The sequence below is a fragment of the Exiguobacterium sp. TNDT2 genome (assembly GCF_003331145.1).
GTDB lineage: Bacteria > Bacillota > Bacilli > Exiguobacteriales > Exiguobacteriaceae > Exiguobacterium.
Genome location: NZ_QLVE01000018.1, coordinates 1 through 53,552, shown reverse-complemented (window position 1 = coordinate 53,552; position 53,552 = coordinate 1). Strand labels below are relative to the sequence as shown.

The 53,552-nt window shown below is 49.0% G+C and carries 68 protein-coding genes and 2 other annotated features; all 68 genes read right to left on the bottom strand.

All coding sequences use genetic code 11. The features are described from left to right. Positions 1 to 396: 396 nt before the first annotated feature. The 68 genes from DPV68_RS10100 to DPV68_RS09765 all read right to left on the bottom strand — a co-directional run bounded on the left by DPV68_RS10100 (position 397) and on the right by DPV68_RS09765 (position 53,366). Positions 397 to 1,047: a KinB-signaling pathway activation protein gene (locus DPV68_RS10100; protein WP_114166706.1), complete on the bottom strand. Its 651-nt coding sequence runs from the start codon at positions 1,045 to 1,047 to the stop codon at positions 397 to 399. Between the two features lie 10 nt (positions 1,048 to 1,057). Then, entirely contained in the window at positions 1,058 to 2,089 is a 1,032-nt protein-coding gene (locus DPV68_RS10095; protein ID WP_114166705.1) for an Mrp/NBP35 family ATP-binding protein, read from the bottom strand. 143 nt (positions 2,090 to 2,232) lie between these two features. Continuing rightward, positions 2,233 to 2,625, bottom strand: coding sequence for a 30S ribosomal protein S9 (gene rpsI, locus DPV68_RS10090; protein ID WP_021066631.1), 393 nt, complete (start codon positions 2,623 to 2,625; stop codon positions 2,233 to 2,235). A gap of 25 nt (positions 2,626 to 2,650) precedes the next feature. Continuing rightward, positions 2,651 to 3,088 carry a 50S ribosomal protein L13 gene (gene rplM, locus DPV68_RS10085; protein ID WP_034781675.1) on the bottom strand — a complete coding sequence of 146 codons (438 nt, stop codon included), beginning with the start codon at positions 3,086 to 3,088 and terminating at the stop codon, positions 2,651 to 2,653. 154 nt (positions 3,089 to 3,242) lie between these two features. After that, positions 3,243 to 3,983: a tRNA pseudouridine(38-40) synthase TruA gene (gene truA, locus DPV68_RS10080; RefSeq protein WP_114166704.1), complete on the bottom strand. Its 741-nt coding sequence runs from the start codon at positions 3,981 to 3,983 to the stop codon at positions 3,243 to 3,245. Next, entirely contained in the window at positions 3,980 to 4,771 is a 792-nt protein-coding gene (locus tag DPV68_RS10075; RefSeq protein ID WP_034781681.1) for an energy-coupling factor transporter transmembrane component T family protein, read from the bottom strand. The genes truA and DPV68_RS10075 overlap by 4 nt, the downstream gene beginning before the upstream one ends. Further along, positions 4,768 to 5,646 (bottom strand): energy-coupling factor transporter ATPase, encoded by an 879-nt coding sequence (locus DPV68_RS10070; RefSeq protein ID WP_114166702.1) that lies wholly within the window; start codon positions 5,644 to 5,646, stop codon positions 4,768 to 4,770. The genes DPV68_RS10075 and DPV68_RS10070 overlap by 4 nt, the downstream gene beginning before the upstream one ends. After that, positions 5,622 to 6,458 carry an energy-coupling factor transporter ATPase gene (locus DPV68_RS10065; protein ID WP_021066626.1) on the bottom strand — a complete coding sequence of 279 codons (837 nt, stop codon included), beginning with the start codon at positions 6,456 to 6,458 and terminating at the stop codon, positions 5,622 to 5,624. The genes DPV68_RS10070 and DPV68_RS10065 overlap by 25 nt, the downstream gene beginning before the upstream one ends. A gap of 69 nt (positions 6,459 to 6,527) precedes the next feature. Next, complete coding sequence (gene rplQ, locus DPV68_RS10060; RefSeq protein WP_012727650.1) at positions 6,528 to 6,881, bottom strand: 50S ribosomal protein L17; 354 nt, start codon at positions 6,879 to 6,881, stop codon at positions 6,528 to 6,530. Between the two features lie 24 nt (positions 6,882 to 6,905). After that, complete coding sequence (locus DPV68_RS10055; protein ID WP_021066625.1) at positions 6,906 to 7,850, bottom strand: DNA-directed RNA polymerase subunit alpha; 945 nt, start codon at positions 7,848 to 7,850, stop codon at positions 6,906 to 6,908. Positions 7,851 to 7,942: 92 nt separating this feature from the next. Beyond that, complete coding sequence (gene rpsK, locus DPV68_RS10050) at positions 7,943 to 8,338, bottom strand: 30S ribosomal protein S11 (protein WP_114166700.1); 396 nt, start codon at positions 8,336 to 8,338, stop codon at positions 7,943 to 7,945. A 16-nt stretch (positions 8,339 to 8,354) separates the two neighbouring features. Then, entirely contained in the window at positions 8,355 to 8,720 is a 366-nt protein-coding gene (gene rpsM / locus DPV68_RS10045) for a 30S ribosomal protein S13 (protein ID WP_024372197.1), read from the bottom strand. Positions 8,721 to 8,739: 19 nt separating this feature from the next. After that, positions 8,740 to 8,853: a 50S ribosomal protein L36 gene (rpmJ, locus tag DPV68_RS10040; RefSeq protein ID WP_003156543.1), complete on the bottom strand. Its 114-nt coding sequence runs from the start codon at positions 8,851 to 8,853 to the stop codon at positions 8,740 to 8,742. Positions 8,854 to 8,883: 30 nt separating this feature from the next. Next, positions 8,884 to 9,102 (bottom strand): translation initiation factor IF-1, encoded by a 219-nt coding sequence (gene infA, locus DPV68_RS10035; protein WP_021066622.1) that lies wholly within the window; start codon positions 9,100 to 9,102, stop codon positions 8,884 to 8,886. Between the two features lie 105 nt (positions 9,103 to 9,207). Beyond that, positions 9,208 to 9,966, bottom strand: coding sequence for a type I methionyl aminopeptidase (gene map / locus DPV68_RS10030; protein ID WP_034781687.1), 759 nt, complete (start codon positions 9,964 to 9,966; stop codon positions 9,208 to 9,210). Beyond that, positions 9,963 to 10,613, bottom strand: coding sequence for an adenylate kinase (locus DPV68_RS10025; RefSeq protein ID WP_114166698.1), 651 nt, complete (start codon positions 10,611 to 10,613; stop codon positions 9,963 to 9,965). Before DPV68_RS10025 ends, map begins: the two co-directional genes overlap by 4 nt. A gap of 78 nt (positions 10,614 to 10,691) precedes the next feature. Continuing rightward, positions 10,692 to 11,981 (bottom strand): preprotein translocase subunit SecY, encoded by a 1,290-nt coding sequence (gene secY, locus DPV68_RS10020; protein ID WP_114166696.1) that lies wholly within the window; start codon positions 11,979 to 11,981, stop codon positions 10,692 to 10,694. Continuing rightward, positions 11,981 to 12,421: a 50S ribosomal protein L15 gene (gene rplO, locus DPV68_RS10015; RefSeq protein ID WP_114166694.1), complete on the bottom strand. Its 441-nt coding sequence runs from the start codon at positions 12,419 to 12,421 to the stop codon at positions 11,981 to 11,983. Before rplO ends, secY begins: the two co-directional genes overlap by 1 nt. 31 nt (positions 12,422 to 12,452) lie before the next feature. Then, on the bottom strand, positions 12,453 to 12,638 hold the full coding sequence (gene rpmD, locus DPV68_RS10010) for a 50S ribosomal protein L30 (RefSeq protein WP_021066617.1): 186 nt from the start codon (positions 12,636 to 12,638) through the stop codon (positions 12,453 to 12,455). Between the two features lie 15 nt (positions 12,639 to 12,653). Then, positions 12,654 to 13,154, bottom strand: a complete 501-nt coding sequence (gene rpsE / locus DPV68_RS10005; protein WP_034817136.1) for a 30S ribosomal protein S5 — start codon at positions 13,152 to 13,154, stop codon at positions 12,654 to 12,656. Positions 13,155 to 13,174: 20 nt separating this feature from the next. After that, a complete protein-coding gene (rplR, locus tag DPV68_RS10000; protein WP_012727661.1) occupies positions 13,175 to 13,537 on the bottom strand; it encodes a 50S ribosomal protein L18 in 363 nt (120 codons plus the stop codon). Between the two features lie 34 nt (positions 13,538 to 13,571). Beyond that, positions 13,572 to 14,111, bottom strand: a complete 540-nt coding sequence (gene rplF / locus DPV68_RS09995; RefSeq protein WP_114166692.1) for a 50S ribosomal protein L6 — start codon at positions 14,109 to 14,111, stop codon at positions 13,572 to 13,574. A 33-nt stretch (positions 14,112 to 14,144) separates the two neighbouring features. After that, a complete protein-coding gene (gene rpsH, locus DPV68_RS09990) occupies positions 14,145 to 14,543 on the bottom strand; it encodes a 30S ribosomal protein S8 (RefSeq protein WP_021066614.1) in 399 nt (132 codons plus the stop codon). Positions 14,544 to 14,574: 31 nt separating this feature from the next. After that, positions 14,575 to 14,844, bottom strand: a complete 270-nt coding sequence (gene rpsN, locus DPV68_RS09985; protein WP_114166690.1) for a 30S ribosomal protein S14 — start codon at positions 14,842 to 14,844, stop codon at positions 14,575 to 14,577. A 20-nt stretch (positions 14,845 to 14,864) separates the two neighbouring features. Further along, positions 14,865 to 15,404 (bottom strand): 50S ribosomal protein L5, encoded by a 540-nt coding sequence (rplE, locus tag DPV68_RS09980; RefSeq protein ID WP_114166688.1) that lies wholly within the window; start codon positions 15,402 to 15,404, stop codon positions 14,865 to 14,867. Positions 15,405 to 15,436: 32 nt separating this feature from the next. Next, complete coding sequence (gene rplX / locus DPV68_RS09975) at positions 15,437 to 15,745, bottom strand: 50S ribosomal protein L24 (protein WP_021066612.1); 309 nt, start codon at positions 15,743 to 15,745, stop codon at positions 15,437 to 15,439. Between the two features lie 37 nt (positions 15,746 to 15,782). After that, entirely contained in the window at positions 15,783 to 16,151 is a 369-nt protein-coding gene (rplN, locus tag DPV68_RS09970) for a 50S ribosomal protein L14 (RefSeq protein ID WP_012727667.1), read from the bottom strand. A 43-nt stretch (positions 16,152 to 16,194) separates the two neighbouring features. Next, the gene (gene rpsQ / locus DPV68_RS09965) at positions 16,195 to 16,455 is read right to left on the bottom strand and encodes a 30S ribosomal protein S17 (RefSeq protein ID WP_021066611.1); all 261 of its coding nucleotides are present in this window, start codon (positions 16,453 to 16,455) and stop codon (positions 16,195 to 16,197) included. Between the two features lie 33 nt (positions 16,456 to 16,488). Continuing rightward, positions 16,489 to 16,692 (bottom strand): 50S ribosomal protein L29, encoded by a 204-nt coding sequence (gene rpmC, locus DPV68_RS09960; protein ID WP_012727669.1) that lies wholly within the window; start codon positions 16,690 to 16,692, stop codon positions 16,489 to 16,491. Next, positions 16,679 to 17,116, bottom strand: coding sequence for a 50S ribosomal protein L16 (gene rplP, locus DPV68_RS09955; protein ID WP_016508922.1), 438 nt, complete (start codon positions 17,114 to 17,116; stop codon positions 16,679 to 16,681). Before rplP ends, rpmC begins: the two co-directional genes overlap by 14 nt. A 32-nt stretch (positions 17,117 to 17,148) precedes the next feature. Then, positions 17,149 to 17,808: a 30S ribosomal protein S3 gene (rpsC, locus tag DPV68_RS09950; RefSeq protein WP_114166686.1), complete on the bottom strand. Its 660-nt coding sequence runs from the start codon at positions 17,806 to 17,808 to the stop codon at positions 17,149 to 17,151. A gap of 13 nt (positions 17,809 to 17,821) precedes the next feature. Next, entirely contained in the window at positions 17,822 to 18,154 is a 333-nt protein-coding gene (rplV, locus tag DPV68_RS09945) for a 50S ribosomal protein L22 (RefSeq protein WP_034781699.1), read from the bottom strand. Between the two features lie 20 nt (positions 18,155 to 18,174). After that, on the bottom strand, positions 18,175 to 18,450 hold the full coding sequence (gene rpsS / locus DPV68_RS09940; RefSeq protein WP_012727673.1) for a 30S ribosomal protein S19: 276 nt from the start codon (positions 18,448 to 18,450) through the stop codon (positions 18,175 to 18,177). A gap of 66 nt (positions 18,451 to 18,516) precedes the next feature. Then, positions 18,517 to 19,347 (bottom strand): 50S ribosomal protein L2, encoded by an 831-nt coding sequence (rplB, locus tag DPV68_RS09935; protein WP_034781701.1) that lies wholly within the window; start codon positions 19,345 to 19,347, stop codon positions 18,517 to 18,519. A gap of 34 nt (positions 19,348 to 19,381) precedes the next feature. Then, positions 19,382 to 19,663 carry a 50S ribosomal protein L23 gene (rplW, locus tag DPV68_RS09930; RefSeq protein WP_034781704.1) on the bottom strand — a complete coding sequence of 94 codons (282 nt, stop codon included), beginning with the start codon at positions 19,661 to 19,663 and terminating at the stop codon, positions 19,382 to 19,384. Beyond that, positions 19,663 to 20,286: a 50S ribosomal protein L4 gene (gene rplD, locus DPV68_RS09925; protein WP_034781706.1), complete on the bottom strand. Its 624-nt coding sequence runs from the start codon at positions 20,284 to 20,286 to the stop codon at positions 19,663 to 19,665. The genes rplW and rplD overlap by 1 nt, the downstream gene beginning before the upstream one ends. A 28-nt stretch (positions 20,287 to 20,314) precedes the next feature. Continuing rightward, a complete protein-coding gene (gene rplC, locus DPV68_RS09920) occupies positions 20,315 to 20,941 on the bottom strand; it encodes a 50S ribosomal protein L3 (protein ID WP_114166684.1) in 627 nt (208 codons plus the stop codon). Positions 20,942 to 21,002: 61 nt separating this feature from the next. Further along, on the bottom strand, positions 21,003 to 21,311 hold the full coding sequence (rpsJ, locus tag DPV68_RS09915; protein WP_114166682.1) for a 30S ribosomal protein S10: 309 nt from the start codon (positions 21,309 to 21,311) through the stop codon (positions 21,003 to 21,005). A 379-nt stretch (positions 21,312 to 21,690) separates the two neighbouring features. Beyond that, positions 21,691 to 22,200: a hypothetical protein gene (locus tag DPV68_RS09910; RefSeq protein WP_114166681.1), complete on the bottom strand. Its 510-nt coding sequence runs from the start codon at positions 22,198 to 22,200 to the stop codon at positions 21,691 to 21,693. Positions 22,201 to 22,298: 98 nt separating this feature from the next. Further along, positions 22,299 to 23,486, bottom strand: a complete 1,188-nt coding sequence (gene tuf / locus DPV68_RS09905) for an elongation factor Tu (protein WP_034781710.1) — start codon at positions 23,484 to 23,486, stop codon at positions 22,299 to 22,301. A 115-nt stretch (positions 23,487 to 23,601) separates the two neighbouring features. Further along, positions 23,602 to 25,680 carry an elongation factor G gene (gene fusA / locus DPV68_RS09900; RefSeq protein ID WP_114166679.1) on the bottom strand — a complete coding sequence of 693 codons (2,079 nt, stop codon included), beginning with the start codon at positions 25,678 to 25,680 and terminating at the stop codon, positions 23,602 to 23,604. A 116-nt stretch (positions 25,681 to 25,796) separates the two neighbouring features. Beyond that, positions 25,797 to 26,264, bottom strand: coding sequence for a 30S ribosomal protein S7 (rpsG, locus tag DPV68_RS09895; protein ID WP_021066600.1), 468 nt, complete (start codon positions 26,262 to 26,264; stop codon positions 25,797 to 25,799). Positions 26,265 to 26,311: 47 nt separating this feature from the next. Then, on the bottom strand, positions 26,312 to 26,734 hold the full coding sequence (rpsL, locus tag DPV68_RS09890) for a 30S ribosomal protein S12 (RefSeq protein ID WP_012727683.1): 423 nt from the start codon (positions 26,732 to 26,734) through the stop codon (positions 26,312 to 26,314). A gap of 288 nt (positions 26,735 to 27,022) precedes the next feature. After that, the gene (gene rpoC, locus DPV68_RS09885) at positions 27,023 to 30,622 is read right to left on the bottom strand and encodes a DNA-directed RNA polymerase subunit beta' (RefSeq protein ID WP_114166677.1); all 3,600 of its coding nucleotides are present in this window, start codon (positions 30,620 to 30,622) and stop codon (positions 27,023 to 27,025) included. Positions 30,623 to 30,644: 22 nt separating this feature from the next. Continuing rightward, complete coding sequence (gene rpoB / locus DPV68_RS09880; protein WP_034781750.1) at positions 30,645 to 34,193, bottom strand: DNA-directed RNA polymerase subunit beta; 3,549 nt, start codon at positions 34,191 to 34,193, stop codon at positions 30,645 to 30,647. 193 nt (positions 34,194 to 34,386) lie between these two features. Beyond that, entirely contained in the window at positions 34,387 to 34,983 is a 597-nt protein-coding gene (locus DPV68_RS09875; RefSeq protein ID WP_114166675.1) for a class I SAM-dependent methyltransferase, read from the bottom strand. Between the two features lie 85 nt (positions 34,984 to 35,068). Further along, on the bottom strand, positions 35,069 to 35,434 hold the full coding sequence (rplL, locus tag DPV68_RS09870) for a 50S ribosomal protein L7/L12 (RefSeq protein ID WP_021066596.1): 366 nt from the start codon (positions 35,432 to 35,434) through the stop codon (positions 35,069 to 35,071). Between the two features lie 59 nt (positions 35,435 to 35,493). Further along, on the bottom strand, positions 35,494 to 36,000 hold the full coding sequence (gene rplJ / locus DPV68_RS09865) for a 50S ribosomal protein L10 (RefSeq protein WP_114166673.1): 507 nt from the start codon (positions 35,998 to 36,000) through the stop codon (positions 35,494 to 35,496). 45 nt (positions 36,001 to 36,045) lie between these two features. After that, positions 36,046 to 36,199: a sequence feature (ribosomal protein L10 leader region), on the bottom strand. A gap of 59 nt (positions 36,200 to 36,258) precedes the next feature. Continuing rightward, positions 36,259 to 36,945 carry a 50S ribosomal protein L1 gene (gene rplA / locus DPV68_RS09860; protein WP_114166671.1) on the bottom strand — a complete coding sequence of 229 codons (687 nt, stop codon included), beginning with the start codon at positions 36,943 to 36,945 and terminating at the stop codon, positions 36,259 to 36,261. A 98-nt stretch (positions 36,946 to 37,043) separates the two neighbouring features. Further along, positions 37,044 to 37,469, bottom strand: a complete 426-nt coding sequence (gene rplK, locus DPV68_RS09855; RefSeq protein ID WP_070329252.1) for a 50S ribosomal protein L11 — start codon at positions 37,467 to 37,469, stop codon at positions 37,044 to 37,046. A gap of 148 nt (positions 37,470 to 37,617) precedes the next feature. After that, positions 37,618 to 38,169 (bottom strand): transcription termination/antitermination protein NusG, encoded by a 552-nt coding sequence (gene nusG, locus DPV68_RS09850; RefSeq protein WP_114166670.1) that lies wholly within the window; start codon positions 38,167 to 38,169, stop codon positions 37,618 to 37,620. 17 nt (positions 38,170 to 38,186) lie between these two features. Beyond that, positions 38,187 to 38,357, bottom strand: a complete 171-nt coding sequence (gene secE / locus DPV68_RS09845) for a preprotein translocase subunit SecE (protein ID WP_021066591.1) — start codon at positions 38,355 to 38,357, stop codon at positions 38,187 to 38,189. Positions 38,358 to 38,391: 34 nt separating this feature from the next. Beyond that, on the bottom strand, positions 38,392 to 38,538 hold the full coding sequence (gene rpmG / locus DPV68_RS09840; RefSeq protein WP_114166668.1) for a 50S ribosomal protein L33: 147 nt from the start codon (positions 38,536 to 38,538) through the stop codon (positions 38,392 to 38,394). A gap of 127 nt (positions 38,539 to 38,665) precedes the next feature. Next, entirely contained in the window at positions 38,666 to 39,307 is a 642-nt protein-coding gene (gene sigH / locus DPV68_RS09835; protein WP_114166667.1) for an RNA polymerase sporulation sigma factor SigH, read from the bottom strand. A gap of 220 nt (positions 39,308 to 39,527) precedes the next feature. Next, the gene (locus DPV68_RS09830) at positions 39,528 to 40,055 is read right to left on the bottom strand and encodes an NYN domain-containing protein (protein WP_114166665.1); all 528 of its coding nucleotides are present in this window, start codon (positions 40,053 to 40,055) and stop codon (positions 39,528 to 39,530) included. Then, a complete protein-coding gene (gene rlmB / locus DPV68_RS09825) occupies positions 40,052 to 40,804 on the bottom strand; it encodes a 23S rRNA (guanosine(2251)-2'-O)-methyltransferase RlmB (RefSeq protein ID WP_114166707.1) in 753 nt (250 codons plus the stop codon). The genes DPV68_RS09830 and rlmB overlap by 4 nt, the downstream gene beginning before the upstream one ends. A gap of 106 nt (positions 40,805 to 40,910) precedes the next feature. Continuing rightward, a complete protein-coding gene (locus tag DPV68_RS09820; RefSeq protein WP_114166663.1) occupies positions 40,911 to 41,318 on the bottom strand; it encodes a Mini-ribonuclease 3 in 408 nt (135 codons plus the stop codon). Then, a complete protein-coding gene (gene cysS / locus DPV68_RS09815; RefSeq protein WP_114166662.1) occupies positions 41,315 to 42,712 on the bottom strand; it encodes a cysteine--tRNA ligase in 1,398 nt (465 codons plus the stop codon). The genes DPV68_RS09820 and cysS overlap by 4 nt, the downstream gene beginning before the upstream one ends. After that, positions 42,681 to 43,370 (bottom strand): serine O-acetyltransferase, encoded by a 690-nt coding sequence (gene cysE, locus DPV68_RS09810; protein WP_114166660.1) that lies wholly within the window; start codon positions 43,368 to 43,370, stop codon positions 42,681 to 42,683. Before cysE ends, cysS begins: the two co-directional genes overlap by 32 nt. Positions 43,371 to 43,419: 49 nt before the next feature. Then, positions 43,420 to 43,623, bottom strand: a binding site (T-box leader). Then, positions 43,620 to 45,077, bottom strand: a complete 1,458-nt coding sequence (gltX, locus tag DPV68_RS09805; RefSeq protein WP_198662290.1) for a glutamate--tRNA ligase — start codon at positions 45,075 to 45,077, stop codon at positions 43,620 to 43,622. Its footprint overlaps the feature before it by 4 nt. Before the next feature lie 45 nt (positions 45,078 to 45,122). Then, a complete protein-coding gene (ispF, locus tag DPV68_RS09800) occupies positions 45,123 to 45,596 on the bottom strand; it encodes a 2-C-methyl-D-erythritol 2,4-cyclodiphosphate synthase (protein ID WP_114166656.1) in 474 nt (157 codons plus the stop codon). Further along, positions 45,593 to 46,273, bottom strand: coding sequence for a 2-C-methyl-D-erythritol 4-phosphate cytidylyltransferase (gene ispD, locus DPV68_RS09795; protein WP_114166654.1), 681 nt, complete (start codon positions 46,271 to 46,273; stop codon positions 45,593 to 45,595). Before ispD ends, ispF begins: the two co-directional genes overlap by 4 nt. Positions 46,274 to 46,330: 57 nt before the next feature. Further along, the gene (locus DPV68_RS09790) at positions 46,331 to 47,395 is read right to left on the bottom strand and encodes a PIN/TRAM domain-containing protein (RefSeq protein ID WP_114166652.1); all 1,065 of its coding nucleotides are present in this window, start codon (positions 47,393 to 47,395) and stop codon (positions 46,331 to 46,333) included. 115 nt (positions 47,396 to 47,510) lie between these two features. Beyond that, positions 47,511 to 48,887: a DNA repair protein RadA gene (gene radA / locus DPV68_RS09785; protein ID WP_021066579.1), complete on the bottom strand. Its 1,377-nt coding sequence runs from the start codon at positions 48,885 to 48,887 to the stop codon at positions 47,511 to 47,513. 54 nt (positions 48,888 to 48,941) lie between these two features. Next, on the bottom strand, positions 48,942 to 51,377 hold the full coding sequence (clpC, locus tag DPV68_RS09780; protein ID WP_114166650.1) for an ATP-dependent protease ATP-binding subunit ClpC: 2,436 nt from the start codon (positions 51,375 to 51,377) through the stop codon (positions 48,942 to 48,944). A 24-nt stretch (positions 51,378 to 51,401) separates the two neighbouring features. Further along, entirely contained in the window at positions 51,402 to 52,409 is a 1,008-nt protein-coding gene (locus tag DPV68_RS09775; RefSeq protein ID WP_232819591.1) for a protein arginine kinase, read from the bottom strand. Between the two features lie 35 nt (positions 52,410 to 52,444). Then, positions 52,445 to 52,651, bottom strand: a complete 207-nt coding sequence (locus DPV68_RS15065; RefSeq protein ID WP_232819590.1) for a UvrB/UvrC motif-containing protein — start codon at positions 52,649 to 52,651, stop codon at positions 52,445 to 52,447. A 247-nt stretch (positions 52,652 to 52,898) separates the two neighbouring features. Further along, positions 52,899 to 53,366, bottom strand: a complete 468-nt coding sequence (locus DPV68_RS09765) for a CtsR family transcriptional regulator (RefSeq protein ID WP_114166644.1) — start codon at positions 53,364 to 53,366, stop codon at positions 52,899 to 52,901. Positions 53,367 to 53,552: the final 186 nt, after the last annotated feature.

The following is a 53,552-nucleotide window of genomic DNA, read 5'->3' as shown; positions in this document are numbered from 1 at the left end:
TTTGATATAGCTCTTTAAAAATGACGAAGCTTGCGCTTCATTCAAAAAATGTAAAACATTTTTGCCTCATCGTTCAGTTTTCAAAGACCAAGTGTCTGTCGTGTTAGCGACTTTTTAATAATAGCGATTTGACTTTTGAAAGTCAACCGTTTTTTATTATTTTTTTCATCCGCTTTCTGTTGTTCAGATTTGAACAGCAGCGACGTTTATTAATATATCAGCGCCCCGCATTTTCGTCAACTGTTTTTCTAAAAAAACTTTATTTTCTTCGGGAATCTTTTTTCCAACGTTGAAAACCGACTTTCCTCACATAAAAACAACGTAGCGTCCTCCCACCTAGGGCGACGCTACGTTGTTGAAGAGTGTAACTATCGAGTGCTTCCGTTCCTATTGATGTTAGGACGATTTAGAAGACACCCGATTCTTAGATTTAGCTTTAGCCTGATTCTTTGTCGATGGTTTGGCATCCTCTGCTTGAGCAGGCGCTTGGAAGCGATGCAGCATCAATACTTGATACGCATTGGCAAACACGAGCGTCGCTAACGCCGGCCACAAAAGGGCGATTTCATCCGTCGCCTGAAGGGCTGGAATCCATTCAATCAACGTGATAACGATCATCAAGAAGAGCGTCGGGATGAACGCGCTCGAGTTCGTCTGCTTTGCCTTACTCGTCGCGATAATCCAAGATACCATCACCAACACGACCATCTCACCGATATAGCGCCACATATGATCGTTACCAAAAGCGAGCATACGAAGGTAAACCGCATCAAATAGTGCGAAGGCGATTAACAGCACTTGTACACGATTCCATAGTCTCGGACCACGGAACAAATCCAAACCGACTCGGTGGACAATCAAGTAGGCGAAGAAGCCCATCATGCTAATCCCGGTCCATGTGCTCGAGTAACTGAGTGCCGTCACAATCGCTTCCCATGATTGACTCACTAAATAGCCGGGGTTGGCCAGCAAGTTCATGACAAACCCAAACAACGTCCCGAAGACGAGCGTGGTCCAAAATAACCTTAAAAATCCTTGTACCTTCATCTATAAACCATTACCCTTCTATCTGTTGAATGACCGCTTGCGCTAGCCCGTCGTATGTCTTCTCAAACGGATGCCCATCTCGGTAAACCGATGGTGCGAAGTCATCTTCGTTCTCATACGGCTGTCCGAGCGGAATTTGCGCGAGCAATTTGCTCTTCAGCGCTTCAGACAATTTTTCGCCACCGCCATAGCCAAAGACGTACTCTTTCTCCCCTGTCACTTTACTTTCAAAATACGCCATGTTTTCGATGATACCGAGCACTTTGTGGTTCGTCTTGATGGCCATCGCTCCAGCTCGTGCCGCGACGAAGGCAGCCGTCGCATGCGGCGTCGTGACAATCAACTCTTGACATGCCGGGAGCATCGAATGAATATCGAGGGCGACATCACCCGTCCCTGGCGGTAAGTCGAGAAGCAAGTAGTCTAGGTCGCCCCACTCAACATCGTTGAAGAAGTTATTGAGCATCTTCCCGAGCATTGGGCCACGCCAGATGACTGGAGCGTTATCTTCTACAAAGAAACCCATCGAAATCACTTTCACACCGAAACGCTCGACAGGAATGATTTTCTCGCCACGGACGACCGGCCGCTCTTCAATCCCGAGCATGTCAGGTACACTGAAGCCGTAAATATCCGCATCAATCAATCCGACCTTCTTCCCGGCCCGCGCTAGCGCGACTGCCAAGTTGACCGAGACTGTCGATTTCCCGACACCACCTTTGCCCGAAGCAATCGCAATGAATGTCGTGCCAGCATTCTCACGGAGAATGGCTGGTTTCGTCGCTTCTTTCAAACTTTCGTCATTGAGCGCCTCGAAACGAAGACCGACCGTCTTGAATCCTTTTCCTTTGAGCAACGTGACAATCTCTTGTTGAAGTTGGAGTTGCTCGCCGCTCCCGGTTTGACCGAGTGCCACTTTTACACTGACATAATCTTCTTTAATGCGAATATCCTTCACTCCAGCTGTATCACCAAGCGTACGGTTGATTGTTGGATCGATCAACCCCGCCAATTCTTCACGAACTTGTTCTACTGTAAGCATGTGGTTTCCCCCTAATTTCTGTCTCGCTAACAGTATATCAAAAAAAGCGTTTTCTTGAGGGAATGGAAATCAACAATTTTATGAGCGATAAAAAAAACTCTCCGCCCCGATGGGCAGAGAGTTTGAACCAAATCGTTCGAAGATTAACGCTTCGAGAATTGTGGTGCGCGACGTGCAGCTTTAAGACCGTATTTTTTACGTTCTTTCATGCGAGCGTCACGAGTCAAGAAGCCTTTTTCTTTGAGGCTTGGGCGGAATTCTGGGTCCGCTTGAAGAAGCGCACGTGATACGCCGTGGCGAATCGCTCCAGCTTGTCCTGTGAATCCACCACCGTTAACGTTAACGATTACATCGTATTTACCTTCTGTTTCAGTCAATACGAGTGGTGATTTTGCCATCATGATCAAAGTCTCATGTCCGAAGTATTCTGAAATATCACGGCCATTTACAACAACTTTGCCGTCACCTGCAACGAGGTGAACGCGAGCCACCGAGTGTTTGCGGCGGCCTGTTCCGTAGTAACGTACATCTGCCATCGTTTAGTTCCTCCCTGTGTCCCGATTAACCGCGAAGTTCGTAAACTTCTGGTTTTTGTGCTGCGTGGTTGTGCTCAGCTCCAGCGTAAACGTGGAGTTTAGTGAATGATTGACGACCAAGTGATCCTTTTGGAAGCATCCCTTTGATTGCGAGTTCAAGCATACGCTCTGGACGTTTTGCGAGAAGCTCTTTTGCAGTTTGTGATTTCAAACCGCCTGGATGACCTGAATGACGGTAGTAAATCTTGTCGTTCATTTTGTTACCAGTCAAGTGGATTTTCTCAGCGTTGATGATGATGACGTGGTCTCCGCAATCAACGTTTGGTGTGAAAGTCGGCTTGTGCTTACCGCGAAGAAGTGATGCTACTTCACTAGTCAAACGACCAAGTGTTTTGCCTTCTGCGTCGATAAGGAGCCATTTGCGTTCTACTTCAGATGCTTTTGCCATGAATGTCGTGCGCATGTGGAATACCTCCTAAAATGTCTGTTTGCTTAATTTTTTTAGTGCTTGTTTGATGCTTTATCATAATCCTAGTTTACGGGGCTAAGATTGTGGTTCATCTCTCAATGTGAAAATGAAATGCCAATGAATATAATACGATTTTATAGGGGGAATGTCAATCTACTTTTTCATAATTCACATTCCACAAGTATAGACCGTGCGGTGGGGCTGTAATCCCAGCGCTACGCCGGTCTTTTGAGGCGAGCATCCGGCTCACGTCCGCCGGCTCATATTTCCCACGCCCGACCTCTAACAACGTCCCTACCATAATACGGACTTGGTTATAAAGAAAGCCCGAGCCGACGAAACGAATATACATCTCATCGCCCGCTTCGACGAGCTCTGCTTCATAGATTGTGCGGACACGATCCTCTACCTCAGCCTTCGTCACTGAAAAGGAGGTGAAGTCGTGAGTCCCGACGAGCATGCGTAGCGCCTGTCGGATCCGCTCATGGTCGAGCGTGTACGTGACCGTTACAGCATGGTGGCGCCGGAACGGGTCCGCGTCGCTTCGGAAGAAATAGCGATACTCTTTCCGTTTTGCCCCGTAACGCGCGTGAAACGACGCATCGACCTCTTCGGCGGACCGGACAAGAATATCATCGGGCAACATCGCGTTCAGCGCTTTGACGAACCGGTCGGCTGGCATAGCGAGGTGCGTATCGAAGTGTAGCACTTGCCCCCGAGCATGCACACGGGCGTCCGTACGACCCGAGGCCACTACTTTGACGGTCTGACTATGCATCCGCGCCAGCACACCCTCTACTTCGGCTTGAACCGTATTTCCGTTCGGTTGGACCTGATAGCCGGCATAGTTCGTTCCATCATACGCAATCGTCAATTTAATTCGCTTCATCCTATCCCTCGCAATCCAATCAAGATGAGTGTGATGACCACGAAGATGATGAGTAACACCGTGTCACGACGGTGCCACGTCATCTCACGCAAGCGCGTCCGTCCTTCACCCCCACGGTACCCGCGGGCCTCCATTGCCGTAGCGAGGTCCTCAGCACGTTTAAACGCCGACACAAACAATGGGATCATGAGCGGGACGACTGCCTTCAAGCGATCCTTGAGCGGACCGCTCTTCAAATCGACGCCTCGCGCCTGCTGAGCCTTCATGATGCGATCGGTCTCGTCGGCCAAGGTCGGAAGGAACCGAAGCGAAATCGACAGCATGAGGGCGATCTCATGGGCAGGGACTCGGAATCGTTCGAGGGGGCGGAGCCCTGCTTCAATCGAATCGGTCAGTTCCATCGGTGTGGTCGTCAGTGTGACGAGTGTTGTCAACATGACGAGATAGAAGAAACGGAGCGAGACGATCAAGCCCATCCGGACGCCTTCCGAATAAATCGCGAACGGACCGAATGCAATCAACTCCGTCCCGTCCCGGTTAAAGAACAGTTGCAACAACAGTGTAAAAATGATGAGGAATAAAATCATCTTCAATCCATTCCATAAATACCGCCATGACAATTGAGACAGTCTCACGGCGAACAAGGTAAAGCCGAGCAAGAACACGTTCGTCCATAAGTTATCAGCCAAAAAGACGATGGGAATGAACCCGAGGATGAACAACGTCTTGGCTCGCGCATCAAGTGTATGGAGCCATGAATGTCCGGGAATGTACTGTCCGATGATCATGTCGCTCTCCCCTTTCTCAATTCGAGCGCGATCCAGTCCGCCAATTCGCCTTCGGTCCGTAAGGCCGGTGTCGCGACACCGAACGCAGGGGCAAGCTCACTCGCGAAGCGAAGCACATGTGGGATTTCAAGCTGGAGCCCTTTGACAAGCGCCTCATCTTTGAACAAGTCAAATGGATTCCCATCAAAGGCGACCTCGCCCCGTTCCATGACGACGACTCGTTCTGCGTACGCTAACACGTCGTCCATATCGTGCGAAACGAGAATGAGCGTCAAATCGAGTTCTTGTTTTAGCCGTTTGAATAACGCCAGCATCTCACGACGGCCGAGCGGGTCGAGTCCAGCCGTCGGCTCATCTACAACGAGAACGTCAGGTCGACTAGCGAGCACGCCGGCAATGGCGACGCGACGCATCTGTCCACCGGAGAGATCGAACGGGGAACGGCCCCATAACGTTTCATCCAGGCCGACGAGGCGCAACGCAGCATGAGCCCGCTCTTTCGCTTCGTCTTCAGACGCCCCAAAGTTTCGTGGACCAAACATGACGTCGCGTTCGACCGTCTCTTCAAATAATTGATGTTCCGGATATTGAAAGACGAGCCCAACGCGGCGCCGAAGCGGGAGTAAGCTTTGCTTTTTATCGCGACGTTTCGTAATCGCACGGACTTCGATGTCATCGACGACGACACGCCCTTTTGTCGGTCGCAGCAGGCCGTTCATATGTTGAACGAGCGTTGACTTGCCTGACCCAGTATGGCCAAGAAACGCAACAAGCGCCCCCGACGGAATCGTTACATTCACATCGCGCAGCGCGGTTCGTTCAAACGGAGTATTCAATTGATAGAGGTATGTCACTTCTTCAATGCTAATCGGCATAGATGGTTCACCAACTCCGAATGTTGTAGCATCAGACGATCGAGTGGTATGCCCCGTTCCTTCAGTTCGAGTTGCATCCGGACAATAAACGGTACGTCGAGCTGAATGGCTCGTAACGCCTCCGGATTTTGAAACACGTCTTCGGGTGTGCCGGTCATCGCAATCTTGCCTTTTGACAATGCAATGATACGGTCGGCAAACAACACTTCGTCGAGCTCGTGGGTAATGGCGACAACGGTCATCCCTTCTGAGACAAGCTGTTGCACCGTTTCAATCACCTCTTTGCGCCCAATCGGGTCGAGCATCGAGGTAGCTTCATCGAGCACGAGGACATGCGGGCGCATTGCGAGAGCCGAAGCAATCGCAACGCGCTGCTTTTGTCCACCGGATAACTGATGCGGTTCACGGTCCGCTAGTTCCGATAATCCAACGCGCGCTAGACTGTCATCAATTCGACGAACCATTTCTTGACGTGGAAGTCCCATGTTTTCGAGAGAAAATGCCACATCATCGCGCACGGTCGCCCCGACAAACTGGTTGTCAGGATTTTGGAAGACGACACCGATCCGTTTCCGAACGTCCCACACGTCTGTGGCGTCCGTTGGATCAAGTGTCTCCACCCGGACTTCTCCTTCCTGAGGAAGCAAAAGCCCATTCCACAACTTCGTCAAAGTCGACTTCCCAGAACCGTTATGGCCAACGATGGCGAGCCATTCCCCTTTGTATACGTCGAGTGACAGCCCGTTTAAGGCTGGCTCGGTTTGTCCCGGGTAACGAAACACGATATCGCGTACCATAATTTGAGATTCCATCTGCCGACTCCTTTCCGATGTGGAAACAGGGCAATACGTCACCGCATGCCCTGTTGACTGCCTAATGAATTAGACGAGTTCGATGATTACGACTTCTGCACCGTCACCGCGGCGTGGGCCGACTTTCATGATGCGTGTGTATCCACCTTGACGTTCCGCGTAGCGTGGTGCCACGTCTTCGAACAATTTTTGGATTGCGTCTTTTTCTCCAGCGTTCTCTTTACGAACGAATGAAGCTACTTGACGACGGGCATGAAGATCGCCACGTTTCCCAAGAGTGATCAATTTTTCAACGACTGGGCGAAGTTCCTTCGCTTTTTGTTCAGTTGTTTGAATGCGCTCGTTAATAATAAGGTCAGTTGCAAGATCACGTAAAAGTGCCTTACGTTGTGAGCTTGTACGGCCGAGTTTCGAATAAGCCATTACATTTCCCTCCTTCGGTTGAACTTAGTCTTCTTTACGCAAGCCCAAACCGAGCTCGTCCAACTTGAGTTGAACTTCTTCGAGTGATTTACGTCCGAGGTTACGAACTTTCATCATCTCTTCCTCTGATTTGTTTGCGAGTTCTTGAACAGTGTTGATGCCAGCGCGCTTCAAGCAGTTGTACGAACGAACTGAGAGATCGAGTTCTTCGATCGTCATTTCGAGTACTTTTTCTTTTTGGTCTTCTTCTTTCTCGACCATGATTTCTGCATTGAGAGCCTCGTCAGTCAATCCAACAAAGATGTTCAAGTGTTCTGTCAAAATTTTCGCCCCGAGCGATACCGCTTCTTCCGGACGGATTGAACCATCTGTCCACACGTCTAATAGAAGCTTATCGAAGCTAGCATCTTGACCGACACGTGTTTTATCTACTTCGTAGTTCACGCGTTGAATCGGTGTATAGATCGAATCGATTGGAATAACGCCAATCGGCATATCATCACGTTTGTTATCTTCTGCCTGGACGTAACCACGACCACGGCGAGCAGTCAAACGCATGCGAAGCGTCGCGTTGTCAGCGAGAGTCGCGATGTGGAGCTCAGGATTCAAGATTTCAACGTCGCTATCATGGGTAATGTCTGCCGCAGTGACAGCACCGGCACTTGAAACGTTAATCTCAAGCGTTTTCTCTTCGTCCGAGTACACTTTGAGAGCCAACTTCTTGAGGTTAAGTACGATTTGCGTGACGTCTTCGACGACTCCGTCAATCGTAGAGAACTCATGAAGTACGCCATCGATTTGAACCGCTGTTACCGCTGCACCAGGGAGCGATGACAAAAGAATTCGACGTAGTGAGTTGCCGAGAGTCGTGCCATATCCACGTTCAAGCGGTTCCACCACGAATTTACCAAACGTAGCATCCTCGCTGATTTCGACCGTTTCGATCTTTGGTTTTTCAATCTCGATCATCTGAACCCCTCCTTGAGTGTATCCTGCCATGCAGCCTGAACTGCATTGTATATGCTGTTTGTGCTAGGTGAGCCCTTCACACGCACAAGCGATTATACGCGGCGACGTTTTGGAGGGCGGCAACCGTTGTGCGGAACTGGTGTTACGTCACGGATTGCAGTTACTTCAAGACCAGTAGCTTGGAGGGCACGGATAGCCGCTTCACGTCCAGCACCAGGACCTTTAACGTTAACTTCTACTGTACGCATACCGTTGTCCATTGCAACTTTCGCTGCAGTTTCAGCAGCCAATTGTGCTGCGAACGGAGTCGATTTACGTGATCCTTTAAATCCAAGGTTACCAGAAGTAGCCCATGAGATCGCGTTACCTTGCGTGTCAGTGATTGTGATGATTGTGTTGTTGAATGTAGAACGGATGTGTACCACACCGGCTTCAACATGTTTTTTGACTTTACGTTTTGAACGTACATTTTGCTTACGTTTCGCCATTGTTCAATTCCCTCCTTTACTTCTTCTTGTTCGCTACTGTACGGCGTGGGCCTTTACGAGTACGCGAGTTGTTCTTCGTGTTTTGTCCGCGAACAGGGAGACTACGACGGTGACGAACACCGCGATATGCGCCGATCTCAATCAAACGTTTAATGTTGAGTGAAACTTCACGGCGAAGGTCACCTTCAACTTTAATTCCGTCAATTGCTTCACGGATACGGTTGATTTCGTCTTCTGTCAAATCACGTGTACGTGAATCTTCAGATACGTTTGCAGCCTTCAAAATTTCTTGTGCTCTTGTTTTACCAATACCAAAGATGTATGTGAGCGAAATAACGATACGTTTTTCGCGTGGAATATCTACACCAGCAATACGTGCCATGTGTGCACCTCCTCTAAGATTAACCTTGTTTTTGTTTGTGTTTCGGGTTTTCGCAAATTACCATTACTTTACCCTTACGACGAATAACTTTACATTTTTCGCAGATCGGTTTTACCGACGGTCTTACTTTCATGATTATACCCTCCTCCTGGAAAAATCGGAGTTACTTGTAACGGTACGTAATCCGCCCGCGAGTCAAGTCGTACGGAGACAACTCGACAGTTACGCGGTCACCTGGAAGGATTCGAATGTAGTGCATCCGAATTTTCCCTGAGACGTGCGCGAGCACCGTGTGGCCGTTTTCTAACTCCACTTTAAACATTGCGTTTGGAAGTGGTTCGACAACAGTGCCTTCCACTTCAATGACATCTTGTTTCGCCATCATTTATTCCCCTTTCTATATGAAGATATTTAGGAGCACAGACGATCTATCGCATTGTACTGTGAGAGAAGGATCCGTAACGGATCAGCACGAAGCAATAGAGCCTCATTCACCGGAATCGAGTTTCGTTAAAATCTCGTATCCATCGTCTGTGATGGCGATGGTGTGCTCAAAGTGGGCGCACATGCTACCGTCCACTGTCACAACTGTCCAGTTGTCAGCCAGTGTCCGAACATAGCGTTGACCAGCGTTGACCATTGGTTCAATGGCTAACGTCATTCCAGTCTTCAGGCGCGGCCCTTTCCCCGGTGGACCATAGTGCGGAATTTGCGGTTCTTCATGCAAATTTTGTCCGACACCATGACCGACGTATTCGCGGACGACAGAGAAATCATGAGATTCCACATACGCTTGAATCGCATGCGAAATATCTGTCAAACGCTGTCCAGCCTTAGCGTGCTCCAATCCTTTATACAGACTTTCTTCAGTCACGTCAAGTAACTGCTGTGTCTCTTCCGAGATTGTTCCCACTGGATACGTCCAAGCGGAATCTCCATGGTATCCGTTGTAGTAGGCACCGATGTCGATTGAGATGATATCCCCATCGTTCAATACCCGTTTTCCGGGAATCCCATGAACAAGCTCTTCGTTCACTGAAGCACAAACGCTACCGGTAAACCCGTTATAGCCTTTGAACGACGGTGTCGCACCTTGGCTGCGAATGTATTCTTCCGCGATCCGGTCGAGCTCAAGCGTCGTAATACCTGGTTTGATGTGCTCTTTGAGCACCTGGTGTGTTCGAGCAACAATTTGCCCAGCCTCACGCATAATCGCTATTTCACGAGGCGTCTTCGTGATGATCATTCAGTACCACCGAGTAACGCTTTGACATCGGCGTATACAACATCGATTGGACGATCTCCATCCAATGTACGAAGATACCCTTTTTCAGCGTAAAAGTCAATGAGTGGTTTCGATTGCTCGATGTTGACGTCAAGGCGACGGCGAACCGTTTCCTCTTTATCGTCTTCACGTTGCATGAGAGCCGACCCATCCACATCACAGATGCCTTCCACTTTAGGTGGATTGAAAATCACGTGATATGTCGCACCGCACGTCGGGCAGATCCAACGACCCGTCAAACGCGGGACGAGAATTTCCGCATCCACATCGATATTCACGACATGGTCAATCTGTTTTCCCAAATCTTTAAGCAAACTTTCGAGTGCCTCTGCTTGAGCAACAGTACGCGGGAATCCATCGAGCAGGAAGCCTTTTTCCGTATCATCTTGACTCAAGCGCTCACGTACGATTCCGATTGTTACCTCATCCGGTACGAGTTCACCTTTATCCATGAACGATTTTGCTTCTTTGCCGAGTGGCGTTCCGCCTTTGATTGCCGCACGAAACATGTCGCCTGTCGAAATATGTGGGATTTGGTACTCTTCAACGATTTTAGCCGCTTGAGTTCCTTTCCCTGCACCCGGTAAGCCCATGAGTACTAGATTCATCTCAGTTAGCCTCCAGTTTTGATTTTCACAACACGTCGTAAACACGACAGGAAGGAAGGGTGTACCCTTCCTTCCGCTTTAACGGATAAAGCCTTTGTAGTGTCGTTTTACGAGTTGACTTTCAATTTGTTTCATCGTTTCGAGGGCTACCCCAATCACGATCAACAAGCTCGTTCCTCCGATTTGCACCGAAGTCGGGAGGCCGGCAAGCTTAATGAAGATTGTCGGCATGATCGCGACAAGCGATAAGAAAATCGCTCCGAAGAAAGTCAATCGATAGAGCAACTTCGTGATGTACTGTTCTGTTTGCGCCCCAGGACGAATCCCAGGAATATAGCCACCTTGCTTCTGCAGGTTTTCTGCCATCTGTTCAGGGTTGACCTGAATGAATGTGTAGAAGTAAGTGAACGCGATGATGAGCGCTACGTAGATGGACATTCCGATTGGAGATGTCGTATCGAAGTAGGTCTGCAACTTCTGCGTCGTTTCTGGAGAAGCAATGAAGCTTGCAACAGTTGGTGGTGTCACCATGAAGGAAATCGCAAAGATGACCGGGATGACACCGGCAGCGTTTAGTTTGATTGGCAAATGCGTCGACTGTCCGCCCACAGGGGTACGGTTCGCCGTGCGTTTTGCGTACTGAATCGGAATTTTGCGAGCGGCCTGTTGAACATAAATGATCCCCATGGTCACTGCAAGAATGACGAGCAATAGCACAACCAAGTAAACGATGTTAATAAATAGCGCATCTCCAGCATTTTGGAGTTTTGTTTCATAAATCTGCGTAAAGATTCTTGGGAAACCAGCGACGATACCGGCGAAGATAATGATGGAAATACCATTCCCAACACCTTTCTCCGTCGTCATCTCACCGAGGAACATCAAGAACGCCGTACCTGCAGTCAGTACGATCGCGATCACGAAATAGGTTGCCGTACCCCACGTCTCGTTGACGAGACCTGGATAGAGGCGGTTAAAGCCGAACGACAATGACGTCGCTTGGATAAACCCTAAGATGATCGTCCCATAGCGCGTGACCGTCGCTAGCTTTTTACGCCCAGACTCACCTTGTTTTGCCCATTCGGCAAACTTCGGAACGACGTCCATTTGTAAGAGCTGCACAACGATCGATGCCGTGATGTACGGCATGATCCCCATAGCGAACAGGGAGAAGTTCTGTAAAGCATTTCCTCCAAACAAGTTCAAGAAGTCTAAAAGACCACCTGAGTCAAAACGCAACACATCCGTATTCACCATCGGCACCGGGATATGGGCCCCGATGCGGAAAATGATGATGATTGCGAGTGTGAAGAGAATACGCTGTCGAATATCTTTCACGCGCCACATATTGGAGATCGTCTGAAACATCAGATCACCTCAACTGAACCGCCAGCTGCTTCGATCGCTTCTTTCGCTGCACCCGAGAATTTGTTGGCTTTTACAGTCAATTTTGTTTCAAGCTTGCCGTTAGCAAGTACTTTGATTCCGTCTTTAGCAGAGCTGACAACACCAGTCTCGATTAAGAGTTCTGGAGTAACTTCAGTACCTGCCTCGAAACGGTTAAGCGTGTCTAGGGAAACAACTGTATACTCTTTACGAGTAGGGTTGTTGAAACCGCGTTTTGGAAGACGACGGTAAAGTGGGTTTTGCCCACCTTCAAATCCTGGACGAACGCCACCGCCCGAACGAGCTTTTTGACCTTTATGTCCACGGCCAGAAGTTTTACCGTTACCAGTCGCCATACCGCGACCGACACGGTTGCGTTCGTGACGCGAACCTGGAGTTGGCTTCAATTCATGGAGTTTCATAGTGGCACCTCCTTATTTAGTAAGATCTATATTATTCGTTAATTTCGTTTACAGTCACAAGGTGCGACACTTTTTTGATCATACCGCGCATCGCTACGTTGTCAGGGACAACGACAGTCTGATGCATTTTACGAAGACCGAGTGTACGTACTGTTACACGCTGATCTTCCGGACGACCAATAGTGCTGCGTGTGAGGGTGATTGCGAGTTTCGCCATGTCTAATTCCCTCCCTTATTTAAGAAGTTCTTCTACGCTTTTACCGCGTAGTTTAGCAACTTCCTCTGCTTTTTTAAGCTCTGTCAAGCCTTGTACCGTCGCACGGACGATGTTGATTGGTGTGTTAGATCCAAGCGATTTCGAAAGGATGTCACCTACACCTGCGAGTTCGAGCACTGCACGAACTGGACCACCTGCGATAACCCCAGTACCTTCAGAAGCTGGTTTCATGAATACACGACCTGCTCCGAATACTCCTGTGATTTCGTGTGGAATTGTTGTACCGACCATCGGTACTTGAACCATGTTTTTCTTAGCGGCTTCAATAGCCTTGCGGATCGCTTCTGGCACCTCTTGTGCCTTACCTGTACCGAAACCGACGTGACCATTTTTGTCACCTACGACGACGAGAGCGGCGAAACGGAAGCGACGGCCACCTTTCACGACTTTCGCGACGCGGTTTACGGTAACAACGCGTTCTTCAAGTTGTTCCATGTTAACGTCTAACTGGCGCATCGAGTGTCCCCTCCTTTTTATTAGAATTTAAGACCTGCTTCACGAGCTGCTTCAGCAACAGCTTTGACGCGGCCATGATAGAGGTATCCACCACGGTCGAACACAACAGTGTCGATACCTTTCTCGAGTGCACGTTCAGCTGCAAGTTTACCAACAGCTTTCGCTGCTTCAACGTTGCCGCCGTTTGTAAGATCGAGAGCTTTATCTTTCGAAGATGCTGACACAAGCGTTGTTTGTGCTGCATCATCGATGAGTTGAACGTAGATGTGCTTGCTCGAGCGGAATACGTTCAAACGTGGACGAGCTGCTGTCCCTGTGATCGTACGACGTACACGAGCATGACGTTTCTTACGAACTGCATTTTTGTCTGCTTTTGTGATCATTTATGCCACTCCTTTCCGTTCATTTCGTGACGAATTACTTACCAGTCTTACCTTCTTTACGGCGAATACGTTCATCAGAGTAACGAACACCTTTACCTTTGTAAGGTTCTGGAGCACGGTACGAGCGGATTTGAGCTGCAACGTGACCCACGCGCTCTTTGTTAATCCCTTTAACGATGATTTGCGTGTTTGAAGGAACTTCGATCTCAATACCTTCTTCAGCAACGTACTCGATTGGGTGCGAGTAACCGAGGCTGAGGACGAGTTTGTTACCTTGCTTAGCTGCACGGTAACCAACCCCTGAGATCTCAAGTGTTTTCTGGAATCCGTTCGACACACCTTCTACCATGTTGGCGATAAGGGCACGTGTCGTACCGTGGATCGTACGGTTCTCTTTCGAGTCATCCGGACGAACGACAGTCAATTCGTTTTCTTCAATTTTGACTTCCAAGGCTGGGTTAGCTGAAAGCGAAAGTTCACCTTTAGCACCTTTTACTGTGACCATGTTGTCTTCTGCAACCGTAACAGTAACGCCAGCTGGAATCGTAACTGGTTTTTTACCAATACGTGACATTGATTACACCTCCGTTCTTGTTAGAAAAGTGACTTACCAGATGTAGGCGAGCACTTCGCCGCCGACTTGTTGTTGGCGAGCTTCTTTATCAGTCATAAGACCTTTTGATGTCGAAAGAACTGCGATACCGAGTCCTCCGAGTACTTTTGGTACTTCATCAGCTTTTGCGTATACACGAAGACCTGGTTTCGAAATGCGTTTGAGACCAGTGATAACACGTTCGTTGCTTGCTCCGTATTTAAGGAACAGACGAAGTGTACCTTGCTTAGCGTCCTCGATATATTCAACATCGCGAATGAAACCTTCACGCTTGAGGATCTCTGCAACCTCACGTTTGATATTAGAAGCTGGAAGCTCTAATTTTTCATGGCGAACCATGTTAGCGTTACGGATACGTGTAAGCATATCTGCAATTGGGTCTGTCATTACCATGCGATGTACCTCCTTTCACACTGTTAGTGGATTACCAACTTGCTTTTTTAACACCAGGGATTTGACCTTTGTATGCAAGATCACGGAACTTGATACGGCTGATCCCGAATTTACCCATGTAACCATGCGGACGACCTGTGATACGGCAACGGTTATGAAGACGTACAGGTGAAGAGTTACGTGGCAATTTGCTGAGTCCGATGTAGTCGCCTTCAGCTTTCAATTGTGCACGTTTCTCAGCGTACTGGGCAACGAGTTTCTCGCGTTTGATTTCGCGATTCACCATTGACTTTTTAGCCATGTTGTCGACCTCCCTTTAGATTATTTTTGGAATGGCATTCCGAGAAGTGTGAGCAATTCACGAGCTTCTTCGTCTGTTTTCGCTGTTGTAACAACAACGATGTCCATACCGCGTACTTTCGTTACTTTATCGTAATCGATCTCAGGGAAAATAAGTTGCTCTTTCACACCAAGCGTGTAGTTACCGCGTCCGTCGAATGCTTTCTTCGATACACCGCGGAAGTCACGTACACGTGGAAGTGAAACAGTTACTAATTTGTCGAGGAAATCGTACATACGCTCGCCACGAAGAGTAACCTTCGCACCGATTGGCATGCCTTCACGAAGTTTGAAACCAGCGATTGATTTCTTAGCCTTCGTTACGAGTGGTTTTTGACCAGAAAGAATTGATAATTCTTCCACTGCCATGTCAAGCGCCTTCGAGTTCGAAACAGCGTCACCTACACCCATGTTGATGACGATCTTGTCGACCTGCGGGACTTGCATAACTGAGTCATAGTTGAATTTATCCATCATCGCTTTCACGATGTCGCTTTTATACTTCTCTTGCAAACGGTTCATAGTCGAATGGACCTCCTTTCGTCACGTTCTTCTTATTTATCGAGTACTTCGCCCGATTTCGCGACACGAACTTTTTTACCATCGACTACTTTGAAACCAACGCGAGTCGGTTTGCCCGTTTTAGGGTCGAGTGGCATGACGTTCGAGACGTGAATTGGTGCTTCGATTTCAAGGATACCGCCTTGTGGATTCGCTTGTGATGGTTTCGAGTGTTTTTTAATCACGTTGATACCTTCTACGACTACGCGGTTCTTGCTTGGCATCGCTTTGAGGATAACCCCTTGCTTGCCTTTATCTTTACCAGACATTACCTGGACTGTATCGCCTTTTTTAACATGCATCGTTTTGCGCACCTCCTTATAGGATTGAAATTGGAAATTAAAGTACTTCCGGTGCCAACGAAACGATCTTCATGAATTCTTTTTCACGAAGTTCACGTGCAACTGGCCCGAAGATCCGAGTGCCGCGTGGGCTCTTGTCATCTTTGATGATGACTGCTGCGTTCTCATCGAAACGGATGTACGAACCATCTTTACGACGAGCGCCGCGTTTTGTACGAACGACAACTGCTCTGACAACGTCACCTTTTTTAACAACGCCACCTGGTGTTGCTTGTTTTACCGTCGCGACGATGATGTCACCGATGTTGGCAGTCTTACGACCTGAACCACCGAGGACTTTAATTGTCAACAGTTCACGCGCGCCAGAGTTGTCTGCTACTTTCAAGCGAGATTCTTGTTGAATCATGCGAGTGTACCTCCCTCCGGATGTTTATAGATCCGAACTGTTATTAGATGATTACTGATTCTTCTACTACTGTTACGAGACGGAAACGTTTGTCTTTAGAAAGCGGACGTGTTTCCGCGATGCGTACTACATCGCCGATTTTAGCGACATTGTTCTCATCGTGCGCTTTAAATTTCTTCGTGTAGTTTACACGTTTGCCATAAAGCTTATGACGTACTTTTGTTTCAACTGCAACGACGATCGTTTTGTCCATTTTGTCAGACACGACGCGTCCAGTGAGTACTTTACGCTTATTGCGTTCCATGAGTGTTACCTCCTCTTAAAGAATCCGATTAGATTAGCCGTTGTTGATGCCGAGTTCGCGTTCACGAAGAATCGTTTTAGCACGCGCAATCGACTTGCGTACTTCACGGATACGAGCAGGATTCTCAAGCTGACCTGTAGCTAATTGGAAACGAAGGTTAAAGAGTTCTTCTTTCCACTCGCCTACTTTACCGTTGAGCTCTTCAGTTGTTGATTGACGGAGATCAGTTGCTTTCATTCGTATCACCACCATTTTCTTCACGTTTCACGAACTTACATTTAACTGGAAGTTTGTGCGCTGCAAGACGAAGTGCCTCACGTGCGACTTCCTCAGATACACCCGCGATTTCAAACATAACTTTGCCAGGCTTAACTACAGCTACCCAGCCTTCTGGAGCACCTTTACCCGAACCCATTCGGACTTCGAGAGGCTTTTTCGTGTATGGTTTGTGTGGGAAGATCTTGATCCACACTTTACCGCCACGTTTCATATAACGTGTCATTGCGATACGTGCTGATTCGATTTGACGGTTTGTGATCCAGCTCGCTTCGAGCGATTGGAGACCGAATTCACCGAAATGTACTGTTGTGCCGCGTTTTGCATTCCCGCGCATTTTACCACGGTGTACACGACGATATTTCACGCGTTTAGGTAACAACATAGTGTGTTGCCTCCTTCCTGAAAGAGTGTTTATTATTCAGCGTTTTTAGCTGTGTTGTTTTTTGTTGGAAGAACTTCACCATGGTACAACCAGACTTTGATTCCGATTTTACCATAAGTTGTGTCAGCTTCAGCTGTTCCGTAATCGATATCGGCACGGAGTGTGTGAAGTGGAACTGTTCCTTCCGAGTACTTCTCTGAACGAGCGATATCAGCGCCACCAAGACGACCAGAAACTTCTGTTTTGATCCCTTTGATGCCAGTGCGCATCGAACGTTGGATTGATTGTTTCATTGCACGACGGAATGACACACGGCCTTCCAATTGACGAGCGATGTTTTCAGCAACAAGTTTCGCTACAGCATCAGCATTTTTCACTTCAACAACGTTGATGTGAACACGTTTGCCTTCAGCAAGCTTGATGATGTTTTTGCGGAGTGACTCGATTTCCGAACCACCTTTACCGATAACCATACCTGGTTTCGCAGTGTGAAGCGAAATGTTCACGCGGTTTGCAGCGCGTTCGATTTCTACTTTAGAAATACTAGCATCCTTCATTTTGTTTTCGATGTATTCACGAATAACGTAGTCTTCATGAAGGAGATCTGCGTAGTCTTTCTCAGCGTACCAACGCGAATCCCAGTCTTTGATAATACCAACGCGAAGACCGTGCGGATTTACCTTTTGACCCACTACATATCCCTCCTTATTTCTCAGTTACCACGATGTGGATGTGGCTTGTGCGTTTGTTAATACGGCTTGCGCGACCCATCGCACGTGGGCGGAAGCGTTTGAGTGTTGGACCTTCGTTGACGTAGATTTCCGACACCACAAGGTTCTCAATATTCATATCGTAGTTGTGCTCTGCGTTTGCAATCGCTGACTTCAATACTTTTTCAACGATTGGCGACGCTGCCTTGTTCGTGTGAGCAAGGACAGAGAGCGCTTCGCCGACTTGTTTCCCGCGAATTAAGTCTACAACGAGACGTGCTTTGCGAGGAGCAAGACGGACCATATTAGCTGATGCTTTAGCTTGCATGGATTTGACCTCCCCTCAAATTACCGTTTCGTTTTCTTGTCTGATCCGTGACCTTTGTACGTGCGTGTTGGAGCGAATTCACCAAGTTTGTGACCGACCATGTCTTCTGTCACGAATACTGGTACGTGTTTGCGACCATCGTGTACACCGAACGTGTGACCCATGAATTCTGGGAAGATTGTCGAGCGACGTGACCAAGTTTTGATGACTTGCTTCTCACCAGATTCGTTGAGTTTGTCAACTTTAGCGAGCAAATGGTGATCTGCGAATGGACCTTTTTTCAAGCTGCGACCCATGATAGAACCTCCCTTTGGAATGATTCGGGAACGGCCCTTTCGAACCGCCCGAGAATCATGTAGTAATTATTTCTTACGGCGACGAAGGATGTACATGTCGCTCGATTTGTTTTTCTTACGTGTTTTGAGACCAAGAGCTGGTTTACCCCAAGGAGTAAGTGGGCCCGAACGACCGATTGGCGCACGACCTTCACCACCACCGTGTGGGTGATCAACCGGGTTCATGACAGAACCACGTACTGTTGGGCGTTTGCCTAACCAACGTGAACGTCCTGCTTTACCGATGTTTACGAGTTCGTGTTCTTCGTTACCAACTGAACCGACTGTCGCGCGGCAAGTGCCGAGGAACAAGCGTGATTCACCTGATTGAAGACGAACGATGACGTACTTGCCGTCACGTCCTTGGATTTGTGCCGATGCACCAGCCGCACGAACAAGCTGACCGCCCTTACCAGGCTTAAGCTCGATGTTGTGGATAGTAGTACCGACAGGGATGTTCACGAGTGGAAGAGCGTTCCCCACTTTGATATCCGCCTCAGGACCAGACATGATTTCCATGCCTACTTTGATGCCCTTAGGAGCGAGGATGTAACGTTTCTCACCATCTGCATAGTTGATAAGGGCGATGTTTGCTGAACGGTTTGGATCGTATTCGATCGTAGCAACGCGTCCGACGATGCCATCTTTGTTACGTTTGAAATCGATGATACGGTATTTGCGTTTGTGCCCGCCACCTTGGTGACGTACAGTCAAACGACCTTGGTTGTTACGACCGCCTTTTTTCGAAAGCTTTTCAGTTAACGATTTTTCAGGACGATTCGTTGTGATCTCTGCAAAGTCGAGAGATGTCATGTTACGGCGACCGTTAGTGGTCGGCTTAAACTTTTTAATTGCCATCGAGGATTCCCTCCTTTTCTTCTAAGGTAGTAAATTAACCGAGGAAGTCGATTGTGTTGCCTTCAGCAAGGGTTACGATCGCTTTTTTACGACGAGCTGTGTAACCAGAGTGACGACCGACACGTTTCGCTTTCGGTTTCATGTTCATTGTGTTTACCGAAGCAACTTTCACATTGAAGATTGTTTCGATAGCGTACTTCACTTGCGATTTAGTCGCTTTAACGTCGATCTCGAAAACGTATTTGTTAGCTTCCATGAGGCTAACAGAACGCTCAGTGATGATAGGACGTTTGATGATATCGTATGCTTGAGCCATTATGCAAGCACCTCCTCTACCTTCGCAACCGCATCTTTAGTGAAGATGACTTTGTCGTTAGCAACGAGGTCAAGAACGTTAACGCCTGCTGCCTCGATCACAGTCACTCCTGGGATGTTACGAGCTGCGAGAGCGATAGTCTCATTGTAGTCCGCTGTGACTACAAGAGCCTTACGTTCTACTGACAAGCTGTTCAATACAGCTGCCATGTCTTTTGTTTTTGGTGCATCGAAAGCAAGGCCTTCGAGGACGATCATCTCGTTATTTTTCACTTTCGACGAGAGCGCCGAGAGAAGTGCTAAACGACGAACTTTTTTAGGAAGCTTGTAAGAGTATGAACGTGGTGTTGGACCGAAGACTGTACCACCACCAACCCATTGTGGTGAGCGGATCGAACCTTGGCGCGCACGACCAGTTCCCTTTTGTTTCCATGGTTTACGGCCGCCACCGCGTACTTCCGAGCGACCTTTCGTATCGTGAGTACCTTGACGGCGTGATGCTTGTTGCATGACGATCGCGTCATAAAGTACTGAGTCATTTGGCTCGATCCCGAAGATGGCTTCTGCCAATTCGATTTCGCCAACTTGTGAACCTGTTTGGTTAAGCAAAGCTACTTTAGGCATTCGTAATTCCTCCTTTCCGTGCAGTTAATTAGTTACCCTTTACCGCTGTTTTGATGATGACGTTCGACTTGCGAGCGCCTGGGATTGCGCCTTTAACGAGTACAAGACCGCGTTCCACGTCAACTTTGACAACTTCAAGGTTTTGAATCGTTTTACGCTCGCCACCCATTTGACCAGGAAGAAGCTTCCCTTTAAATACGCGGTTAGGAGCTACAGGACCCATCGAACCAGGACGACGGTGGTAGCGCGAACCGTGAGCCATTGGTCCACGTGATTGTCCGTGACGCTTGATCGCACCTTGGAATCCTTTACCTTTCGAAGTACCTGTTACGTCTACTAATTCACCTGCAGCGAAAATGTCCGCCTTGATCTCTTGACCGATTTCGTATCCTTCTACTGAAGTACGAATCTCTTTGATGAAGCGCTTAGGTGTCGCACTTGCTTTCGCAGCGTGACCTTTTGCCGGTTTGTTTTGACGTGATTCCTTGATGTCTCCGAAACCAAGTTGAACTGCTTCGTAACCGTCTGTTTCAACTGTTTTAAGTTGAAGTACGACGTTTCCTTCGACAGCAACTACTGTTACCGGTACGACTTCGCCTGCTTCGTTGAAGATTTGAGTCATACCAAGTTTTGTTCCTAAGATTCCTTTAGCCATGAGATACACCTCCTGTTTAATAATTATTGTCTCTTCTGGCTAGTATCTACTATATGAAGAATTAAAGTTTGATTTCGATGTCAACACCTGATGGTAATTCGAGGCGCATAAGCGCATCAACCGTTTTTGGTGTTGGGTTAACGATGTCGATCAAGCGTTTGTGTGTACGCATCTCGAACTGCTCACGAGCATCTTTGTACTTGTGAACCGCACGAAGGATCGTGTAGATCGATTTTTCAGTTGGAAGCGGGATTGGTCCCGAAACCTTTGCACCTGAACGCTTCGCAGTTTCCACGATTTTCTCAGCTGATTGATCGAGTACGCGATGGTCGTATGCTTTTAAACGAATACGGATTTTTTCATTTGCCATGTAAGTTTCCCTCCTTTGTCGCCTATTTTTAAAAATAGACAGTTCTCCGCGGAAATTTCCACACCGGCCATGGCAAAGCTGCCTGGCGTGTCATAACCTCCCGCTTCATCGCAGCGTGCTTGTGTCAGCAGAGGCATCCGATCATTGCAAATCAACGATTGGACCCGATTTCTGCTGTAAAGTCTCTCACCACTCGCACAAACACTTAATCATTATATCGAATCCACATATGAAATGCAAGAATTGATTTTTTGAATTGTGCCGGATGTCTGGTGCGTTATTCAACGTTCACTAATGTAACAAGATTTGACCCCTTTTGCAAGCTATTTTCCTTCTTTTGTTGAACTATTTGTTTGAGGAACTGCCTGGCCAACTCGACCTAGCGTTTCATATGGCCTCCGAAGCGTTCCGTAACAGATTCGATAATTGAGGCGGGGGCTCGTTTCAAACACGTTTGGACGATTGTCTCATCAAGCGCGTTTGTCTCGAAGTGATGCGTCAGTCGATCAAGTTTATCCTTTCGGTTCATCACCGTGTATAATACGATCCATTCCTCGAGATGCATCCAACTGCCGGTCGGTTCAATATATGGATGCGTATAAATCCCGTCGGTGCACTTCATCCGGAAACTGGCCATCACGTCAATGTCTCCGCCTTCGAATTCATATTCCCCAAAGTAGGTCGTAACGTAATCGGGATGTGGCGCCGACTCGACTTTCTTCCCGGCACGGCTCAACACTTGATCCAATCGCTCGAATTGATCCGGTTCGACGAATACATCCAAGTCATTCGTCGTCTCAACGATTCCATGATGCTTCAATAACGTCGACCCACCGAACCGACACGCAACCCCATTTAAGCGACATAACGTTTCGACTTGCTTTTCCATACTCGTCTTCCCTCCCTGCAACATATGTCCCATCTTACCACGTCTCGCCATAAAATAAAAAAGCAGCCCACAAAATGCGGACTGCTTAAAGACATCGATTACTCGATGATTTCAGTTACTGAACCAGCGCCTACTGTACGGCCACCCTCACGGATTGAGAAACGTGTTCCGTCTTCGATCGCGATTGTAGAAATCAATTCGATCGTCAACTCGATGTTGTCTCCTGGCATTACCATTTCAGTACCTTCTGGAAGGTGAACGATACCTGTTACGTCAGTTGTACGGAAGTAGAACTGCGGACGGTAGTTCGCGAAGAATGGCGTGTGACGGCCACCCTCTTCTTTAGAAAGAACGTAGATTGAAGCTTTGAATTTTGAGTGTGGCGTGATTGAACCTGGCTTAGCAAGTACTTGTCCACGCTCGATGTCTTCACGTGATACACCACGGAGAAGAGCACCGATGTTGTCGCCAGCTTCAGCGTAGTCGAGAAGCTTACGGAACATCTCTACACCAGTACATACAGTTTTCTTAGTTTCTTCTGTAAGACCAACGATTTCAACTTCGTCGTTGACGCGGAGAACACCACGCTCAACACGACCAGTCGCTACAGTACCGCGACCAGTGATTGAGAATACGTCCTCAACTGGCATCATGAATTCTTTGTCCGTGTCACGAACTGGCTCAGGGATGTACTCATCAACTGCGTTCATGAGTTCCATGATTTTTTCTTCCCACTGAGCTTCGCCGTTAAGCGCGCCAAGTGCAGAACCTTTGATTACAGGAAGGTCGTCGCCTGGGAAGTCGTACTCAGAAAGAAGTTCACGGATTTCCATTTCAACGAGCTCGAGGAGTTCTTCGTCGTCAACCATGTCAACTTTGTTCATGAATACGACGATGAAAGGAACACCTACTTGACGTGAAAGAAGGATGTGCTCACGTGTTTGTGGCATTGGGCCATCAGTTGCAGAAACAACGAGGATCGCGCCGTCCATTTGTGCAGCACCAGTGATCATGTTTTTAACATAGTCAGCGTGACCTGGGCAGTCAACGTGTGCATAGTGGCGTTTGTCTGTTTCGTACTCGATGTGAGCTGTTGCGATTGTGATACCGCGCTCACGCTCTTCTGGAGCACCATCGATTGCGTCAAACTTTGTAGCTGTTTTGCCTTGTGCTTTTGAAAGTACAGCTGAGATCGCTGCAGTCAAAGTTGTTTTACCGTGGTCGACGTGGCCGATTGTACCAACGTTAACGTGCGGTTTAGAACGGTCGAATTTTTCTTTACCCATTCTAGATTCCTCCTCTATTAGACAATTAGTTTTTTATTTAACTAGGAAGACGTAGGCTACTTTTAACATACGTCTTCCTTAGCTTACAACAATCAATTCAGCGTTACAACCGTTATTAGCCGTTCGCTTTTTTGATGATTTCTTCTGCGATTGACTTCGGCACTTCTTCATAGTGGTCGAAGTGCATCGAGTACGTTCCACGTCCTTGCGTACGTGAACGAAGCGATGTCGCATAGCCAAACATTTCTGAAAGTGGAACCATTGCTTTAACGACTTGAGCGTTACCGCGTGCTTCCATACCTTCTACGCGTCCACGGCGTGACGTGACGTCACCCATGATGTCTCCCAAGTATTCTTCTGGGATGACAACTTCAACACGCATCATTGGCTCAAGGATGACAGCTTTCGCTTGCTCCTTAAGTTGTTTAACCGCCATCGAAGCAGCAACTTTAAACGCCATCTCGTTCGAGTCGACATCGTGGTACGATCCGAAGACGAGAGCAGCTTTAACGTCAACTACTGGGTAACCCGCGAGGATACCGTTTTCGAGAGCTTCTTCAATCCCGCTTTGAACAGCTGGGACGTATTCACGTGGTACAACACCACCGACGATTTTGTTCTCGAATGCGAATCCAGCGCCTTCTTCGTTCGGCTCGAATTCTACGACAACGTGACCGTACTGACCGCGACCACCTGATTGACGTACGAATTTCGAATCGATCTTCGCAGCGCCACGGATTGTCTCACGGTAAGCAACTTGTGGTGCACCGACGTTAGCTTCTACTTTGAATTCGCGACGCATACGGTCAACGAGGATATCAAGGTGAAGCTCACCCATACCAGAGATGATTGTTTGACCAGTCTCTTGGTTTGTTTCAGTGCGGAAAGTTGGATCCTCTTCTGCGAGTTTCGCGAGAGCTTGACCCATCTTGTCTTGGTCAGCTTTCGATTTAGGCTCGATTGCGACCGAGATAACTGGTTCTGGGAATGTCATTGACTCGAGAACGACGTTGTCTTTCTCTGAGCAAAGCGTATCACCAGTCGTAGTATCTTTAAGACCAACAGCTGCGGCGATGTCACCAGCATATACCATTGGAATTTCTTCACGGCTGTTCGCGTGCATCTGAAGGATACGACCGAGGCGCTCGCGCTTACCTTTAGTCGAGTTCTTCACATACGAACCAGCTTGTGCTGTACCAGAGTACACACGGAAGAATGTCAATTTACCGACGTAAGGGTCAGTCATGACTTTGAACGCAAGTGCCGAGAATGGCGCTTCGTCCGAAGGTTCACGCGTGATTTCTTCTTCTGTATCGAGGTTAACCCCTTTGATTGACTCAACGTCAACTGGTGACGGGAGGTAATCAACAACAGCGTCCAACATCAATTGAACACCTTTGTTTTTGAAGGCCGAACCAACGAGTACAGGGTAGAATTCTACGCTAAGCGTTGCTTTACGAATACCAGCTTTGAGTTCTTCAATTGAGATCTCTTCGCCTTCGAGGTATTTCATCATCAACTCTTCGTTGTAGTCCGCAACCGCTTCGATCAATTGACCACGAAGTTCTTCAGCTTGGTCAGCCATGTCAGCTGGGAAGCCATCGATTACTTCGATGTCAGTACCGAGGTCGTTTGAGTACATGTACGTCTTCATCTCAACGAGGTCAACGATTCCTTTGAATTCGTCTTCCGCGCCAATTGGAAGTTGGATTGGGTGTGCATTTGCCTGGAGACGCTCGTGAAGTGTTTTCACCGAGTACAAGAAGTCCGCACCGATCTTATCCATCTTGTTGACGAATACGACACGTGGAACACCATAAGTCGTCGCTTGACGCCATACAGTTTCTGTTTGTGGTTCAACACCTGACTGTGCGTCAAGTACTGCAACTGCGCCATCAAGTACACGGAGTGAACGTTCAACTTCAACTGTGAAGTCTACGTGTCCAGGTGTATCGATGATGTTTACACGGTGGCCATTCCACTGTGCAGTTGTCGCAGCAGAAGTGATCGTGATTCCACGCTCTTGCTCCTGCTCCATCCAGTCCATTTGTGAAGCTCCTTCATGAGTTTCACCAATTTTGTGGATACGACCTGTGTAATAAAGAATACGTTCAGTTGTTGTCGTTTTACCGGCATCAATGTGAGCCATGATCCCGATGTTACGAGTATTCTTTAGGGAGAATTCTCTTGCCATACTGGGTATTCTCCTTCCGCATGTGTTTTTCGTGTGCTGGCACACGATATGATTATACCCGAAAGCCACTCCATTAAGCCACCGCTTGGTGACGTGGAGTGGTCTTTACGTTTAACTTACCAACGATAGTGAGCAAACGCTTTGTTCGCTTCTGCCATCTTATGCATGTCTTCGCGTTTCTTAACAGACGCACCAGTGTTGTTGGCTGCATCCATGATTTCGTTCGCGATACGTTGCTCCATCGTTTTCTCGTTGCGGAGACGAGCGTAGTTCACGAGGTAACGAAGACCAAGTGTCGTACGGCGCTCTGGACGAACTTCAACAGGAACTTGGTAGTTTGCTCCACCAACACGGCGAGCTTTAACTTCAAGTACAGGCATGATGTTGTTCATTGCTTCTTCGAACACTTCCATAGGCTCTTTGCCTGAGCGTTCAGCGATGAGGCCAAATGCGTTGTAAATGATAGTTTGAGCTGTACCTTTTTTACCGTCTAACATGACACGGTTAATGAGGCGAGTTACCAATTTCGAGTTGTAGATCGGATCTGCGATAACGTCACGACGTTCTGCACGGTTTTTACGCATCCGAGTACCCTCCTTTCAAAATTTCAGTAGTTTTTAGTTGGCGAGAATTACTTCTTCGCAGCTTTCGGACGTTTCGTACCGTATTTAGAACGGCCTTGCATACGTCCGTCCACACCTGCAGTGTCAAGCGCACCACGAACGATGTGGTAACGTACCCCTGGTAAGTCTTTTACACGTCCTCCACGGATAAGAACAACGCTGTGCTCTTGAAGGTTGTGGCCAATACCTGGAATGTACGCAGTCACTTCGATTTGGTTAGTCAAACGAACACGAGCATACTTACGTAATGCCGAGTTCGGTTTCTTCGGAGTCATTGTACCAACACGTGTACAAACACCACGTTTTTGTGGCGAGCTCACGTTTGTTTGTGACTTGATGAAACTGTTGTAACCTTTGTTAAGTGCTGGAGAGTCAGATTTAACGACTTTCGATTTACGTCCTTTACGGACTAACTGGTTGATAGTAGGCATCTTTGAAGATCCTCCCTTCCTGAATGTTGCTTTTTTCTAGACCCACCGACCCGGGTGGTTCATTTAAGGTCATAACGAAACGCTTTTACGAGGCGTAGGCATTCCATGACCTCGCAAAAACGTGAGTTATACCTTGAAAGTGGCAATAATAGCAGCCAAACCTTTCCGAAGAAAGATCGGGTGACGTCCAAGTAGCTTGCCGACTGCTGGACACCGTTGTCATCGACAACAACCGATTGGCGGCACTAAATCATAGTAGCACCGCCAACCTATGCTGTCAAGACGTTTTTATTCGACTGTCGTGTCTTCGAGGACGGCTTTCGTCTCTTCTTCTTTGAGTTGAACATCACGGTAAACCGGCATCCCAGTACCAGCTGGAACGAGTTTCCCGATGATGACGTTCTCTTTGAGTCCAAGGAGATAGTCGCGCTTGCCTTTGATGGCAGCATCTGTCAATACACGAGTCGTTTCTTGGAACGAAGCGGCCGAGAGGAACGAATCTGTCTCAAGCGACGCTTTCGTGATTCCGAGAAGGACCGGTTTCGCCGTCGCCGGGCTCTTGCCTTCACGGAGCGCATCTTTACACGCTTCCTTGAAGACGCTGATGTCGACGAGCGAACCAGGGAGGAGCGGCGTATCACCAGACTCGATGACTTTGACGCGGCGAAGCATTTGGCGAACCATGACTTCGACGTGTTTGTCGCCGATCTCTACCCCTTGCATCCGATAAACTTTTTGTACTTCTTGGAGAAGGTAGTTTTGTACGCCAGATACACCACGGACGGCGAGCAATTCTTTCGGATCGATCGAACCTTCCGTGAAGACTTCTCCCGCTTCTACCGTATCTCCGATTTGAACACGGAGACGTGCTCCGAACGGGATCGTGTACGTGCGTGTCTCACTAAGTCCTTCGACGGTGAGTTCCCGCTTGTCACGCGATTCTGTAAAGTCAATGACCGTACCAGGGATTTCCGAGATGACCGCTTGCCCTTTCGGGTTACGGGCCTCAAATACCTCTTGGATACGTGGAAGACCTTGTGTGATATCATCTCCGGCTACCCCACCTGTGTGGAAGGTACGCATTGTAAGCTGCGTTCCTGGTTCACCGATTGATTGCGCGGCGATGATTCCGACAGCTTCGCCGACTTCAACGTTCGAGCCAGTCGCCAAGTTGCGGCCGTAACATTTCTTACATACGCCGTGTGACGTGTTACATGTAAAGGCTGTACGGATTTCAACTCGTTCGATTCCAGCGTCGACGATGTCGCGAGCGAGATCTTCGGTAATCAATTGGTTCTTCTCGACCATGACTTCACCCGTTTCCGGATGTGCCACTGTCTCGAACGCTGTACGGCCGACGAGGCGGTCATACAAGTTTTCGATTTCTTCCGTGCCTTCGCGGAGAGCGGCAACGCGGATTCCGCGGTCCGTTCCACAATCTTCTTCACGGATGATGACATCTTGGGCTACGTCAACAAGACGACGCGTCAAATAACCTGAGTCAGCCGTCTTAAGGGCTGTATCGGCAAGACCTTTACGCGCACCGTGCGTCGAGATGAAGTACTCTTGTACCGTCAGACCTTCACGGAATGAAGATTTGATCGGAAGTTCGATGATGCGGCCAGATGGAGCGGCCATCAAACCACGCATCCCTGCGAGCTGCGTGAAGTTGGACGCGTTACCACGGGCACCTGAGTCAGACATCATGAAGATTGGGTTCAAGCGATTGAGGGATTTCATCAATCGTGATTGAATCTCATCCTTCGCTTCGTTCCAAGAACGTACAACGCGCTCGTAACGCTCATCTTCAGTGATGAGACCGCGACGGAATGACTTCATGATTTGATCGACTTGAGTTTGCGCTTCATCAAGGATCTCTTGTTTGTCCGGAAGAACGATGATATCAGCGATTCCGACCGTCACACCGGCTTTCGTCGAGTGTTTGAAGCCGAGATCTTTCATCCGGTCAAGCATGCGGCTTGTTTCAGTCGTTTCAAACTTCTGGAACACTTCCGCGATGACTTTTCCAAGGAATCCTTTTTTGAACGGTTCAACCAAAGGACGTGAAGCGATTTCTTCCGCTACGTTGGCACCTTTGTCGATAAAGTACTTGTCAGGCGTTGCTTCCTGTAAGTTTTCCATCGTCGGCTCGTTCAAGTATGGGAACGTGTTCGGCAAGATCTCGTTAAAGATCATTTTTCCGACCGTTGTGATCAATAATTTCTCGTTTTGTTCATCTGTGAACGTCGGGTTGTTGAGCGTGCGTGCTGGAAGAGCGACACGTGTATGCAAGTGGACATAGCCATTTTGATACGCGATGAGCGCTTCGTTCACGTTCGACAAAATTTTCCCTTGTCCGACGGCATCGTCGCGTTCAAGCGAGATGTAGTAGTTACCGAGGACCATATCTTGCGATGGTGTAACAACTGGTTTACCGTCTTTCGGGTTCAAGATGTTTTGCGCTGCGAGCATGAGAAGACGAGCTTCCGCTTGTGCTTCAGCAGAAAGTGGTACGTGAACCGCCATTTGGTCACCATCGAAGTCGGCGTTATAAGCCGTACATACGAGCGGGTGAAGGCGAATCGCGCGACCTTCGACGAGAATCGGTTCGAAAGCTTGAATCCCTAGTCGGTGAAGCGTTGGGGCACGGTTCAAGAGAACCGGATGCTCACGAATGACTTCTTCGAGGACGCCCCAAATTTCTGGTTGCATCTTCTCGATTTTACGTTTGGCGTTCTTGATGTTCGACGCGATGCCGCGACCGACAAGTTCTTTCATCACGAACGGTTTGAAGAGTTCAAGTGCCATCTCTTTCGGGAGACCACATTGGTACATCTTCAAGTTTGGACCAACGACAATAACCGAACGTCCTGAATAGTCGACCCGTTTACCAAGAAGGTTTTGACGGAAACGACCTTGTTTCCCTTTCAACATGTGTGAAAGTGATTTCAACGGACGGTTACCTGGTCCTGTGACCGGACGACCACGACGACCATTGTCGATGAGAGCGTCAACCGCTTCTTGAAGCATACGCTTCTCGTTTTGCACGATGATGTTCGGCGCGCCGAGGTCGAGCAAACGTTTGAGACGGTTGTTACGGTTGATGACTCGACGATACAAATCGTTCAAGTCAGATGTCGCAAAGCGTCCACCGTCGAGCTGCACCATCGGGCGAAGTTCAGGCGGAATGACAGGAAGTACTTCGAGGATCATCCAATCTGGATCATTGCCTGACGTGAAGAATGCATCGAGCACTTCAAGACGTTTAATCGCACGTGTACGACGTTGACCTTGAACTGTCTTCAATTCTTCGCGGAGTTCTCCGACTTCCTTCTCGAGTTGCACGTCTTGAAGGAGTGTCCGGATTGCTTCCGCACCCATGTCTGCTTTGAAGTCACTACCGTATTTTTCACGGTAGAGACGGTATTCTTTTTCCGAGAGAAGTTGTTTCTTCTCAAGCGGAGTGTCACCTGGCTCCGTCACGACGTACGACGCGAAATAGATTACTTCTTCGAGCGCACGTGGTGACATGTCGAGAACAAGCCCCATTCGGCTTGGAATCCCTTTGAAGTACCAGATGTGCGAAACTGGTGCCGCGAGCTCGATATGGCCCATACGCTCGCGACGCACTTTCGCTTTCGTCACTTCAACGCCACAGCGGTCACAAATGACTCCTTTATAACGGATCCGTTTGTATTTCCCGCAGTAACATTCCCAGTCTTTCGTAGGACCGAAGATTCGTTCACAGAACAATCCGTCCTTCTCTGGTTTGAGTGTACGATAGTTGATCGTTTCCGGCTTTTTGACTTCCCCGTAAGACCACGAACGGATCTTCTCCGGTGAAGCCAAGCCGATTTTCATATATTCAAATCGATTAACATCTACCAAGGGGCCGACCTCCCTTTTCGCCTTATTCCTCTTCCGTAACAGTCGGTTGAACGACTTGTTCTAACGCCGATGTTGCGTTCGGGATGTTGTCGTCATCTTCATCTTTCATTTCAACTTCTTCATCGTCCGCAGACATCATCTTGACTTCCATACCGAGCGCTTGGAGCTCTTTAATCAAGACGCGGAACGACTCAGGAACGCCCGCTTTCGGAACGCTCTCACCTTTCACGATGGCCTCGTATGCTTTCACACGACCAACCGTGTCATCCGACTTGATCGTAAGGATTTCTTGGAGCGTGTAGGCTGCGCCGTACGCTTCAAGTGCCCAAACTTCCATCTCACCGAAACGCTGTCCACCGAATTGTGCTTTACCACCGAGCGGTTGCTGCGTGACGAGCGAGTATGGTCCTGTCGAACGTGCGTGAAGTTTATCATCAACCATGTGCGCGAGTTTGATCATGTACATGACACCGACCGAGACGCGGTTATCGAACGCTTCACCAGTACGACCGTCATAGAGACGAGTCTTGGCATCTTTGTCCATTCCAGCTTCTTCAATCGTTGCCCATACGTCTTCCTCACGCGCACCATCGAATACAGGTGTCGCCACTTTGATGCCGAGCTTTTTAGCCGCCATTCCAAGGTGGAGTTCGAGTACCTGACCGATGTTCATCCGTGATGGTACACCTAGTGGGTTAAGCATGATGTCAATCGGTGTGCCGTCCGGCATATATGGCATGTCTTCTTCAGGAAGGATACGCGAGATAACACCTTTGTTACCGTGACGTCCCGCCATCTTATCCCCTTCGTGAATCTTACGTTTTTGAACGATGTAGACACGAACCATTTGGTTCACGCCTGGTGAGAGTTCGTCACCGTTTTCACGGTCAAACACTTTGACGTCCAAAATGATGCCGTCGCCGCCGTTTGGTACACGGAGTGACGTATCACGGACTTCACGTGCCTTCTCACCGAAGATCGCGTGCAAGAGACGCTCTTCCGCCGTCAATTCAGTCACACCTTTAGGCGTAACTTTACCGACGAGGATATCGCCATCCTTGACTTCCGCACCGATGCGGATGATCCCACGGTCGTCCAAGTTGCGAAGCGCGTCATCACCGACGTTTGGAATATCACGTGTGATTTCCTCAGGTCCGAGTTTCGTGTCGCGTGATTCTGACTCGTACTCTTCGATATGAATCGATGTGTACACGTCATCTTTCACGAGGCGTTCACTCATGATGATCGCATCCTCATAGTTGTAACCGTCCCATGTCATGAAGGCGACGACGACGTTACGGCCGAGCGCGAGCTCACCCATATCCATCGACGGACCGTCAGCAAGGATTTCTCCTTTTTCGACACGGTCGCCAGCAGCGATGATCGGCTTCTGGTTGTAGCATGTCCCTTGGTTCGAACGGACATACTTTTGAAGTTTGTAGCGGTCAAGGTCACCTGACACCTCAGAACCGTTCACGTCAGACGTGCGGCGGACCAAGATTTCACGTGCTGTGACACGCTCGACGACACCTGGGAATTTCGCGATGATCGCGGCTCCAGAGTCTTTCGCTGACACGTACTCCATCCCAGTACCGATAATCGGTGAATCTGGCTGAAGAAGTGGTACAGCTTGACGTTGCATGTTCGCTCCCATGAGGGCACGGTTCGAGTCATCGTTCTCGAGGAACGGGATACATGCCGTCGCGGCAGAAACAACCTGTTTCGGCGAAACGTCCATGTAATCGACTCGGTTCGGCTCAACTGACAAGTTTTGTCCGCGGAAACGGCAAAGGACTTGTTCGTTGGCGAATCCGCCTTCTTCTGTGAGCGGCATGTTCGCCTGGGCGACGACGTAGAGATCTTCTTCATCCGCCGTCATATATTGAATCTCGCTCGTGACGAGACCTGTTTCTGGGTCGACTCGACGGTACGGTGCTTCGATGAAGCCGTACTCGTTTACTTTCGCATAAGACGAAAGTGAGTTGATGAGACCGATGTTCGGTCCCTCCGGTGTTTCGATTGGACACATCCGACCGTAGTGCGAATAGTGTACGTCTCGAACTTCGAAACCGGCACGCTCACGTGTCAAACCACCCGGTCCGAGTGCAGAGAGACGACGCTTGTGCGTGAGCTCTGCGAGCGGGTTTGTTTGGTCCATGAACTGTGACAATTGCGAACTACCGAAGAACTCTTTAAGCGATGCGATTACCGGACGAATGTTGATAAGCGCCTGTGGTGTGATCGCGTTTTGATCTTGAATCGACATCCGTTCTTTAACGACACGTTCCATACGAGAAAGCCCGATCCGGAATTGGTTTTGGAGAAGTTCTCCGACTGAACGAAGACGACGGTTTCCTAAGTGGTCGATGTCATCTGTTGTTCCGACTTCGTGTAGTAAGTTAAAGAAGTAGTTGATCGATGCGATGATATCAGCCGGCGTGATGTGTTTCACGCTGCGGTCGATATTGCCGTTACCGATAATGTTCAAGATACGCTCCCCATCTGGGTCATCTGGTGAGATTACTTTGATCGATTGAAGACCGAACGGTTCACCTTCAGCGACGCCGCCTGTCGGCTCAGCATCCATATAACCGAGGCCGTTCTCCAAGTGCGGAAGAACGCGGTCAAGGTTGCGACGATCGAGAATAGTTCCAGCTTCGGCGATGACTTCGCCTGTTTCTGGGTCCACGAGCGTCTCGGCCAATTTTTGACCGAAGAGGCGGTTTTTAAGATGAAGTTTTTTGTTCATCTTATAGCGACCGACGTTGGCAAGGTCGTAACGTTTTGGGTCGAAGAAACGTGACACGAGAAGTGACTTCGCGTTCTCAACCGTTGGTGGTTCACCAGGGCGGAGACGCTCGTAAATCTCGATTAACGCTTTTTCTGTTGATTCCGTATTATCTTTTTCAAGGGTGTTGCGAAGGTATTCGTCATCCCCGAGAAGATCGATAATCTCTTGGTCCGTACCGAATCCGAGCGCACGCAACAACACCGTTACCGGGATTTTACGGGTACGGTCGATACGAACGTAAACGATATCTTTGGCGTCTGTCTCAAGTTCGAGCCATGCCCCGCGGTTCGGAATGACTGTCGCACCGAAACCACGCTTACCGTTTTTATCGAGTTTGGCGTTGTAATAAACGCTCGGCGAACGAACAAGCTGGGAAACGATAACGCGTTCTGCACCGTTAATGATAAACGTTCCCGATTCTGTCATGAGTGGGAAATCCCCCATGAACACCTCTTGTTCTTTGAGCTCACCTGTCTCTTTGTTTTGCAGACGCACTTTTACGCGAAGTGGCGCAGAGTAAGTAACGTCTCGCTCCTTCGACTCATCAATCGAATACTTCGGCTCACTGAGCGAATAATCGATGAACTCGAGCACGAGGTTTCCAGTGAAGTCGGAGATTGGCGAAATGTCCGTGAACATCTCTTTCAATCCTTCACGCAAGAACCACTCGTAAGAAGCAGTTTGAATTTCAATCAAATTCGGAAGCTCTAATACCTCACTGATACGGGCAAAGCTTCTTCTCTGACGGTGACGACCGTACTGAACAAGTTGACCAGTCAACTGATTCACCTCTCAGACCCCCAATTCTCTATCGAATTTTTCGGGCGTAATAATCGAACATTGTCATTGAATGTCGCCCCTTTTCCGCGTCTAAAAAGCGGCAAACGCGGCAGTTCAAAGCGAATTCCATTCCAATGGCATTTTATAATGTTAGCATATACGTTATAGCGAGTCAACAAGACTTCACCGTTTGTCAAGAGCGAATTGCTCGGAAAATGAAATAGCCTTTCTCTTTCGCAACCGTCTCGACTTGACCAAATACATCTTCAAGCAACTTTTTGGCAGAAGGCGCTCCTTGTTTCTTTTGAATGACGACATAGAGCGCGCCACCTACGACAAGGTGTGTATACGCCTCACGCAAAATCGTGTGGACCACTTGCTTTCCGGCCCGAATCGGCGGATTGGTCACGATCGCAGCGAATTGTTCATCACCGACCGTGTCGTAAGCGTGGCTGAGTCGCGTCTCGATTGTCACCCCGTTTTGGGCGGCGTTTTGCTCTGACAAGGCAAGCGCTCGCTCGTTCACGTCGACGAGGAGGGCTTCACGCCCAGAGGCGTCGGCAAGCGAGATCCCCATCGGACCGTAGCCGCAGCCCACATCTAAAATGCGCCCTTCAACGTCAGGCATTTCAAATGATTCGATTAAGAGACGTGACCCAAAATCGACCGATCCTTTCGAGAACACGCCGTGGTCCGAGGTGAAGCGATAAGTCTTCCCTCGCAACTCGTACGTCCATGTCTCAGGGGCACTTTTCGAACGAGGGTCGTTCGTATAGTAATGATCTCCCATGCATTGAACCTCCTAACCCACTCTTCAAGGAAATAAAAGAAGCTCGCCATAGCGAGCTTCTATAAGTTGTGAAGTAAAAGTTGGATTACTTAACTTCGACAGTTGCGCCAGCTTCTTCAAGCTTAGCTTTGACTGCGTCTGCATCTTCTTTAGAAACGCCTTCTTTGACTGGAGCCGGAGTTCCGTCAACGAGTGCTTTCGCTTCTTTAAGACCGAGGCCAGTAAGTTCACGAACTGCTTTGATGACGTTGATTTTACCAGCGCCAGCGTTTGTGAGGATGACGTCGAATTCAGTTTGCTCTTCAGCTACTGCTGCGCCTGCACCTGCAACTGCTACTGGAGCTGCTGCTGATACGCCGAATTCTTCTTCGATTGTTTTTACGAGTTCGTTAAGTTCGAGAACCGTCATTGATTTGAGGTCTTCGATGAATTGCTCTTTGTTGAAAGCCATTATGGTTTTCCTCCTTTGATGTTGTGAAGATTGGTTTTGATTACGCTACGAGCCAAAAATTAAGCAGTTTGCTCTTCTTTTTGTTCTGCGATTGCATTTGTTGCGACTGCGAGCCCACGGATTGGAGCTTGAAGTACGCTGAGAAGCATCGAGAGAAGACCTTCGCGTGATGGAAGTTCTGCAAGGGCTTTAACTTCTTCAAGTGAAGAAACTTTGCCTTCGATGATTCCGCCTTTCAATTCGAGCGCTTTGTGCTCTTTCGAGAAGTCGTTCAAGATCTTCGCAGGAGCAACAACGTCTTCGTTCGAGAAGGCGATTGCTGTAGGACCTGTGAAGACTTCGTCAAGACCTTCGAAGTTCGACTGAACTGCCGCGCGGCGAAGAAGACCGTTTTTGTATACTTTGAACTCGATTCCAGCGTCACGGAGTGATTTACGGAGTGTAGTCACTTCTTCAACTGTAAGTCCACGGTAGTCAACGACGATTGTTCCGACGCTCGCTTGCATTTTCTCAGCGATTTCATCGACTAATGCCGATTTCTGAGCTACGATTTTTTCGCTTGCCATGTGTTTGCACCTCCTAGTCAATTCTTATACCGGGCGAGAGGCTGCTCTTCAAAAATAAATCCCTCGTATGAAGACATACGAGGGCGTAATTGTTTGAAAGTAAACCTGTGACAACAGGCTCAAGTTCGAGCAAAGACACCTCGGAAGGGTTTACGGACCGATGTCCACCTTCTGTCTACGGTAATCCAACATATTCGGTTGAACGTGTATTACTTTAACAGCGGTATCACACGTTGTCAACAGTTTATTTCAAGTAGATTACTTGATGAAGTCGGCAGTCGCGACACGGATTCCAGGACCCATTGTCGAAGAAAGCGCGATGTTTTTAAGGTAAGTTCCTTTTGCAGTAGCAGGCTTCACTTTCATGAGCGTCTCGATGATTGTCTCGATGTTCTCAGAGAGTTTTGTTGCTTCAAATGACTTCTTACCAACTGGTACGTGAATGTTACCGGCTTTGTCAACGCGGTATTCTACTTTACCAGCTTTGATGTCCGCGATTGCTTTCGCAACGTCGAACGTGACTGTGCCTGTTTTCGGGTTAGGCATGAGGCCTTTTGGTCCGAGAACGCGACCAAGTTTACCAACTTCACCCATCATATCAGGTGTCGCAACGATTACATCGAAGTCGAACCATCCTTGTTGAATTTTCGTGATGAACTCAGGGTCACCGACGTAGTCAGCGCCAGCTGCTTCAGCTTCTTTAACTTTTTCGCCTTTTGCGAAGACGAGAACTTTTTGTGTTTTACCAGTACCGTGTGGAAGTACGACGGCACCGCGGATTTGTTGGTCCGCTTTCTTCGGATCTACGCCGAGACGGACAGCAACTTCGATTGTTTCATCGAATTTAGCAGTAGCTGTTTTCTGAACGAGTTCAACGGCCTCAGCGAGTTCGTATGACTTCATGCGGTCAACAAGCTTAGCTGCTTCTTGGTGTTTTTTACCCATGATTCTTTTCCTCCTTGTGGTTAGCGGAATTTCCTCCCACATAATGAAGGGATTGAAGGTGAGCATAATATTCACCGACAATCCCAGAGACTAATAAATTAGTCTTCGATTACAATACCCATACTACGCGCAGTACCTTCAACCATAAGCATCGCTGTTTCAACAGACGCTGCGTTAAGGTCAGGCATTTTAAGTTCAGCGATTTCGCGAACTTTATCACGCTTAACCGTTGCTACTTTCTTACGGTTTGGTTCACCAGAACCGCTCTCGATACCAGCAGCTTTCTTCAAAAGAACTGCAGCTGGTGGAGTTTTCGTAATGAATGTAAACGAACGATCTTCGTATACCGTAATGACTACAGGAATAATCAATCCGGCTTGGTCTTGTGTACGAGCGTTGAACTCTTTACAGAATCCCATGATGTTAACACCTGCTTGACCAAGTGCTGGTCCTACTGGTGGTGCTGGGTTAGCTTTACCAGCTGGGATTTGAAGTTTAACGAGTTTAGTAACTTTTTTCGCCACGAGACACACCTCCTTAAGTCTAAAATGTGGTTTCTTGGACGTTGTGCGCCCTCCCACTCAATCTATTAGGTCGAGTTTGTACCGAAATATAGCACAACATCAAACATTTCCGATTGTACCATCCGTTCCCGAGAATGGCAAGTGGGTATTAGTTAATTTTCTGAACTTGTTCGAAATCAAGCTCGATTTTTGTTTCACGGCCGAACATGTCAACGACAACTTTAAGCTTCTCTTTATCGGCTTCGATTTCATCAATCGTTCCTTCGAAGTTCTCAAATGCGCCTTCTTTGACCCGGACGAGGTCGCCGAGTTCGTAATTGTAACGATCCTTCTTCTCAATGAGTCCCATCTGCGACAACACGTTCGTCACTTCGTCCGGTTGAAGTGGAATCGGCTTAGCGCCTCCGCCCGTTGAACCAAGGAAGCCTGTGACGTTCGGAGTGTTCCGAACGACATACCACGAGTCGTCCGTCATAATCATCTCGACGAAGACGTAGCCTGGGAAGCTTTTTACTTCTTTTTCTTTAATCTTCTTTTCGCCACTCTTGAGCGTGACTTCTTCTTGCGTTGTTTCAGTCGGAACGAGGACGCGGAAAATTTTATCTTCCATGTTCATCGAACCGATTCGACGTTCTAGGTTTTCTTTGACGTTGTTTTCAAATCCAGAATACGTCTGGACAACAAACCATTGCTTCTCCACGGCTTTCACCTCTTTCCTTAGTTAATCAATAGATTGACGAGATAACTGACGCCAGTATCTACGCCGAACACGAACAGGCCGACCACGACGACCGTCGCGATGACCGTAATGGTATATTTTGTGAGTTCTTTACGAGTTGGCCAACTCGTTTTCTTTAACTCTTTCCATACATCGCGCAAAAAGTTCATAGTAGTTTCCTCCTACGTTGAATGCCAATCTACATTACTTCGATTCTCGATGTGTCGTATGCGCATTGCAACACCGACAGAACTTTCTCAGCTCAAGCCGTGTCGTCACGTCGTCTTGCTTCATAGTCGAATAACCGCTCGACCCGCATTCCGAACACGCGAGATTTACTTTCTTTGCCATTCATGAGCGCCCCTTTCGATAGCTCTCCCATAAAAAAGAGCGAAAAAAAAACGCCTCCTGTAAATGGCGTCTACGGACAAGGCGCTGCCTTAAAAATATCACATAGGAGGCGTGCGGTCAACATCAGTTAGCTCGTCATCGTTTTAACGTCGACATGCCGCTCAAACTTTTTCTTCACGCGCTGTAACGCGTTATCAATTGATTTCACGTGCCGGTCGAGGTCGTCTGAGATTTCTTGATACGAGCGGCCGTCTAAATAAAGGCGCAACACTTTTCGTTCCAAGTCACTCAGGAGCTCTTCCATCTTTTCTTCCATGAACAGTTGTTCTTCTCGTGTCACGAGCAAATCCTGCGGGTCCGTGGGATGTGTCGGTAAAATTACATCGAGCAACGTCCGGTCCGACTCGTCGTCAAAAATCGGCTTATCGAGCGAGACATACGAATTGAGCGGAATGTGTTTTTGACGGGTCGCCGTTTTGATGGCGGTGATCATTTGACGGGTGATGCACATCTCGGCAAAACTTTTAAATGAGGCGAGCCGTTCATCACGATAATCACGGACACCTTTGTATAGACCAATCATACCTTCTTGGACGATATCCTCGTGATCGGCGCCGATTAAAAAGTAAGATCTAGCTTTTGCCCGCACAAAATACCGGTAGCGCTCTATCAAAAACTCAAGAGCGTCGCTATCCCCGTCATTTCGCGAACGATAAACGAGTTCTTCGTCGGACATGCTTTCAAAATGATCATATGGCCATCCGTTCATATTTCATACCTCCCGGCGATTGATGAACTTATGTAGGTTTGTGCTCTCATTATAGGCGTCAGTTAAAACGACCGTCAAACAAATTCTAAAAATTCCGTTAATTACAATTTGTATAACTCATACATGTATTAGTATACAACATTCCCTCTCTCATAAATGTCAAAGTTAAAACAAAAAACGAGTCCATTTTATGAACTCGTCCGTGAGATCGTTGCCTGCTTCATTTGCGGCGACGCATTTCTTCCAATCGGGCTCTTACCTCCGGGGAAAGATCGATTGTTTTTCGGTTTGACCTGTCCTGCTCGAGTGCTGATCGCTCTTTTTCAATCAATACCTGAGCATGTTTCCAATCTTTCAGCAACTCATTGGCAGGAACCCGGAGCGCTCCTTGTCCAAAGATGACCCACTGTTCTGTAAAATCATTCGTCGCCACAAACAGGGTCACGAGCCGGTCGTCGACAAGGTCATGGGCACGGCGTTCAATCCATTCATCCGCTGTCTCATTTTCCTTCGTGTAGACGACCGCGACACGACTCTGCTTCGCTTTCGATTCTCGTCCATAACGCATATGGGCATCGAAGACAATCGTCACTTCTCGACCCGTGACCGCTTGATACTCGGCCATCGCTTCGATCAAGTCGTTGCGTGCCTTCTCAAAATCGATGTCACGCAGCTTTCGGAGGTGCGGCCACGCACCAATGATGTTATACCCATCCACGAGGAGCAGTTCCCGTTTCTTGATGCTCATGACAATGGGTTACGTGAGCGATGCACTTCATACAAAAGAAGCGCGGCTGCGACCGAGGCGTTCAGCGACGTAACGTGACCGACCATTGGCATATGGACGAGGAAGTCGCACGATTCCCGTACGAGGCGGCTCATCCCTTTACCTTCACTACCGATGACGACGACGAGCGGCATATTCCCATCGAGACGACGATAGTCTTGGCTCTCGCTCGCGTCTGTCCCGACGACCCATAGCCCTTTCTCTTTCAACTCTTCAAGCGTCCGTGTCAAGTTCGTGACGCGCGCGACCGGGATGTATTCGATCGCGCCAGTTGAAGCTTTTGCCACTGTCTGCGTCAAACCGACCGAACGGCGCTTCGGAATGATAATCCCATGTGCTCCGACCGCATCCGCCGTCCGTAGAATCGAACCGAGGTTATGCGGGTCTTCGAGTTCATCCAGTAGGATGAACAGCGGTGTTTCTCCTTTTGACTCGGCGAGCGCGAACATGTCCTCAATCGACTTATATTCGTAGGCGGCGACCGCGGCGACGACACCTTGGTGATGTTCGCTGCCGGCCATCTTCTCAAGTTTCGTCTTCGGAACGAATGAGATTTGGACTGACGCCTCGTTTGCCATGCTGATGATTTGAGCGAGCGGTCCTTTCTGTTGTCCTTCCATAATGAAAACCTTGTTCATATCGCGACCGCTCCGGAGCGCTTCCATCACCGGATTGCGTCCGTAAAGGAAATCAATCCCTTCTTCGGGCACGTCAACTTCTTGATAATCTGGTCGTTCTAGTTTTTGACGCTTCGGGCGTTCATTTCGTTCGCCGCGCGGGCGGTCGAATGAACGTTGCTCCTGCGTGCGTCCTCCGTCATGTCGTTTCGAATGACTCGGTTTCGAGCCATGTGAACGCTTGTTCGATGAGTTCTTCAAGACGATCCCTTCTTTCCATTAGATATGTGTAACCAATCAATGCCTCGAACGCGGTCGAGTACCGATACGTATGAACATCTGTCCGCTTCGGGATTGAACCGGATTTCGCATTTTTTCCGCGTCGGACAACAGCTGTCTCGTCCTCGCTCAAGACGCCTGTCTCGAGCCAATGGGTCACCACCCCGGCTTGGGCGCCCGCATTCACGTAACGGATGGCGCCACGGTGGAGATCGTTCGGTTTCGTCATCCCTTGGCCGAGAAGACGCCTCCGTACCGCCATTTCATAGACGGCGTCACCCATGTAGGCGAGGGCGAGGGCGTTCAATTGAGGAGCTTGTTGTTTCATAACCTCTTCCACCGTACCCCTTGAGCCGTATCCTCGAGTTGAATGTTCTGGTCTTTCAAGAGATCCCGAATTTCATCGGCGCGGGCGAAGTTTCGCTCCGCGCGGGCCGTATTCCGCTCTTGGATCAATTGATTGATATCCGCGTCGAGCAGCTCCGCCTCTGCTTTGATTGTCAACCCGAGCACACTTGTCAACTCTTCGAATAGGGTGATCACGTGTTTGAGCGTGTCTTTCGAGACGTGGTCGGCTTTCGCATAGATGTTGGCTTCACGCGCCAAATCAAACAAGACCGTTACCGCGTTTGCCGTGTTGATGTCATCATCCATCGCCTCGATAAAGGCTGCTTTGATTGTCGTGAGTTTACGTTCCATCGCCTCACTCGGCTCTCCCAGGCCAGCTGTGACGGATAGACGGTATTCGACGTTTTGATATGACTCCTTGATGCGATCCCAGCCGTTCGCCGCTTGTTCAATCAACTCACGACTATAGTTGATCGGATGACGATAGTGGACCGACAACATGAAGAAGCGGAGCACCATCGCGTCCACTTCCTTCAACGCCTCATGGACGAGCAGGAAGTTCCCGAGCGATTTGGACATCTTCTCGTTCTCGATATTGATGAACCCGTTATGCAGCCAGTAGTTGGCGAACTTCGTATGGTTGCACGCCTCCGACTGGGCGATCTCGTTCTCGTGGTGCGGGAACTTGAGGTCGTGTCCTCCGGCATGGATATCGATTGTTGCGCCAAGGTGTTTCTTTGCCATCGCCGAGCATTCGATGTGCCAGCCCGGACGACCTTGCCCCCATGGGCTCGCCCATGCCGGCTCGCCTGGCTTCGCCGCTTTCCACAAAACGAAATCGAGCGGATCTTCTTTCTTTTCTCCGACGTCGACGCGTGAACCCGCGCGCAAGTCTTCGATTGATTGCTGGCTCAATTTGCCGTACGTCTCAAATTTACGGGTCCGGAAATAGACATCCCCACCCGCCTCATACGCAAAATCTTGCGTCTCAAGTTCGCTGATGAACGTGATAATCTCGTCCATCGTGTCTGTGACGCGTGGATGGACGTCAGCCGGTAAGACGTTCAAGGCGCCAGTGTCTTCCAGATAGGCGTCGATATAACGGTTCGTCAGAGTCCCGACGTCCTCACCGAGTTCGTTCGCGGTCCGGATGATCTTATCGTCCACATCCGTGAAATTAAGGACGTATTTGACATCATAGCCCCGATACGATAAGTAGCGACGAACCGTATCAAAGGCGATGGCCGGTCGGGCGTTGCCGACATGAATGTAATTGTAGACGGTCGGTCCACATACGTACATCGACACTTTCCCCGGGACGATCGGTACGAACGGTTCTTTCTTATTCGTGAGGCTGTTGTAAAACTGAATCATGTGTGTTTTCCTCCATCCGTTTCTCTAATGACGCAAGCTTTCGTTGCAAATCAGCGACGGCCGTTTCGAGCCGTTCTTGGCATTCGCGGTCCGGGTCCGGCAATCGATGATCGAGGTCGTGTTGTTTGACCCGCTCCCCGTTTCGGATGACGACACGGCCTGGGATCCCGACGACGGTCGAGTCGGACGGGACGTCTTTTAAGACGACGGAACTCGCCCCGATTTTGACGCAATCGCCAATCGTAATATTTCCGAGCACTTTGGCTCCGGCCGAGATGAGCACATCGTTCCCGATGGTCGGATGTCGCTTCCCTTTCTCTTTGCCCGTCCCGCCGAGCGTCACACCTTGATAAATGGTCACGTTATTGCCGATGATGGCAGTCTCACCGATGACGATGCCGAATCCGTGGTCGATGAACACCCCTTCGCCGATCACCGCACCGGGATGAATCTCAATTCCCGTCAACCAACGGCTCGTCTGGGCAATCATTTTTGCCAACAATTTCACCTTACGCGTCCATAGTCCGTGGGCAATTCGATGTGCCCAAAGCGCATGCAAACCAGGATATGTTAATATGACTTCTGCTTTCGAGCGGGCAGCCGGATCGAGTTCGAGCACGTTCCGAATATCTTCGCTCACACTTTTCCAAAATCCCATAATTGTTCTCCTTTTCTATATCAAAAACAAAGACGCCCCTGTGCCAAGGCACAGAGACGCCGTAAGCGCGGTTCCACTCTGTTTGGGATAGTTCCCCTCTCATGTCTCGTTAACGCCGAGTCGCGGTTCCGACTACGTATCGCCGGAACGGCTCCGAGGTGCACTTCGACGGGGGACGCTTCTAGAACTTCCAGCCTAGGTTCTAGTCTCTGATAAGTGTCATACCGCTTACTTTCCTCATCGTTGCCTTTAAGCTAATAATGTTGTGAGACGTGCCAAGACACGCTCTTTGCCAATTAATGAAATCGCGTTCGGAAGCTCTGGTCCGTGCGTCTGCCCGGTCGTCGCAACTCGGATCGGCATGAACAAGTTCTTTCCTTTTTGGCCAGTCGCCTTTTGTGTCGCTTTCGTCGCTGCTTTGACGGCCTCCGGTGTGAAGTCCTCAATCGCTTCAAGTTGAGTTTTGAATTCGGCGAGGACAGCCGGTACCGTTTCACCAGCAAGGACCGCATTGGCCGCTTCGTCATATTCGACCTCATCCTTGAAGAACAAATCCGTCAACGACACGATTTCAGCGCCGTGCGTCATCTGTTCTTTATAGAGGGCGATGAGCGCCGTCGCCCAATCCGCCTGTTCAATCGACAAAGCGTGCGGTAAACGTCCTGCTTCTTGTAAGAATGGTAAACTGAGTGCCACTACTTCGTCAAGCGAAGCTTGTTTCATGTAGACACTGTTGATCCAGGCAAGCTTCTGTTGGTCGAAGACAGCCGGACTCTTCGACAAACGACCCGCATCAAACATCTCGATGAACGCTTCCTTCGTGAAGATTTCCTCTTCTCCGACCGGTGACCACCCGAGGAGCGAGATGAAGTTAAAGAGTGCCCCCGGAAGGTAACCGAGGTCGGCATACTGCTCGATGAATTGGATGATCGACTCATCACGCTTCGATAACTTCTTATGGTTCTCGTTATAAATCAATGTCATATGACCAAACGCCGGATAGTCCCAACCGAGCGCATCATACACCATCATCTGTTTCGGTGTGTTGGCGATATGGTCGTCCCCACGCAACACATGGCTGATTTTCATCAAGTGGTCGTCGACAACAACGGCAAAGTTATACGTCGGGATCCCGTCTTGTTTAACGATGACCCAGTCGCCGAAGTCTTTCGACTCGAACGAGACGTCCCCTTTGACGACATCCGTCCACTTGTATGTGACCCCTTCTGGTACGCGAATCCGAATCGATGGTTTACGTCCCTCGGCTTCGAACGCCGCACGCTCTTCGTCGCTCAAGTTACGATGTGCTCCTGAATAACGTGGTGCCTCGCCGCGTGCGATTTGGGCTTCGCGTTCCGCCTCAAGTTCTTCAGACGTCATATAACACTTATATGCGAGCCCCTTGTCCATCAATTCGTTCACGTATTGATTGTAAAGGTCGAGACGCTCCATTTGGAAATAAGGACCGAATTCGCCGCCGCGGCCTGGACCTTCATCCCAATCGATGCCGAGCCATTCCAAGTATTTCATTTGACTCTCGACCCCGTTCTCGACGTTCCGTTTCTGGTCCGTATCCTCGATTCGGAGAATCATCTTCCCGCCAGCATGGCGAGCATATAAATAGTTAAATAGCGCGGTCCGGGCGTTCCCGATATGAAGGTGACCCGTCGGACTCGGCGCATAGCGTACGCGCACTTCACTCATAATATTTCCACCTTTCTTCTCTTCTGCCCAAATAGTATACCACTTTTGTCAAGCACGGTTGAGCAGGATGACCGCCTGAGCGGCAATTCCTTCTTCACGTCCTGTGAAGCCGAGCTTTTCCGTCGTCGTCGCTTTGACGTTCACTTGGCCGATATCCGCCTCAAGCAACTCGGCAATCACCGCTCGCATGTCGTCGATGTACGTTCGGAGCTTCGGCCGCTCCGCCATCACCGTCGCATCGACGTTGCCAAGCACATAGCCTTCTGCTTTGACGAGTTGCCAGACGTGCTGCAACAGCACTTTCGAATCCGCATCTTTAAAGTTCGGGTCCGTGTCCGGGAAATGCTTACCAATATCGCCCGCTGCAATTGCCCCGAGCGCCGCGTCGGCAATCGTGTGCAACAAGACGTCCGCATCCGAGTGGCCAAGCAGGCCACGATCGTGTGGAATCTCAATGCCTCCTAAAATGAGCGGACGCCCTTCAGCGAACGCGTGTACATCAAATCCTTGTCCGATTCTCATCGATAGTCCTCCTTCGTTAAAATCGCTTCCCCGAATAATAAATCTTCCTGCGTTGTCATTTTAATGTTGTGATAGTCACCTGTAAGGACAGTCACTCTTTTACCTGCCCACTCGAATAAACTCGCGTCGTCCGTCCCGATGAATCCAGACGTTTCTGCCTGATCATGGACCGCTCGGATGTCAGCCGCAGGAAACGCTTGCGGGGTTTGCGCCAGCCATAACGCCTCACGTGGCACCGTCTGTGTGATTTGTCCGGCTGCGACTTGTTTGACCGTGTCTTTGACCGGGACGGCAAGAATCGCACCTTCCATCTGGCCGGCTTCCGCGATAGCGTGAAGTTGATCGATACGCACGAACGGCCGCGCCCCGTCATGAATCAAGACGACGCCATCCGGATCGACGGCTTGTAGACCGGCCCGAACGCTCTGTTGTCGTTCTTCCCCGCCCGTCACGTATGTAACCGGGGTATCTAGATGATGAAATTGTCGCTCGAACCACTCTTGTTCTTCCGGGCGCACCGCAAGAACAATGCGTTCACACCATGAATCTTTCGAGAACGCTTCGACCGTCCAGACGATAATCGGCTTTCCTTGTAGTGTTAGCATCAATTTATTCTCATCGGTTCCCATCCGCTTTCCTTTCCCCGCGGCTGGGATGACCACCGTATAATGCACCATTCCATTCACCTCTGTTCGTGAAAAAAAGAGAGCGCAAATGCGTCTCTTTTTCCATGCTTATTCAGGACGAGCAAAAATCATACGGCCAGCCGAGGTTTGAAGCACGCTTGTCACGACAACAGGCAACGTCTTCGAAATCAGCTTGCGCCCACCTTCAACGACGACCATTGTGCCGTCTTCGAGATAGGCGACGCCTTGATTTTGTTCTTTTCCTTCTTTGATGACCGTCACGACCATTTCTTCCCCCGGGATGACAATCTGTTTAACCGAATTGGCCAAATCATTAATGTTCAACACCGGGACGTTTCGAACTTCGCACACTTTGTTCAAGTTGTAGTCGTTCGTCACGACGATACCTTTTTTTAGCTCGGCCAACTTGATCAATTTAATGTCCACTTCGGCGACATCTTCAAAATCGCCGTCATAAATCTCGACTTCGATGCGGTCGTTGTCTTGCAGCTCCTTCAAAATGTCGAGGCCGCGACGACCACGGTTCCGCTTCAACGTATCCGATGAATCAGCAATATATTGAAGCTCACCGATGACGAATTGCGGTACAATGAGCGTCCCTTCGATGAAACCGGTCTTCGAAATGTCGGCGATCCGACCATCGATGATGACGCTCGTATCCAAAATCTTATCATTCGAGCGGCGCAACGGTTCTGCTTCCGGCTTCTCGCGTTCGCTCTTGACGAACAATTTAATCCATTCATTCCGCTTCCGGTAGCCGACAGCGAAACCAAAGTATCCGAACAAGGCGGTTACGAAAATCGGTACGATTTTGCTGAGTAAGAAGATATTTGTTACTTCTAATGAGACACTGATCAAAAAGGCAATCAACAAACCAATAATCAATCCGATCGACCCGAACAAAATATCGCCGACAGGTAAACGGACGAGCCGTTCTTCAACAAAACGGATAAATTTAACGACCCCATCGGTCAAGAACAAACTAAGAATGAAGAAGATAAGTCCACCAATCAAACTAGCTACGTAAGGAATCGTCAACCAAGCTGGTACATTCACTCCGAGGTCCTCTAATAGCAACATCGCTTCGATAATGCCAAACCAACCAACGACGAGTCCGATTAAAATAAATCCGATTCGCACAGCAATCTTCACTCATTCCACCTCCTTCATTATGAATTTAAATTACAAAAAATTAACACTTTCATTGTAACACGGTTTTTTTGAGAGCGTTCGTTACAAAGCGTTAAAAACTGTTAGAAGCGCCCCGTTAGAACGGAATGGCGAGTTGAAGCGCTTCATCGACAGTGCTGACACCGACGACATCGATGCCAGGTGGGGCTGTCCAGCCCCCGAGGTTGTTTTTTGGAATGATGGCCCGGGTGAAACCGAGCTTGGCCGCTTCGGCGACACGTTGCTCAATCCGGGATACACGCCGGACTTCCCCAGTCAAGCCAACTTCCCCGATACACACATCCGTCGGACGAGTCGGGCGATCCCGGAAGCTTGACGCGATTGAGATGCAAATCGCCAAGTCGATGGCCGGCTCATCCAGTTTGACTCCACCCGCCGCTTTCAAATAAGCATCTTGCGTTTGGAGCAAGAGACCCGAACGTTTCTCAAGGACGGCCATGAGGAGGGCGACCCGGTTCTGATCGATCCCGGTCGCCATCCGACGTGGGTTTCCGAACGAGGTCGGGGAAATTAGTGCCTGAAGCTCGACGAGCACGGTCCGCGTCCCTTCCATCGAGGCGACGACCGTGGAGCCAGAGACGCCAGCAGTTCGTTCTTCTAAGAAAATTTCAGACGGATTGAGGACTTCTTCGAGCCCGCCTTCCTTCATTTCAAAGATGCCAATCTCGTTCGTCGAGCCGAACCGGTTTTTCACGGCCCGCAAAATCCGGAACGTATGGTGACGTTCTCCTTCAAAGTAAAGGACGGCGTCGACCATGTGCTCGAGCAGACGAGGACCGGCAATCGAACCTTGTTTCGTCACGTGACCGACGATAAAGACAGCCACGCCTCGTGTTTTAGCGATTTTCATGAGTGCTGCCGTACATTCCCGCACTTGGGCGACACTACCTGGTGCCGATTGGATTTCATCCATATAGACGGTTTGAATCGAGTCGATGATGACGAACCCTGGTTCTTCTTCATCGATGACCCGTTCAATCATCAACATGTCCGTCTCGGCAAGGACGTATAAATCCTCGGTCGGGAGGCCGAGTCGTTCAGCTCGGAGTTTCGTCTGTTTGAGCGATTCTTCCCCGGAAATATAGAGCACTTTCCGTCCACTGTGCGCCAAATGGGCACTCACTTGAAGGAGGATGGTCGACTTCCCGATGCCCGGGTCCCCACCGACGAGGACAAGCGATCCTGGGACAATCCCGCCCCCGAGCACGCGATCAAACTCTTGGCTATTTGTATGGACGCGCGTCTCTTCTTGCGATACGACGTCTGACAGACGTTCCGGTTTCAATTGTCTCGAGGAACTATGGACGAACGCGGCACCCCGTTTCGCCTTTTTCTCTTCGACAAACTCTTCGACGAGCGTGTTCCATTCATTACAACCTGGGCAACGTCCCATCCATTTTGCGGATTCGTATCCGCATGACTGACATACGTATTTCGTTTTAATTTTTGCCATGATGTTCCTTTCCGTCTAAAAAAGCTCCCTCACATGAGAGAGGGAGCCTTGTAGTTACTGAACGACACCTTCATTACGGACGACGAATTCGCCGTCTTGTACATCGAGCGCCACTTTGCTGCCTTTTGTGATGCTGCCGCTGAGCATCGCCTCTGAGAGTCGGTCCTCAACCTCACGCTGAAGTGCACGGCGGAGTGGACGAGCCCCGTATTCCGGATCGTACCCGACTTCAGCGATTTTCTCGAGCGCTGATTCGGTGAGACTGAAATCAATGCCTTGTTCGCCGAGACGTTTCGTAAGTGTCTCGGCCATAAGTTTGACAATTTCTTGGATGTGCTCTTTTTGAAGCGAGTGGAAGACAGTGATCTCGTCAATCCGGTTCAAGAACTCGGGACGGAACGCTTTCTTTAATTCTTCCATAACTTTATCTTTCATTTCCGTATATTCACGCTTCACATCATCTTCAACAGTGAATCCGACGTACTTGTTCCGTTTGAGCGCTGCCGCACCGACGTTTGACGTCATAATGATGACCGTGTTCCGGAAATCGACCGTACGCCCTTTCGAGTCTGTCAAGCGACCGTCATCGAGCACTTGGAGCAAGATATTGAACACTTCAGGGTGAGCCTTTTCAATCTCATCAAGCAAGATGACCGAATATGGCTTGCGGCGAACCTTCTCTGTCAATTGACCGCCCTCTTCATAACCGACGTAACCTGGAGGCGATCCAACGAGACGACTCGTCGCGTGTTTCTCCATGTACTCAGACATGTCGATTCGGATGATGGCGTCTTCGTCACCGAACAACGCTTCAGCCACAGCCCGAGCCAACTCGGTTTTCCCGACACCCGTTGGTCCGAGGAAGACAAACGACCCAATCGGACGTTTTGGATCTTTCAATCCGGCACGAGCCCGGCGAATCGCCCGCGAAATCGACTTGACGGCCTCATCTTGACCGATGACCCGGCCGTGGAGAATCGATTCGAGTTTAAGGAGACGATCTGTTTCTTCTTCGGCGATCTTCGTCACCGGGACACCCGTCCAGTTGGCGACGACTTGTGCGATATCTTCTTTCGTTACTTCGAGTTTTTCGTTCCCTTGCTTATTCTGCCATTCCGACTTGAGCTGTTCGAGCTCATCACGGAGTTTCTGCTCGGTATCACGTAGCGAGGCAGCCTTCTCGAACTCTTGACTCTGTACAGCCGAATCTTTCTCTTTACGGATTGACTCAAGACGAGCCTCGAGTTCTTTCAAGTTCGGCGGTGCCGTGAATGAGCGAAGTCTTACTTTCGAAGCAGCCTCATCGATGAGGTCGATCGCTTTATCAGGAAGGAAGCGGTCCGAGATGTAGCGGTCCGAGAGCACGACAGCTTCATGAATCGCTTCATCTGTGATCGTTACGCGATGGTGTGCCTCGTAGCGGTCACGTAATCCAAAGAGGATTTGTTCCGCCTCATCCGCCGTCGGTTCATTGACTTGAATCGGCTGGAATCGGCGCTCGAGTGCCGCATCTTTCTCGATGTATTTCCGGTACTCATCAAGTGTCGTCGCCCCGATACATTGGAGTTCGCCACGTGCGAGTGACGGTTTCAAAATATTCGACGCGTCGATTGCGCCTTCAGCGCCGCCAGCTCCAATCAATGTGTGCAATTCGTCGATGAAAAGAATGACGTTCCCAGCTTGGCGAATCTCATCCATTACTTTTTTCAATCGGTCCTCAAATTCACCGCGGTATTTCGTTCCGGCGACGAGCGTTCCCATATCAAGTACCATGACACGTTTATTACGAAGAGTTTCTGGAACTTCGTTATTAATGATCTGTTGAGCGAGACCTTCGACGACTGCCGTTTTCCCGACCCCTGGTTCCCCAATGAGGACCGGGTTATTTTTTGTCCGGCGAGACAACACTTCGATGACGCGTTGAATCTCGCCAGCGCGGCCGATGACTGGGTCAAGACGCGACTCACGCGCCTGTTGGGTCAAGTCACGGGCCAAGCCGTCAAGTGTCGGTGTAGCAGCGCTTGTACCTGGTTGTGATGCGTTCGCTGACGACTCAGTATTGCCTAAGAGCTGGAGCACTTGCTGACGTGCCTTCGTCAAACTGACTCCAAGGTTATTCAAGACACGAGCCGCCACACCTTCACCTTCACGAATCACACCAAGTAAAATGTGCTCGGTGCCGACGTAAGAATGTCCAAGTTTTCGAGCCTCGTCCATCGAGAGTTCGATCACTTTTTTTGCACGCGGTGTATAATGAATTGTTGAGCCGTTTTCTGATCCACGGCCAATGAGTGCCTCTACTTCTTGTTGAATCTTTTCAGACGTGAGTCCGAGAGCGAACAGTGCTTTAGCAGCAATCCCTTCCCCTTCACGGACGAGTCCGAGTAAAATATGTTCCGTACCAATATTATGATGGCCAAGTCGTACCGCTTCCTCTTGTGCTAAAGCTAATACGCGCTGAGCTCGTTCTGTAAATCGACCAAACATCATTGACAAAACCTCCTTAAAGTTGGATCAAACTAAGCCATGATCTAACGTTCGACGAACGAGAGTCGCTCGTTCGCGATCTCGTTCTTTCGTAGATAATGTTTTCCCGAAATGTTTTTGTAGGAAACCTGATTGGAGCTTTACAATTAATTCGTGGAACTGGGGTGGACTCCAGTCCGATAAAATACCAAGGTCACTTGCCAAGTGAAGATCGGATAGGCGTTCGATGGCCTCTGTTGACGATAGCAGTTTGGCATACCGTAAAATCCCATATGAGCGATAAAAATGATCTTCTAGCTCGTCTTGGTTGCGAGCCAAGAGCTCTTCGCGGGCTTGTCGCTCTGCTTGGATGACTTGTTCCGTGATTTCCATGAAGTCGGTTAACAGTTGGGCTTCATGACTCCCTAACGTGCGCTGGTTCGATAGTTGGAATAATCGACCCGCCGCATCACTGCCTTCCCCGTAACGCCCCCGAATCGTGTATCCGAGCTTACGAAGTTCTTTTAGAATAGGAGTTATCCGTCCGGTCAACGTCAATCCCGGCAGATGAAGCATCACCGAGGCGCGTAGACCCGTCCCGATATTACTTGGACAAGTTGTCAAATAACCTAGCTGTTCATCAAATGCGTAAGGAAGGGACTCTCCACAGAGGGCATCGACACGTTTAGCCAGTTCGAAAGCCTCTTCTACTTGATAACCTGGGAGTAGCGTTTGAATTCGTAGATGATCTTCTTCATTAATGAGTACGCTGATGGTCTCATCTTCGCTTAAAAAGACGGCACTTTGTTCTTTCCCGGCAATCGTCGGGCTAATCAAATGCTTTTCAACTAGCGCTTGTCGGGTCACTTGATCATAATCACCCATATGCAGATACTCAAAACCCTGCAATCCTCCAAGTGACGTTTCAATCCGTTCACAAAGTTGATGTTGTCCTTCTTCCGATAAAACAGGAGAAAAAACGGTATCTTTTAAATTGCGTGCTAGACGGATACGAGTCGAGATGACCAAATCATCTAACTTGGCTCGCTCTCTCATTTTAGGACCAAGTGGATGTTTAAGATAAGACTCCATCACGCCTCACCTCGCCCTTTCAATTGATTAATCTCTTTTTTCAGCCTGGCTGCGCGTTCATAATCTTCTTGTTCGACGGCTCGTTCCAACTCCCCTGCTAATTTTGCAAGTCGCTCTTCGATTCGCTCGTCGGGAGTCCGTAACGCATCTGGTATCGAACCTACATGTTTATCATGGCCTTGTTGATACTGACGTGTGATTTTCATCAATTCTTCGCGAAAAACGGTATAACAAGTAGTACAGCCCGCTTTTCGAAGATGAGCTAATTCAGTTTGTGTCAACTGACAGCCTGGGCACCGTTTCACGACCGGTACATAACCTGACATGAGTTCTACTGTACAATTACGACATAGTTTACGCGTTACAGGAATTCCATTCTCCACTACTTGAATTTCATTGACGGCAGGTCGCCGTTTGCATCGTTCACATAGCATAGATGTATGCCTCCGTCAGTCAATGGTAACTAAGTAATTTCATTAATGCGAGTAACTGTTGTCTTCGAATCAAGTGTCGATCTTCGGCGTTCAAGCCGAGCGCTTCATCTGACAACAAGTGGTACAGCAAACGAACTTCTCGTTCACTTAACATCCCTTCTTCAAACAAGCGAATCAATATGTTCTCGACAAGTTGTTCAGAAAGACGAGGATGATCGTGTAAAATATCCATCAAACTAGCCAACACGTCTTGTTTTTCATGCAAAATCACACGACGAATGCGAATGTATCCTCCGCCTCCACGCTTACTTTCGACCAAATATCCTTTTTCGACCGTAAAACGCGTATTGATGACGTAGTTGATTTGAGACGGAACACACTCGAAACGCTTAGCGATATCTTGCCGTTTAATTTCAATCGCTTCGGCCTGGCTCTCCTTCAGCACTTGCTTCAAATACTGTTCGATTACATCCGATATGTTTCTCATCTCCACCACCCTCTGACCATCTTTGACTTTTGACTATATTCTATCATTGATTCAAAAAAAGGCAAACGAAAAGCGATGTCGCAACTGCGACATCGCTAGATATACAAAAAAAGAACGACTAAGCGGATGCTCGATCGTCCTTCGCGTTGGCCTGGCAACGTCCTATCCTCGCAGGGGGAGACCCCC

Excerpts from the sequence above, each read along its gene's own strand:
- rpsL (WP_012727683.1), bottom strand. The coding sequence starts at position 26,734 with ATGCCTACTATCAACCAGTTAGTCCGTAAAGGACGTAAATCGAAAGTC.
- rplJ (WP_114166673.1), bottom strand. The coding sequence starts at position 36,000 with ATGGCAAGCGAAAAAATCGTAGCTCAGAAATCGGCATTAGTCGATGAA.
- rplR (WP_012727661.1), bottom strand. The coding sequence starts at position 13,537 with ATGATCACAAAAGCAGACAAAAATGCAGTTCGTAAGAAACGTCATGCT.
- tuf (WP_034781710.1), bottom strand. The coding sequence starts at position 23,486 with ATGGGTAAAGAAAAATTCGACCGTTCTAAACCGCACGTTAACGTTGGT.
- rplM (WP_034781675.1), bottom strand. The coding sequence starts at position 3,088 with ATGCGCACGACATTCATGGCAAAAGCATCTGAAGTAGAACGCAAATGG.
- sigH (WP_114166667.1), bottom strand. The coding sequence starts at position 39,307 with ATGAACGGATGGCCATATGATCATTTTGAAAGCATGTCCGACGAAGAA.
- cysS (WP_114166662.1), bottom strand. The coding sequence starts at position 42,712 with ATGATTCAGTTTTACAACAGCCTCACGAATAAGAAAGAACCGTTCGTA.
- infA (WP_021066622.1), bottom strand. The coding sequence starts at position 9,102 with ATGGCGAAACAAGATGTCATTGAAGTGGAAGGCACTGTTGTCGAACCA.
- map (WP_034781687.1), bottom strand. The coding sequence starts at position 9,966 with ATGATCATCACGAAGACGCCTCGTGAAATAGCGATTATGCGTGAGGCT.
- fusA (WP_114166679.1), bottom strand. The coding sequence starts at position 25,680 with ATGGCAAGAGAATTCTCCCTAAAGAATACTCGTAACATCGGGATCATG.
- DPV68_RS15065 (WP_232819590.1), bottom strand. The coding sequence starts at position 52,651 with ATGAAAATCACACGTCAGTATCAACAAGGCCATGATAAACATGTAGGT.
- rplL (WP_021066596.1), bottom strand. The coding sequence starts at position 35,434 with ATGGCTTTCAACAAAGAGCAATTCATCGAAGACCTCAAATCAATGACG.
- DPV68_RS10100 (WP_114166706.1), bottom strand. The coding sequence starts at position 1,047 with ATGAAGGTACAAGGATTTTTAAGGTTATTTTGGACCACGCTCGTCTTC.
- rplQ (WP_012727650.1), bottom strand. The coding sequence starts at position 6,881 with ATGGCTTATTCGAAACTCGGCCGTACAAGCTCACAACGTAAGGCACTT.
- clpC (WP_114166650.1), bottom strand. The coding sequence starts at position 51,377 with ATGATGTTTGGTCGATTTACAGAACGAGCTCAGCGCGTATTAGCTTTA.
- rplW (WP_034781704.1), bottom strand. The coding sequence starts at position 19,663 with ATGGCTCAAGCATACGATATCATCAAACGTCCTATCATCACTGAGCGT.
- DPV68_RS10070 (WP_114166702.1), bottom strand. The coding sequence starts at position 5,646 with ATGCCGATTAGCATTGAAGAAGTGACATACCTCTATCAATTGAATACT.
- rplN (WP_012727667.1), bottom strand. The coding sequence starts at position 16,151 with ATGATTCAACAAGAATCTCGCTTGAAAGTAGCAGACAACTCTGGCGCG.
- DPV68_RS10095 (WP_114166705.1), bottom strand. The coding sequence starts at position 2,089 with ATGCTTACAGTAGAACAAGTTCGTGAAGAATTGGCGGGGTTGATCGAT.
- secY (WP_114166696.1), bottom strand. The coding sequence starts at position 11,981 with ATGTTTCAGACGATCTCCAATATGTGGCGCGTGAAAGATATTCGACAG.
- rplX (WP_021066612.1), bottom strand. The coding sequence starts at position 15,745 with ATGCATGTTAAAAAAGGCGATACAGTCCAGGTAATGTCTGGTAAAGAT.
- DPV68_RS09830 (WP_114166665.1), bottom strand. The coding sequence starts at position 40,055 with ATGAGCATCAAGAAACGGGAACTGCTCCTCGTGGATGGGTATAACATC.
- rplO (WP_114166694.1), bottom strand. The coding sequence starts at position 12,421 with ATGAAACTCCATGAATTGAAGCCAACTCCAGGTTCGCGTCACGAACGC.
- rpsS (WP_012727673.1), bottom strand. The coding sequence starts at position 18,450 with ATGGGTCGCAGCTTGAAAAAAGGTCCATTCGCAGATCACCATTTGCTC.
- rpmC (WP_012727669.1), bottom strand. The coding sequence starts at position 16,692 with ATGAAAGCAACTGATCTCCGTCAATCAACAACTGAAGAGCTCAACGGT.
- truA (WP_114166704.1), bottom strand. The coding sequence starts at position 3,983 with ATGAAGCGAATTAAATTGACGATTGCGTATGATGGAACGAACTATGCC.
- ispF (WP_114166656.1), bottom strand. The coding sequence starts at position 45,596 with ATGAGAATCGGACAAGGATTTGATGTACACGCGTTCGCTGAAGGGCGT.
- rpsK (WP_114166700.1), bottom strand. The coding sequence starts at position 8,338 with ATGGCGAAACGTAAGCAAAATGTACGTTCAAAACGTAAAGTCAAAAAA.
- rpsI (WP_021066631.1), bottom strand. The coding sequence starts at position 2,625 with ATGGCAGATGTACGTTACTACGGAACAGGCCGCCGCAAACACTCGGTG.
- rpsN (WP_114166690.1), bottom strand. The coding sequence starts at position 14,844 with ATGGCTAAAAAGTCAATGGTGAATCGCGAAATCAAACGCGAGAAACTC.
- rpsH (WP_021066614.1), bottom strand. The coding sequence starts at position 14,543 with ATGGTAATGACAGACCCAATTGCAGATATGCTTACACGTATCCGTAAC.
- rpmD (WP_021066617.1), bottom strand. The coding sequence starts at position 12,638 with ATGGCGAAACTCGCAATCACCCTCACACGCAGCACTATTGGTCGTCCG.
- rpsQ (WP_021066611.1), bottom strand. The coding sequence starts at position 16,455 with ATGGAACGCAATAAGCGTAAAGTACTCACTGGACGCGTCGTGTCTGAC.
- rpsG (WP_021066600.1), bottom strand. The coding sequence starts at position 26,264 with ATGCGTAAAAACCGTGCAGAACGTCGTGACGTTATCGCAGATCCGATC.
- DPV68_RS10065 (WP_021066626.1), bottom strand. The coding sequence starts at position 6,458 with ATGGAATCTCAAATTATGGTACGCGATATCGTGTTTCGTTACCCGGGA.
- DPV68_RS09875 (WP_114166675.1), bottom strand. The coding sequence starts at position 34,983 with ATGGGAGATCATTACTATACGAACGACCCTCGTTCGAAAAGTGCCCCT.
- rpsE (WP_034817136.1), bottom strand. The coding sequence starts at position 13,154 with ATGCGCCAGTTAGACGTTAACATGGAACAACTTGAAGAACGCGTTGTT.
- DPV68_RS09910 (WP_114166681.1), bottom strand. The coding sequence starts at position 22,200 with ATGGAAAAGCAAGTCGAAACGTTATGTCGCTTAAATGGGGTTGCGTGT.
- rplD (WP_034781706.1), bottom strand. The coding sequence starts at position 20,286 with ATGCCTAAAGTAGCTTTGCTTAACCAAACAGGTTCACAAGTTGGCGAA.
- rplC (WP_114166684.1), bottom strand. The coding sequence starts at position 20,941 with ATGGCTAAAGGAATCTTAGGAACAAAACTTGGTATGACTCAAATCTTC.
- cysE (WP_114166660.1), bottom strand. The coding sequence starts at position 43,370 with ATGGGATTTTGGAAAAGTGTGAGCGAAGATATTCGGAACGTGCTCGAA.
- secE (WP_021066591.1), bottom strand. The coding sequence starts at position 38,357 with ATGAACTTTTTGCGCGATGTATGGAAAGAGTTAAAGAAAACGAGTTGG.
- rplE (WP_114166688.1), bottom strand. The coding sequence starts at position 15,404 with ATGAACCGTTTGCAAGAGAAGTATAAAAGCGACATCGTGAAAGCGATG.
- rplA (WP_114166671.1), bottom strand. The coding sequence starts at position 36,945 with ATGGGTAAAAAACACCAAGAAGCAGCTAAGCTTGTTGACCGCATGAAG.
- rplV (WP_034781699.1), bottom strand. The coding sequence starts at position 18,154 with ATGCAAGCTAAAGCATCAGCTAATATGGTCCGTCTTGCTCCTCGCAAA.
- rpmG (WP_114166668.1), bottom strand. The coding sequence starts at position 38,538 with ATGGCAAAGAAAGTAAATCTCGCGTGTTCGGAATGCGGGTCGAGCGGT.
- rplP (WP_016508922.1), bottom strand. The coding sequence starts at position 17,116 with ATGTTGTTACCTAAACGCGTGAAATATCGTCGTGTACACCGTGGTAAA.
- rpsJ (WP_114166682.1), bottom strand. The coding sequence starts at position 21,311 with ATGGCAAATGAAAAAATCCGTATTCGTTTAAAAGCATACGACCATCGC.
- radA (WP_021066579.1), bottom strand. The coding sequence starts at position 48,887 with ATGGCAAAAATTAAAACGAAATACGTATGTCAGTCATGCGGATACGAA.
- DPV68_RS10025 (WP_114166698.1), bottom strand. The coding sequence starts at position 10,613 with ATGAATCTAGTACTCATGGGCTTACCGGGTGCAGGGAAAGGAACTCAA.
- DPV68_RS09820 (WP_114166663.1), bottom strand. The coding sequence starts at position 41,318 with ATGAAACAACAAGCTCCTCAATTGAACGCCCTCGCCCTCGCCTACATG.
- rplF (WP_114166692.1), bottom strand. The coding sequence starts at position 14,111 with ATGTCACGTATTGGTAAAAAACCAGTTACGATTCCAGCTGGCGTTACT.
- DPV68_RS10055 (WP_021066625.1), bottom strand. The coding sequence starts at position 7,850 with ATGATCGAGATTGAAAAACCAAAGATCGAAACGGTCGAAATCAGCGAG.
- ispD (WP_114166654.1), bottom strand. The coding sequence starts at position 46,273 with ATGGTGCATTATACGGTGGTCATCCCAGCCGCGGGGAAAGGAAAGCGG.
- rpsM (WP_024372197.1), bottom strand. The coding sequence starts at position 8,720 with ATGGCACGTATTGCTGGTGTAGATATTCCACGCGAAAAACGTATCGTT.
- DPV68_RS09765 (WP_114166644.1), bottom strand. The coding sequence starts at position 53,366 with ATGAGAAACATATCGGATGTAATCGAACAGTATTTGAAGCAAGTGCTG.
- rpmJ (WP_003156543.1), bottom strand. The coding sequence starts at position 8,853 with ATGAAAGTAAGACCGTCGGTAAAACCGATCTGCGAAAAATGTAAAGTT.
- DPV68_RS09775 (WP_232819591.1), bottom strand. The coding sequence starts at position 52,409 with ATGAGAGAGCGAGCCAAGTTAGATGATTTGGTCATCTCGACTCGTATC.
- rplB (WP_034781701.1), bottom strand. The coding sequence starts at position 19,347 with ATGGCAATTAAAAAGTTTAAGCCGACCACTAACGGTCGCCGTAACATG.
- DPV68_RS10075 (WP_034781681.1), bottom strand. The coding sequence starts at position 4,771 with ATGATCATCGGACAGTACATTCCCGGACATTCATGGCTCCATACACTT.